Here is a 57,159-nt window from a genome sequence, read left to right as displayed (position 1 = left end):
GCCCGCCATGGCCAGCGCCAGCAGCGGGCCCAGCGGCAGCCGGTCGCGAGGGGCTGCGGGATGCGCGTACGCAGTTTGCGGGCGCGGTGAATTCGTCGATTTCTTCATGTCAGGCATCTCGTTGAAGCTTGGTGCCGAGACGATAAAAGCCCCGCGATTAAAGAAAAAGTAGGCTACATTTCCTTCTTATGCGGAACCAAATGTCCGCAATCGAGGAAATAGATGGAAAGCCTCAATGGCTTTGTCGTGTTCGTACAGGTGGCAGAAACACGCAGCTTCGTGGCCGCAGGCCGACTTCTCGGCGTGTCGGCATCCGCTATTGGCAAGAGCGTGGCGCGGCTCGAGGACAAGCTGGGCGTGCGCCTGTTCCACCGGAGTACGCGCAGCGTCACGCTGACGGCCGAGGGCATCCTGTTCCTGGAGCGCTGCCGCCGCATCCTGGCCGAGATCGAGGCGGCCGAACTGGAACTGTCACACGCAGCCGCCGCCCCGAGAGGACGCTTGCGCGTCAGCCTGCCGCTGGTCAGCGGGCTGGTGCTGCCGGTGCTGGGCGAGTTCATGCGCGCCTATCCCGAAATCGAACTCGACCTGGACTTCACTGACCGCATGGTCGATGTCATCGAAGAAGGTTTCGACGCCGTGGTGCGCACGGGTGAACCCGCCGACTCCCGCCTGTCTGCACGCCGCCTGGGCACATTCCGAATTCTGCTGGTCGCCTCGCCCGCCTATCTAGCCAGCCGGGGCGCCCCCAAGGCGCCGGCCGACCTGCTGCATCACAGCTGCTTGCACTATCGCTTTCCCAGCAGCGGCAAGCTGGAGAGCTGGGGCGTGCGGCAAGGACCCGGCGAACCCGAACTGCCACTGCCTGTCTCCATGATCTGCAACAACATCGAGACACGCGCCTGCTTCGCGCTGCAAGGCCTGGGCATCGCCTACCTGCCGGACTTCGCCATCCGCGAACCCTTGGCGGATGGCAGCCTGGTGCAGGTCCTGGCGGGGCAAGTGGAACGCACCAACGTCTTTCACATGCTCTGGCCCGCCAGCAGGCAGCCGTCACCTAAAGTGCGGGCGCTGGTGGACTTTCTTGGAGCCAGGGTGTTCGCAGAGGGCAATGCGCGAGCCGAGCCGGGCGGTCGAGGACGCCGATAAAAAAAGCCAGGGCATGCTCCCTGGCTTCGAGGACCTATGCGCCCTTGGCCACCGGGCGGGACGGGTCGCTGCACCATTCGCTCCAGGATCCCGGGTACAGCCGAGAACCGGAGAGGCCCGCGATCTCCATGGACAGCAGATTGTGGCAAGCCGTGATGCCGGACCCGCACTGGTGCACGATGGCAGCAGGATCTCGGCCATTCAGCAGGCTGGCGAACTCCTCGCGCAACTGTTCGGCAGGCTTGAAACGGCCGTCGGGCTGGAGATTTTCGCCATTGGGGCGGTTCAGGGCGCCAGGGATATGGCCGGCCACCGGATCCATGGGTTCGACTTCGCCGCGGTAACGGTTGGCCGCGCGCGCATCGATCACGGTAAACGCGGGGCTGGAGATATTCTCCAGCACCGTCCGGGCGTCCACGGCAGCCGCCAGCGAGGGGCCGGGTTCGACCGGCTGGCCTGCGCGCACGGGGGCAGCCGCTACTGTCGTGGTGGGCAGCCCGGCCGCGGTCCATGCCTGCCAGCCGCCATCCAGCACGGCCACCTGATCGTGTCCCATCCAGCGCAGCATCCACCACAGGTGCGCCGCGTACATGCCGCCGCTACCGTCATACGCCACCACCAGGGTCTGGGGCGTCACGCCGTGGGCAGCCATGAGCGCGGCCAGTTCGGCGCGCGAGGGCAACGGATGGCGGCCGTTCTTGCCAGTGCGGGCCGCGGACAGCTCGGTTTCATGGTCCAGGTAGCGCGCGCCGGGAATATGGCCGGCATCGTAGGCTTGGCGGCCCGCGGCGTGGTTGCTCAGATCGTGCCGCACATCGAACACGCGCACGTCGGGCGCGTCCAGGCGCTTGGCCAGGTCGGCGGCGGAAATCAGGGTCATCGTCATTCGGTGTGCTCCTGTGAGGGAAGGTGGCGACCGTGGGTCAGGCCGGCTTGGGGTCGCGCATGGTGCGCCATATCGACAGCAGACCCGCGAAAATGATCAGGCCCATGCCGGCCCAGGCCAGGGCGTCCAGCTGTTCGCCCCAGAATCCCATGCCCAGCAGGGCCGCGAAGATGATGGTGCTGTACTGCAGCGCCGCCGTCAGCAGCGCCGAGCCCAGGCCGAAGGCGCGCGTCATGGCCAACTGACCGAACAGGCCCGACAGGCCCACGCCCAACAGCGACAGGTAGCCCGTCCAATCGGCCTGGCCCCACCCTTCGAACGCCAGCCCGGCCAGGCTGGACACGCAAACCGCCACGGAGAAGAACAGCACCGTGCGCCATTCCGGTTCGCCGACCCGGCCCAATTGGCGGATCTGCATCATGGCGATGGCGGACATGGCGCCAGCGGTCATCCCCAACAGCGCGGCCAGCCACTGGTCTTCGTTGATGCTGGGGCGCAGCACCGCGATCACGCCCAGGAACCCCAATGCCACCGCCAGGATGCGCACGGGGTCGCGCTGCGCGCCGCCCCACCCCAGCATCCAACAGGCGATGAACAGCGGCGCCGTGTAGTTCAGGCTGGTGGCGGTGGCAAGGGGCAGATGGGCGATGGCGAAGAACCCCAGCCACATGGACGTGACGCCGGACAGGTTGCGCCACAGGTGGAGTTTCCAGCTGACGGGAATGATGGACTGGCGGCCGGCCCGGGCCCAGATCAGCAGCAGGATGACCGAGGGCAGTCCGCGAAAAAGCACGACTTGCGGCAACGAGGCGCCGTGCTCGGTGCCGAGTTTCACGAACGAACCCATGATGGCGAACATGGCGGACGCCAGCAACATCCAAAGTGCCTGCATGGGGGTCTACGCTAAGGGAAAAGTGAGGAGGAATAAGGGAAAGCGATACTATACTCTCCGTCACCGGAAGCGGCGCCGGCGAGTCGGGGAACTGGCGGGCCGCCGCGATGTCGAATCCCGGCATATCCTGCTCGCAGAGGAACACAAAAAACATGAAACGCATTGTCTTGTTCGTCCTGACCAACCTGGCCGTCATGCTCGTGCTGTCGGCCACGCTGCGCATCCTGGGCGTGGACCGCTATATCACCGCCAATGGCCTGAACCTGAATGCCTTGCTGATTTTTTCGGCGGTGGTGGGTTTCACGGGCGCGATCATCTCGCTCTTGATCAGCAAGCCCATGGCCAAATGGAGCACCGGCGCCCAGGTTCTGGACCCGAACTCGCCCCGCAACCAACGCGAAGCCTGGCTGGTCGACACCGTGCACCAGTTGGCTGACCGCGCCGGCATCGGCCGCCCGGAGGTCGCCATCTATGAAGGCGCCCCCAACGCATTTGCCACCGGCGCATTCAAGAACGACTCCCTCGTCGCCGTGTCGACCGGCCTGCTGGAAAGCATGAGCGAAGAAGAAGTCGCCGCCGTGCTGGCCCACGAAGTCGCCCACATCGCCAATGGCGACATGGTCACGCTGACCCTGATCCAGGGCGTGGTGAACACCTTTGTGGTGTTCCTCGCGCGCGTGGTCGGCTACTTCATCGACCGCGCCGTGTTCAAGAACGAACGCGGCATCGGCCCGGGCTACTACATCACCGTGCTGGTCTGTGAAATCATCTTCGGCGTCCTGGCCTCGATCATCGTGGCCTGGTTCTCGCGCCAGCGCGAATACCGCGCCGACGCCGGCTCGGCCCACCTGATGGGCGCCCGCGAACCCATGATCCGCGCATTGGCCCGCCTGGGCGGCCTGGAGCCGGGCGAACTGCCCAAGTCCTTCGAAGCCTCGGGCATCACCGGCAAGGGCGGCCTGGCCGCCATGTTCGCCTCGCACCCGCCGATTCCGGCCCGTATCGCCGCGCTGCAGAATGCGCGCGTGATCTAACCAGCCAGGCCCGCGGCAGGGCGGCCGGTTGCCTGGACGCCCTCCGCAAAGACAGCCGCGCCCTTCAGCACTCGACGATGTTCACCGCCAGGCCGCCGCGCGCGGTTTCCTTGTACTTGGTCTTCATGTCGGCGCCGGTTTCGCGCATGGTCTTGATGACGGAGTCCAGCGACACGTAGTGCTGGCCATCGCCCCGCAGCGCCATCCGCGCGGCGTTGACGGCCTTGATCGAGGCCATCGCATTGCGCTCGATACAGGGAATCTGGACCAGCCCGCCCACCGGGTCGCAGGTCAGGCCCAGATTGTGCTCCATCCCGATTTCTGCCGCGTTCTCGACCTGTTCGACCGTGCCGCCCAAGGCCGCCGCCAGGCCGCCCGCCGCCATCGAGCAGGCCACGCCGACCTCGCCTTGGCAGCCGACTTCGGCGCCCGACAATGAGGCGTTGTACTTGTACAGCAGCCCCACGGCGGCCGCGGTCAGCAGGAAATCACGCACCCCGTCGCGATTGGAGCCGGGCACGAAACGGTCGTAGTAGTGCAGCACGGCCGGGATAATGCCGGCGGCGCCGTTGGTCGGCGCCGTCACCACGCGGCCGCCCGCTGCATTTTCTTCGTTGACCGCCATGGCGTACAGATTGACCCAGTCCATGACGGACAAGGGATCGGACAAGGTGCGTTCGGCCCGCTGGGTCAGGTTGCGGTACAGCTCGGGAGCGCGGCGGCGCACGCGCAACGGGCCGGGCAGTTCGCCGTCGGCTTCGGGGTAATTGATGCCGCAACCGCGCGACACGCAGTCCTGCATGACTTGCCAGATGCGGTCCAGCCCGGCGTGTACCTCGGCCTCGTCGCGCCAGGTCAATTCATTCTTCATCATCAACTGCGCCACCGACAGGCCGCTTTCGCTGCACATGGCCATCAGCTCGCGGCCCATGCGGAACGGATACGGCAGCTGATCGTGCGCTGCGATGACCTGGCTGTTGGAGGCGCCAGCCGTCACCACGAAACCGCCGCCCACCGACAGATAGCGGGCTTCGCGCAGCGATGCCCCGTCGGCGTCAAAAGCATGAAACTTCATGCCGTTAGGATGCTCCGCCATGGCTTCGCGGCGGTAGAACATCAGGTGTTCCTTTTCCACGAAAGGAACCGGATAGCGCCCCAGCAGCGGCAATTGGCGGCTGGCGCGCACCGACGCGATCATGCCGGCAATGGCGGCGGGATCCACGGTGTCGGGCGCTTCGCCCATCAAACCCAGCAACACTCCCTTGTCGGTGCCGTGGCCCTTGCCCGTGGCGCCCAGCGATCCGTAGAGTTCGGCGCGCACGGAGGCCACATTGGGCATGAGTCCGTCACGCTCCAGGCCTTGCGCGAACAACAGGGCAGCCCGCATGGGCCCCACCGTATGGGAGCTAGACGGACCTATGCCTATCTTGAACAGGTCGAAAACGGAAACGGCCACGCAAAACTCCAGTACATCAGCGATTGATGGGGCAATGATACGCGCAGGCCAGCCCGCGCGCAGCTAGCCTCCTGTTGCGTAAGGCGTATGCTGTATTGAAGGGACAGGTTCCCCCGCCCGTGCCGCGCATGCGATCATTACAGAATTATTTCTTGTCATAAAAAGAATGGAAACACGCCAGGATGTCCGGACTTATTACCCTGCTTGACTTCGCCGGCTACGTCGCCCTGCTCCTGTGGGGCGTGCACATGGTCCAGACAGGCGTGCAACGCGCCTTTGGGGCCGCGCTGGGCGCGGCATTGGGCAAGGCCCTGGGCACCCGGCTGCGGGCCTTCGCCGCAGGGCTGGGCATTACTGCCGCGCTGCAGAGCAGCACCGCCACGGGCCTGATGATCACCGGTTTCGCGGCGGGTGGCGTCGTCGGGCTGGCGCCGGCCCTGGCCGCCATGCTGGGCGCCAATGTCGGCACCACGCTCATCGTCCAGCTGCTGTCTTTCGACTTGACCTCGCTCGCCCCCATCCTGATCCTCGTGGGGGTCTGGATGTTCCGCCGCTATCCGCCGGGCCGCACGCGCGACCTGGGCCGCGTCTTCATCGGCCTGGGGCTGCTGCTGCTGTCCCTGCATCAGCTGGTCGAGTTGTTCCAGCCCTTCCAGACCGCGCCCATGCTGGGCATGATCCTGGACGCGCTGGCGACCCAGCCGGTGGCCACCGTGCTGCTGGCGGCCGCCTTCACCTGGGCCGCGCACTCCAGCGTGGCCGTAGTGGTGCTGGTCATGTCGCTGGCAAGCCATCACATGGTGGCCCCGCATGTTGCTTTTGCCCTGGTACTGGGGGCCAACCTGGGCACCGCCATCAATCCCATGATCGAAGGCGTAACCGGCGATGACCCCGCTGCCCGCCGCTTGCCGCTGGGCAACCTCCTGACCCGCGTGCTGGGCGTGCTGGCCGGCCTGATGCTGCTGCCCTATCTGCAGCCGATGATGAGCGAACTGGCGGCGGACCCGGCCCGCGCCGTGGCCAATTTCCACACGCTGTTCAACGCGGTCATCGCGCTGGTGTTCCTGCCGCTGCTGACACCCTATGCCGCCCTGCTGACACGCTGGCTGCCCAAGCGCGCCGACCCGAACGACCCGTCGCGCCCCCAGTACCTGGACGAGTGGGCCCACGACGTGCCCGCCGTGGCCCTGGGCAACGCCGCACGCGAAGCATTGCGCATGGCCGACATGCTGCAGACGCTGCTGCTCTATGCCCGCGCCGGCTTCAAGCGCGACAACCGCCACCGCATGGTGCAGGCGCGGCAGCTCGACGTCGCGCTGGACAAACTGGAGAACGCCATCACGACCTACCTGGCCACGCTGGACCAGGAGAACATGACCCGTGAAGACGTGCAGCGCCTGGACGACATCCTGGCCTTCACCAGCAATATCGGCCATGCCGGCGACATTGCCCACCACGGCCTGCTCAGCCACGTGGCCAAGCTGCGCAAGCAGGGCTGGGTCTTCTCGCCCGAGCAGCGTGCCAGCCTGGACGACACGCTGGGCCAACTGATCGCGAACCAGCGCACGGCCGCGGCCCTGTTCGTCAACGACGACCTGCGCCAGGCCCGCGCGCTGGCGGGTGAAAAGGCCCGCTTCCGCTCGATCGAAACCAATGCCGCGGACACGCACTTGCAGAAAATCAAGGGCGGCGAAGTCGACGCCGCCGAGGTGGGCGCGCTCTACCTGGACATCCTGCGCGACATGAAGGGCATCAATTCCCATCTGGTCGGCGCAGCGGCCTACCCCCTGCTGGCGCGGCACGGCGAACTGCTGCCCAGCCGCTTGCGTGAAGCGGGGAACTGAGCAGAACGAAAAAGCCGACCTTATGTGGTCGGCTTTTTTCACCGCGCTCCCGGGCAGCTTTCGCTGCGCCCCGGATCCTACAAATAACGCTTGAACCACTCCAGCATGCGCTTCCAGCCATCCTGCGCGGCCTCGGCCTTGTAGCTGGCGCGATAGTCCGCCAGGAAGGCGTGGTCGGCTTCGGGATACACCACGATTTCCGAACGCCGCGCGTTGTCGTTGCCGGCGGCCAACTTGGCTTTCATGGTCTCGACGTCGGCCAAAGGAATGCTGGCGTCCTTGCCGCCATACAGGCCCAGCACCGGCGCATGCAACGCATTGACCACGTCGAAGGCGAAGCGCTTGATCAGCGGCCCGTGGCCCACGCTCAATTTGCCGTACCAGGCCACGGCCGCCTTGACGTCGGGATTGTGCGCGGCGTACATCCAGGTCAGGCGGCCGCCCCAGCAGAAACCCGTCACCGCCACCCGCTTGGGATCGCCGCCGTGCGCGGCAGCCCAGGCGACGCTGGCATCGAGGTCGGCATAGACCTGTTCATCCGGCACCTTGCTGACCAGTTCGGCGATAAGTTTCGGGATGTCGGTATAGACAGAAGCATCGCCCTGGCGTTCATAGAGATTGGCGGCCACGGCGAGATAGCCCGCCTTGGCGACCCGGCGGCACAGATCCTTGATGTGCTCGTGCACGCCGAAGATTTCCTGGACCACCAGCACGATGGGCAGGTCGCCCTTTCCTTCGGGCGCGGCGTAATAGGCATCGATCGAACCATCGGCCACGGGCAGTTTGAAATCCCCGTGGACCAGGCCCCGGGTGTCCGTGTGGATCACGGTGGGCGCGACATTGCCGGCTGCGGCGGAAAAACTCATGAAGAACTCCTGTGTAGGGATGATCAACCAAGCCGGATATCCCACCAGCGCCTGCATGGCCCCGGCCGGTCTCAATGCCGGTGCGTATGCTCCACTTGCGGCGCGCCATGGCCAACTTCGGCCCCATGGTCATGCCCATGGTGCATCACCGTGGTGACGCTGTAGATCAGCACCACGCCCACGCCGACCAGCAGCAACTGCGGGACGGCGTCGGCCAGGGATACCCGTTCGTGCATCTGCGGCATCAGGTCGGCCACCGAGATATACAGGAAGCTGCTTGCCGCAACCACCAGCACATACGGCACCCATTGCTGCGCCTGCTGCAGCACAAAGTACCCTATTATGCCGCCCACGGCTGAACACAAGCTGGTGAAGAGAATCAGGGAGAACGCGCGGCGCCGCGCCAGGCCTGCATTGAGCAGCACCACGAAGTCGCCCAGCTTGTGCGGCACTTCGTGGATGATGATGGACGCCGCAGTCAATACGCCCAGCAGCGGATCGGTCAGGAAAGCCGCAGCCACCAGCACGCCGTCGCACAGGTTGTGCAGCGAGCTGCCTATCAGGATCAGCACGCCGCCCCGGCCCGCCTCATGGCGGTCATGTCCCTTGTGATGGTGATGGCCATCGCCTTCGTGATGATGGCTGTGCCGCAGCAGCGCAATTTTCTCCAGCACGAAAAAACCGATCAGCGACGCCAGCATCAAGCCGAAAAGCACGTGGGCATCGGCCACGCCGGTCTCGAACGCCTCGGGCAGCAGATGCAGCAGGGCGACGGACAGCAGTACGCCCACCGACAGGCTGACCATGTGGTGCAGATATTGCGCGAAGACCTTGTAGGCCAGCCAGCTGGCGACAAGTACGGCGATAAGCCCGCCGGTGACGGTGGCGAGCAAAACCCAGAGCAGCAACATTTGGGGGACGTGTTTAAGGCGGGGAAGCGCAACATTATATTGTTGCAATACCAAAAACGGAAATGGGCCGCACGCGGCGGCCCATCCCTCTGTACGGCAGGCCCCCGTGCCTAGTGAGCCTGCTCCCAGTTCTTGCCCATGCCCACTTCGGCCACCAGCGGTACGCGCAGCGTGGCGACATTGCACATCAGGCGCGGCAGCGCTTCCTTGACCAGTTCCAGTTCGGAGTCCGGCGCCTCGAGCACCAGTTCATCGTGCACCTGCATGATCATGCGCGTCTGCAGGTTTTCGGCTTCCAGCCAGTCCTGCACCGCCACCATGGCCATCTTGATCAGGTCGGCCGCCGTGCCCTGCATGGGCGCATTGATGGCCGCGCGCTCGGCTGCCTGGCGGCGCGGACCGGATGCGCCGCGGATCTCGGGCAATTGCAACCGGCGTCCGAAGACGGTTTCCACGTATCCCTGTTCGCGCGCGCGGCGGCGGGTGTCCTCCATGTACATCGCCACGCCGGGATAGCGGGCGAAGTAACGGTCGATGTAGGCCTGCGCGGCGTCGCGCGTGATGCCCAGGTTCGATGCCAGCCCGAACACGCCCATGCCGTAGATGAGGCCGAAGTTGATGGCCTTGGCGGCGCGGCGCTGTTCGGTGGAGACATCGGCCAGCGCAACGCCGAACACTTCCGAGGCCGTGGCGCGGTGAATGTCCTCGCCGGCGGCAAAGGCGCGCTGCAGATTGGCGTCGTCCGACACGTGCGCCATGATGCGCAGTTCAATCTGGGAATAGTCCGCCGACATCAGCATGCCCTGCTCGGCGATGAAGGCCTCGCGCACCCGCCTGCCGGCTTCGGTGCGCACCGGAATGTTTTGCAGATTGGGATCGGACGATGCCAGACGACCGGTGATCACCGCCGCCTGCGAATAGTGCGTGTGCACTCGGCCCGTGTCCGGATTGATCATGCGCGGCAGCTTGTCGGTGTAAGTCGACTTCAGCTTGGACAGCCCGCGGTATTCCAAGAGGACCTGCGGCAATGGGTAATCCTGCGCCAGCTTGCTCAGCACTTCTTCGTCGGTGGACGGCGCGCCGCTGGCCGTCTTGCGCACCACCGGCAGCTGCATGCGGCCAAACAGGATCTCGCCCAACTGCTTGGGCGAATTCAGGTTGAACGGCTGGCCGGCCAACTCATAGGCCTTTTGTTCGAGCTGCAGCATTTCCTGGCCCAGCTTGTGGCTCTGGCGTCCCAGCTCGGCCGCATCCACCTTGACGCCATTGCGCTCGATCGTGGTCAGCACGGTGGATACCTGCATTTCCAGCAGATAGATGCGGTTCAGGCCTTCGTCGGCCGCCACCATCGGGCGCAGCACCTGATGCAGCTGCAAGGTGAAGTCCGAGTCTTCAGCGGCATAGTGGCCGGCCTTGTCCACCGCGACTTCATCAAAGCCGATCTGCTTGGCCCCCTTGCCGCAGAGGTCCTCGTAGGACACGCCGCTGCGGCCCAGATAGCGCTGGGCCAGGTCATTCAGGCCCACGCCGCGATGCGATTCCAGCACATAGGCCTGCAGCATCGTGTCTTCGGTGATGCCGGCCAGCTTGATCCCTTCGTTGGCGAACACGTGCGCGTCGTACTTGGCATGATGCAGCAGCTTGGCTCGCGAGGCGTCCTCGAGCCAGGGCTTCAGGCGCGCCAGAACCTCGGCCTTGGGCAGTTGCGGCGCGTTGTCGGGGCCGCGATGCGCCACCGGGATGTAGCATGCCACGCCTGGCGATACCGCCAGCGACATGCCCACCATCCTGGCTTGCATTTCATCCAGCGAGGTGGTCTCGGTGTCCACCGCAACAAGCGGCGCGTCCTTCAGTTTTTCCATCCAGGCGTCAAACGCGGCCCAATCGGAAATGATCTGGTAGTCCAGCTCCGTGGGCGCGGCCGGCGCCTCGTGCGCGACGCGCGCGTCGCCCGTGGGCACGCGCTCGGCATCACCGGTCAAATCGCGCAGCCAGGTACGAAAGCCGTAACGCTCATAGAGTTCGGTCAGCGTGGCAACGTCGCGTTCACGTGGCGTGAGATCGGCGACACCGTCGACGTGGCCTGCCAGGTCACAGTCGTACTTCACGGTCAGCAATTGGCGGGTCATCGGGAAATTCGGAATGGCCTCGCGCAGGTTGCTGCCCGCCACGCCCTTGATGCTGTCCGCGCCTTCCACCAGCTTGTCAATCGAGCCAAATTCCGTAAGCCACTTGACCGCGGTCTTCGGGCCCACCTTGGTTACCCCGGGCACATTGTCCACGGCGTCCCCGACCAACATCAGGTAATCCACGATGCGGTCCGGCGGAACGCCGAACTTGTTGACCACGCCGGCCTCGTCCAGCACTTCGCCCGTCATGGTGTTGACCAGGGTGACGTGGCTGTTGACCAGTTGCGCCAGATCCTTGTCGCCGGTGGACACGATGGTGTGCACGTCATGCTCGGCCGCGCGCTTGGCCAGGGTACCGATCACGTCATCGGCCTCGACGCCTTCTATGGCCAGCACCGGCCAGCCAAGCGCGCGCACGGCGCGATGGATGGGCTCGATCTGCGCCGCCAGGTCTTCCGGCATGGGGGGGCGGTGGGACTTGTATTCCGGGTAGATATCGTCCCGGAAGGTCTTGCCGCGAGCATCGAAAATACATGCGGCATACTCTGCCTTATGATCAGAGACAAGTTTGCGCAGCATATTCACCACGCCGTAGAGCGCCCCCGTGGGTTCGCCTTGCGCGTTGCGCAAATCAGGCATAGCGTGGAAAGCGCGGTACAAGTAACTTGAACCGTCGACCAGTAATAAGGTTTTTTTCATGGTTACAAAGGCAGATATGGCAATAGCTGCGGAAACACCCGCCAACAAACAAATTCCGCTGATTATGTCAGAGATACGGACGGCGGCAGACAAGCTCGCGAACATCGGGCCTGCTGTCAGCGTCTTCGGCAGTGCGCGAGTCAGCCGTAATTCCCCTCACTATGAAGCCACCGTCGCAATCTCCGCCGCCCTGGCCGATGCGGGTTTCGCGGTAATCGCCGGCGGCGGTCCCGGCATCATGGAGGCAGCCAATAAGGGCGCATTCGAGGCAGGGGGCACCAGCATCGGGCTGAACATCAGTCTCCCGCATGAAGCGCACAACAACGAATACCAGACCATCAGCCTGTCATTCGAGTATTTTTTCTCGCGCAAGGCAACCTTCTTCATGCACAGCTTCGCCTATGTGGCGATGCCTGGCGGTTTCGGCACCCTGGATGAGCTCTTCGAAGCGCTGACGCTCATCCAGACGGGCAAGGTTCCACCCGCCCCCATCGTGCTGGTGGGCAGCGAGTACTGGTCCGGCCTGGTCGAGTGGCTGGGAGGCCAGGTACTGGCCAACGGCATGATAGGCGCGCACGACCTGGACCTCTTCATCATTGAAGACGATCCCGTCAAGGTGGTGCGCAAGGTCGTGGAATTCCACGCCAAGGTGCATTCGGACGCGCAATACGCGCCATCCCTGCCCGCTTGATGTCAACCGGGGCGGCCTTGCGCCGCCCTCTCCCACGCCTACCGGCGCATGAACGAAGGCAGCACGTCCGCCGGAATCGGGCAGACATACGGCTGCCCGCGGCGCGTTTCCGTCAGTTCCGCCTTGGCGCGGGCCAGCGCCTCGGGCTGCGTATACAGGTCCGCGGCGGTCGCCGCGATGATCTTGGCCGCGTGCACCATGCCCTTGTGCGCCATGGACATCTTGCCCTGCGCCACCATCTGCCAGGAATGGAACGGCGTGCCGTAGGCATAGCAGGCGCCCCAGCATTGCGCGGTGGGCGCGACCCAGCTCACGTCGCCCACGTCGGTGGAACCGTAGGTGATCTCGGTCTTGCCTGGTTCGTAAGGCGCCACGCCGGTGAACAGCGGCGTCGGATTACGCAATACCGCACCGAGGTTCTTCCCGGCGTTGTCGATATCGTCCGCGGAAATCGCGTCCCACATGCGGCGCGCGGCCTGCTGTTCGCCAGTGGTGTACTGCGGCCCCTGCAACGCCAGCATGTTGTCGTACATGATCTGGTTGAGTACGCCATTGGGAATGTAGTTCGAGCACGCCTTGTCGAATACGATTTCCAGTTCGCAGCCCGTCATCAGCGCGGCGCCGCGCGCCACGTTCTGCACGCGCTCGTACAGTTCCGCGGCTTGCGAATTGATGGGTGCGCGCACCAGATACAACACCTCGGCCCGCGCCTGCACGACGTTGGGTGAAATGCCGCCGCTATTGGTCACCGCATAGTGCACGCGCGCATCCGGCACCATGTGTTCGCGCAGATAGTTAACCCCCACGTTCATCAGTTCCACCGCGTCCAGCGCGCTGCGGCCCAGATGCGGCGAATTGGCGGCATGCGCGGCCACGCCGCGGAAGCGGAAATAGGCCTGGATGTTGGCCAGCGAGGACTGATAGAAGATCCCCGTGTGCGATGCCGGGTGCCAGGTCAGCGCCGCGTCCAGATCGTCGAACAGCCCTGCACGCGCCATGAAAGTCTTGCCCGAGCCCCCCTCTTCCGCGGGACAGCCGTAGAAGCGGATGGTGCCGGGCAGGCCGTTGGCCTCGAGGAACTCCTTCACCGCCACCGCGGCGAAATGCGCAGCCGTGCCCAGCAGATGATGGCCGCAGCCATGGCCATTGCCGTTCGGCGTTTCCGGTGACGGCTGGCAGGCGTACGCACCGCTTTCCTGGCTCAGGCCGGACAGCGCGTCGTACTCGCCCAGGATGCCGATCACGGGTCCGCCGTTGCCGGCCTCGGCCACGAAAGCGGTGGGAATGCCAGCGGCATCGCGCGTGACGCGAAAACCGGCTTCCTCCAGCATCGCGATGTGCAACTCGGCGGACTTGTGTTCGTCGTAGCGCAGTTCGGCCAGGCTCCAGATGCGGTCGCTCAGTTCCGCGTAGCGCTCGCTGCGCGCGTCGATGAACGGCGCAAGTTTGTCGATGGCACCCATTGTTTCTCCTGTGGCTGGTGTGGCGGGGAAAAAACCGGTCAGGTCACTCGTCGAGCTTGATGCCGGCAGTTTCAATGATTTTGCGATTGGCGGCCAGCGTCTGCGCGATGCGGTCGGCGAACGCCTGGGGCGTGCCCGCGTCCGGCTGCGCGCCCATGCCGGCCAGGCGCTGCACCAGGGCCGGATCGGCCAGTGCGCGCACGGCGGCCTGGTTCAGGCGCTGCACCACGGCCTCCGGTGTTCCCGCGGGCGCGACCAGGCCGAACCAGGTCTGGCCCAGCGCGTTGAGCTGCGGATACCCTAGTTCCGTCATGGTCGGAAGTTCCGGCATGTCGGGCAGCCGGGCTGGCGCGGACACCGCGATGGCACGGAGCTTGCCGGCCTTGACCAGCGATTGCGCCGATGCGTACTGGTCCTGCTGCACCTGCACTTCGCCGCCCACGGCGGCAGTCAGCGCCGGCCCCATGCCGCGGTACGGCACGTGCAACACATCGACCTTCAGGTCGGCGTTCATGGCCGCCAGGTTCAAATGGCCGAGCGACCCCACGCCGGGCGAGCCGTAGGAGTACTTTCCGGGATGGGCGCGCAGTTCCGCCAGGAATTGCGCGAAGTCCTGCGCGGGAAACGCCGGATTCACCATCCATACGACCGGCACCGTGGCGACGGATGCCACGGGCGCCAACTGCGTCTGCGGATCGACGCGCTTGGTGCCGTACAGCAGGGGATTGACCGCCATGGTGCTGACCGTGGCCATGCCCAGCGTATAGCCGTCCGGCTCGGCCCGAGCTACCGCCTCGGTACCGAGCAGCCCCCCCGCGCCAGCGCGATTCTCCACCACCACGCTCTGGCCCAGCTCCTTGCGCAGGCCCTCTGCCACCGCGCGGGCCAGGGCGTCCGTGGAGCCGCCGGGCGCAAATGGCACGATGAGCCGCACGGGCTGGGAAGGATAGTTGCCCTGGGCGGCGGCCAAGGACGAAACGCTCAAAGTTACGGCGCAAACAAGGGCATGCAGCAAACGGGACTTCATGGACCAGCCACTCCTGGGAACGGAAGCGATGAACGGGATCGCTGCATTGTGGCCAGGGCATATCCTTATTTCAAATATATTAATGCGTGGATATATTCGCGTTTTGAATAGCTATTTTTCCCGTGCCATGGACGTCGCCCCCGCCACCCTGTTGTCGCGCCTGCTGGCCAAGGGCCGCCTGCGCCACTTGCAATTGCTGGCCAGCATTGCGGACCTGGGCAGCATCCAACAGGCGGCCAGCCATATCGGCCTGAGCCAGCCTGCGGCGACTCACGCGCTGGCCGATATCGAGGATCTGCTGGAGGTCCGGCTGTTCGAACGCCACGCCCGCGGCATGCGCACCACGCGTAGCGGCCAGCTCATGGCGGAGTGCGCCCGGAGCATGCTGACGACACTGCGCGCGTCCACCGATACGGTTGCGGCGCTGCGCCAGGGCGCTACCGGCAGCCTGCGCCTGGGCGCCATCCCGGCCGCCACCGGGGGGCTGCTGGCCGAACGCCTGCCCGCCTACATGAAGGCGCGCCCGGGCTTGCAGGTGGAGATCGTGGAAGGAAGCCGGGAACAACTGCTGCCTCAGGCGGCCGGTGGCAGCCTGGACATGCTGCTATGCCGGCGTCCGGAGGCGGTCCCGGCGGGCCTGGAATTCGTGGCGTTGCAGGAAGACAGGGCGGTGATCGTAGCCGCCGCGGGCCACCCGCTGCTGGATCCCGGCGGCACGCCTACGCTGGCGCAAGTCACCTCCCAGCTCTGGATCGAGCCGCGTCCGGAACTGGCGATCCATGCGGTGTTCAAGGCCTTTTTCGAACGCGCCGGCGTACTGCCCCGGCTATGCAGGCTGAGCAGCGCCGCCCCGCCCATGCCCTTGCTCATCGCCATCATGCAGGCCCAGGAAGCGCTGGCGATGGTGCCGCAAACCCTGGCCAACTGGTATGTGCAGCATGGCCATTTCCAGCGAGTGCCCATCGAATCGCCGGGCTCGTTCCAACCCATCGGTGCAATCGCGCGTGAACAGGGTCCGGGCCGTGATTTCCTGGATTGGCTGGCCGCGAACCGCCAGGCCGGCTGAGCCTGCACCGGTCGGTTCGAAACGGCCGCGCGCCTGCTCAGCCGATATCCCCTCCAGCCACGTACATGATCTGTCCGGTGATGTAGGAGGCCTCAGGCGCGGCCATGAAGCAGATCGCCGCGGCGACTTCCTCGGCCTGGCCCAGTCGGTCCTGCGGCGTGTCCCGCAGGCACGACGCGTACATCTCGCCCACCCATGCGGTCTCCTGCTCGGACGGCGTCTCATGATTGCGCGGGATCGCGCGCACGCCATTGTCCAGCGCGCCGGGCGACACGCAGTTGACGCGCACGCCGGATTTCGCAAGCTCCAACGCCATGCAGACAGTGGCGGCATGCACGCCGCCCTTGGACGCCGAATATGGCACGCGGTAGATGCCCCGCGTAGCATTGGAACCCACGTTGACGATGGCGCCCGCGCCTTGGACCCGCATCACCGGTATGACTTCGCGGCAGGACCACAGCGTGGGCCACAGCGAACGATTGACTTCGCGCTGCATCTGCTCGGGCGTGTACTCCCAGAAGGGCCGGGTCCAGATCGTGCCGCCGACGTTATGCACGGATACGTCGATCCGGCCGTTGATTTCCAGCGCTGCCCGCACCATGGACTGCGCGCCCTCATGGGTTTCCAGATCCGCCTGCACGAAGCGGGCCTGTCCGCCCGCAGCCCGGATTTCCTCGGCCACCGCAGCGCCCTGCTCCTCTGCCCGGTCCACGACCACGACGTGGGCGCCTTCGGCCGCCAGGCGTCTCGCCGTTGCCCGGCCCACGCCTTGGGCGGCGCCCGTGACCAGGGCCACCTGGCCTTTGAAACGTTGTTGTGTATTCATGTTTGCATCGTCCTTGCAGATAATCAGTGCGCCGCCGAAAGCGCGCCGTCCGGCCGCGCGTGCGCCAGCTTGAGGCTCAGCACCGCAAGGGCCGCGACCGCCAGGGGCACCGCCAGCGCCATGAAGAATCCCGACGGTCCGCCCCAGGCCAGGAACGTGCCACCGATGGCCGAACCCGCGATCGCACCCGCGCGTCCCATGCCGATAGCCCAGCCGGTCGCCGTGGCGCGCAGCGCGGTGGGATACGCGCCCACGATCAGATAGTTCAGCGCGATCTGCTGTCCGCCTATGCCCAGCCCCGCGGCGCCGACCAGGATGAAGACCAGCGTCCAGTTGTCGCCGGCATAGCTCAAGCCGACGGCCACTGCGATGCCCAACGCGAACATCCCGCCCAGCAAGCGCCGGGTGTTGACGCGCGGCAGCACGAAGGACAGCGGAATCGCGCAGATGATGAAGACGGCATTAACGATGACCGTGCCCATGGGAGCCTGTTCAGCGGGCAGGCCGGCGGCCTTGAGCACCGTGGGCAGCCAGGACAACAACATGAACCAGGCCACCCAGTTCAACAGGTACACCGCCCAGATCGCCACGGTCTTGCCGCCGTGCCCGCCGGAGAACAACGCGCCGACGCTGGCCTTGGCGACGGATTCCTCAGGCACGGTGAACTGCGTGTCGGCGTCCAGCTTGCGGCGCGATATTGTCGAGAGTATTCGCGCGATGTAGCGCTGGCTTTCCGGGTCTCGCCGAGTGGCCTTGAAGTACAGGGACTCGGGCAGCATGAGGGCGGCGACGGCCAGCAGGACCAAGGGCGCCAGGCCGCCCACCACGAAGATGCCTTCCCAGCCGATGACGGGCAACATGCGCGCGGCGAGCAGCCCTCCCAGCATGGCGCCCGCGGGCAGGCCCAACAACACGCCGGTCATGATGGCGCCACGCAGCCGGGCCGGGCCGTACTCGGCCGCCAGCGCCAGCAGCACGGGCGTGCAGCCGCCCATGCCCAGCCCGGCAATGAAGCGCAGCACGAGGATGTGGGTCGTATCGGTGGCCCAGGCCGTGGCCAGCGTGGACAGGCCGAACAGAGCCAGGCCAAGCATGATGGCCGGCCGGCGGCCGATGCGATCGCCGATCAGGCCCAGGGTCATGGCACCCACCGTCATGCCGACGATACCGGCGGTCAGGATGGGTGCCAACGCGCCTGCCTTCAGATCGAAAGCGGCCAGGATGGCCGGGCCGGTGAAGGCGATCGCCTGCGTATCGAATCCGTCGAACAGCGCGATAAGAAAGCACAGGATCAGCACGCGCCATTGAAAGGCGCCCAGTCGCTCCTGATCGATCAGCGTCGGAATCGACCAGCTGGAAGTAGCGGTCATGATGGTTGTCTCCATGGCGCGGCCGAACCCGGCCTCGCGCCTGCGGGTTGTTATGAGGTGTCAGGGGAAAATGGCGGCGCCGCGAACGGGCGCCGCCCAGGCAGTGATCAGAGCGTAATCAGGCGGTGGCGCGGTCCATGCGGGCTTGCGGGCGGGCCTCGTCGGCGTCCAGCGCCGGCTGCAGCACAAAGTCGAAACAGACGCGTGTGAAAGGGGCGTCCACGCCCAGGCTCTCATAGCCGGCGGGCGGCGTGTCCGGCTGCAGTTCGACCACCAGTCCATCGCGCGTGGCGAAGGCGAAGTCATCGTCCAGGAAGGTGTCGCCCGGGATGTTGACCTGCGTGGTCAGGGTTCGCAGGCCTTCGGCCGCCACCAGAAAGTGGATATGGGCCGGCCGGTTGCCATGGCGGCCCAGGGCCTCGAACAGTTCGGACGTGGGGCTGTTCGGCGGAATCGCGTAACCCGGCGGAATGAAGCTGCGGAAGCGATAGCGGCCCTGCGCGTCGGTCCTGATCTTGCGGCGCAGGTGATAGTCCTCCTGGTCGGGATCGAAGTGCGAATAGCGCCCCAGCTCGTTGGCATGCCAGACATCGACGAGCGCGCCGGCGACAGGCTTGCCGTCCACGTCGCGTACCTGCCCTTCCATGACCAGCACGGTGCCCTGCGCGGGATCCTCGTCCAGGCGTGCCTGGCCGTCCGAGAGCGGCGCGCCGGCAATGTAGAGCGGCCCCTCAATCGCGCGCGGCGTGCCGGCGGCGCGGCCAGCGGCCACGTCGGCCTCTTCCTCGCGGATGTCGATCAGGCGGTCAAAGCCCAGGCCGGCCGTGATCAGGCCGAGCTGGCCGCTGGCGCCCAGGCGTGCAAGCCAATCCACGCCAGCCCAGAATTCATCGGGTTTGATGTCGAGGTCATCGATCGCGCGGAACAGGTCCGACACAATGCGCTGCGTGATCTGCCGCACTCGTTCGTCGCCCGGATTGACTTGGGAGCTGTTGACCAGATCCAGTAGTTGTTGCTGGGTGTATTCAGCCATGATGCGTCTCCTGCATTTTTTGAATGATCGGGAAGATGGTGGGTCAGGTTGCGGCGGGCTCGCCGCTGCGGCCGAAGTCGACCGTCGTCGGCGTCAGGCCTGCCCTGGCGCGGTCAAAACGGTCCAGCCGCTTTTCGTCCACGACGACACCGAAGCCTGGGCCGTCGGGCATTTGGAGTTCGAAGTCGCGCACGGCCATGGGTTGCTCGACGATGTCATCGACCAGCAGTTGCGGGCCGAACAGTTCGCACCCGTGGTGCTGGTCGGAAAGCGTGGCAAACACGTGTGCGGAAGCCGCGCTTCCCAGCGAGGTCTCCAGCATGGTTCCGCCGTACCAGCCGATGCCGGCGGCTTGCGCCACGGCTGCGACTTCGCGCGTGCGCAGCAGGCCGCCGTGCTTGGCCACTTTCAGGGAAAACACGTGGCACGCGCGCTGCGAGGCCAGCATGAATGCGTCTTGCGCCGAACATACGGTTTCGTCCGCCATGATCAGCGCGGCAGCGCCCAGCGACTGCGTCGCCTCGCGCAAAGCCTGCACGTCCCATTTGGCCACCGGCTGTTCGATCAACGTCACCCCCGCCTCCACCAGTTGCGGCAGATAGCGGCGGGCGGTGTTGCCGTCCCAGGCCTGGTTGACGTCAACTGTCATATCGGCGCGGCCGTCCAGGCCGCGCGCGATGCGGGTCACGTGCGCCACGTCATCCGCCGGGCTGCGCGCGCCGATCTTGAGCTTGAACAAGCGATGGCGGCGCGACTGCATCATCTTTTCGGCCTCGTCCAGGTCGCGCTGCGAATCACCGCTGGCTAGCGTCCAGGCGAGCGGCAAACGCTCGATCCGCTTGCCGCCCAGCAATTGCCAGGCCGGCACGCCGAGGCTGCGCGCCACCGCGTCCACCAGCGCCATCTCGACCGCGCTCTTGGCGAAGGTATTGCCTTTGCAGACCGCCTCGAAGCGGGCGATGTGATCGGCGAACCTGCGGGCGTCGGCGCCGGCTACCGCCGGAGCAAGGTATTGCTGGATCGCGTGCAGAATGGACTCGGGCGATTCTTCGTTCCACGACGGCCCGCCTATAGTGGCTGCTTCGCCATAGCCGCAAGCGCCGTTGGCGAGCCAGAGCTGCACGATGACCGGACTTTGCCGGTTAATGGCGCCGAAGGAAAACTTGTGCGGCCGGATGGTCGGAATGTCGACGATCCGCGCGTGGATGCGATCGATGCGCCACGAGGCATCGCTTTGCGTAAGCGGCGTCCGTGCCGGCGCCTGGGTTGAAACGGGTGTCATAAAGCCTGAAGCCCTGCCATGAATGATGCAGGCAAGATTAGGGCTCGGCCGGTTTTGCATCCAATGATTTATATTGCATTAATTGTTCGATATCATCGAATGATAAATCGCCAATCATCGACCGCCCCGGCCGGGCCGCGCGGCTTTACTCCTGGAGTTTCCGATGGAATTGCGTCAGCTACGCTACTTCCTCAGCGTTGCCGAAACCGAGCACCTGACCCGTGCGGCCGACGCGCTGCACGTCACGCAATCCACCCTCTCCCACGGACTGCGCCAACTGGAAGAAGAATTGGGCATGCCCTTGTTCGACCGCATAGGCAGAGGGTTGCGCCTGTCGCAGGCGGGCCGCGTCCTGAGGGATCACGCCAGCCGCGCGCTGCAGGAAATCGAGGCCGGGAAAATGGCCCTCGCGGACCTGGCTGGGCTGCAGGCCGGGTCCCTCACCATAGGCGTCATCCCAACCTTCCTGACCCATTTCGTGCCGGACGCGGTGGCCTCGTTCAGCCTGGCCTTTCCGAAGGTCCAGGTCCACGTCCGCGATCTGCGGGCCGGTCCCATCGAAGATTTGCTGGTCAGCGGCCAGCTGGACCTGGGCATTTCATTCCATCCCGCGATGCGCGAGGAAATCGAGGCACAGCCCCTGTTCGACGAACGCCTGCGCGTAGTGGTTGGCAAGCAGCACCCGCTGGCATCTCGGCGCAGCCTGCGCATGCGCGACCTGGCTGGCGTGCCGCTGGCGTTGTTGCCGCGCAGTTTCGCGACGCGCCGCATGATAGACGCGGCCTGCGCCACGGCGGGGCTGGCGCCGGAAGTCCGTGTAGAAATGGAATCGGTGGACGCCCTGATCCACCTGTGCCGGCAAGGAGAACTGGCTACCATCGCCGCCGAGCATGCGGCCGGCGCCGCCGGCTCGGAATTGAAGAGCATCGCCCTCACCGACCCTACCACCGTGCGCCGCGCAGCCATCCTGTGGCGCAAGGAAGCATCGCGCAGTCGGGCAGCGCAGGAGTTTGCCGCGCGGCTGCTGAACGCTGTGCAACGCCTGCCGGGCGCCGCGGCCGCGCCGCGCGCCTGACAGGCCGCGCGCGGGAAGGCCGCGATCACGGTGCCGATTTCGCGCCTAGCCCAGTGCCTTGACGATGGCGGCGCGCGCCAGGCCAATGAACTCGCTTTCGCCCGGCCGTGCCGGCAACAGGCGGAATTCCGCCATCGGCAAAGCTGGCAGGCCGGGCGCGCGCAGGCGGACCATGCCGGGCGCCATCGCGGATTCATTCAGGCATGCCACGCCCAGCCCCGCCGCCACGGCCAACTGCAAACCGGCCACGCCAGACGCGACATGCGCCACCGAATACGGCACGTCGCGGCGTGACAGCAGGCGCTCCACATACTGGCGCAAGGCGCAAGTTTCCGGCAACACCAGCAAGGGCAGGACATCCTCGACCGGCGGGGCGGCATCCTGCGCCGCCATCCACATCAAGGGTTCCCGCCGCAACAGCGCCCCATGCGCCCTGCCCCGCGCGGCGCCGCGCTCCATGATGCGCATGGAAATACCGACGTCGATCTCGCCGCGTTCGTAGGCCGTCTCGATCGCGCCGCTCTTCATGATGGTGACGTGCAGCCGCACCTGGGGATACTGCTCGTTGAGCCGGCGCAGCATGCGCGCCACGTCGCCGGGACGGAAATAGTCCGTGATGCATAGCCGCAATTGGCCGCGCAAGGCCACGCCGCGCAGATCCCGATAGGCCTCGTCGCTCAGGGCAAGGATTGCCCGCGCGTGGCTCAGCAATCGTTCACCCGCCGGGGTGGCGATCACGCCGGTCTTGCCGCGCAACAGCAACGGCTGCCCCGCCCGCTCTTCCAGTTTGCGCATCTGTTCACTGACGGACGACTGCGACAGGAAGACCTTGGGCGCCGCCGCCGTGAGGCTCCCCGCCTCCACCACTGCCACCAGCGTGCGCAACTGGTCCAGGTCGAATCCGGACATGGCTTATCCAACGGAATTATCGATGGATTAAATCGTAAATTCCCGCTTTTCCGATGTCAAACCAGCCCCTAAACTGATTTCGTCCTCTCACACAACAGGAGTTTCGCCATGCCTCATATCGTCGTTCACCTGTCCGGCCAATCCGATGACGCCATCAACCGCCGCGTGGTGCAGGCCGTGGCTGGCCTGACCCAATCCGTACTGGGCAAACAACTGCCCGTCATCGCAATCACCTTGCAACACATCCCCCATGATCGCTGGTTCATTGGTGGCCGCCCGCTGTCCGAACTGGGACAAAATGCCTTTCACCTGGACATCAGCGTCACCGATGAAACCAATACCAAGGCCGAGAAGGCGCGTTACATCAAGGAGATCTATGCAGCGTTCCAGGAAATTCTGGGTGAACTGCACGATTGCTCGTACGTCCACGTGATCGACGCGCGAGCGGCTGCCTATGGATATGGCGGACGAACACAGGAATACCGGCACCAGCACGGATAGTCCCGCCTGGCGAAAAAAAACCGCAGCCCGTAGGCTGCGGTTTCTCGTGCAATGGAGCGGAGCCGCGCTTCGCTTCATGCCATTTAGACAGCGGCTTCGCGCGCGGCGCGCTTGCGCTCGTTTTCCTGCAGGAAGCGCTTGCGCAGACGGATCGACTTGGGCGTGATTTCCACGAGTTCGTCGTCGTCGATGAATTCCACGGCGTACTCCAGCGACATCTGGATGGGCGGAACCAGGCGCACGGCTTCGTCGGTGCCCGAGGCGCGCACGTTGGTCAGCTGCTTGCCCTTGATGGGGTTCACGACCAGATCGTTGTCGCGGCTATGGATGCCGATGATCATGCCTTCATACAGCGCATCGCCCGGGTTCACGAACATGCGGCCGCGATCCTGCAGCTTCCACAGCGCGTAGGCCACGGCATCGCCGTTGTCCTGGCTGATCAGCACGCCATTGCGGCGCTCGCCGATGGAGCCTTCCTTGATCGGCGCGTATTCGTGGAAGATGTGGCTCATCAGGCCCGTGCCGCGCGTCAGCGTCAGGAATTCGTTCTGGAAGCCGATCAGGCCGCGAGCCGGAATCAGGTATTCCAGGCGGGTGCGGCCACGGCCGTCCGGCTGCATGTCTTGCAGATCGCCCTTGCGGCGGCCCAGCTCTTCCATCACGCCGCCCTGGTGGGCGTCTTCGACGTCGACGGTCAGCGACTCGAACGGCTCGCACTTCACGCCATCGATGTCCTTGAACACCACGCGCGGACGCGACACGGCCAGCTCGTAGCCTTCGCGGCGCATCGTTTCCAGCAGAATGGTCAGGTGCAGTTCACCACGGCCCGACACTTCGAACACGGTGTCGTCGCCCGTATCGCGCACGCGCAGCGCCACGTTGGACTTCAGTTCGCGATCCAGGCGGTCGCGCAGTTGGCGGCTGGTCACGAACTTGCCTTCGCGGCCGGCCAGCGGCGAGGTGTTCACCATGAAGTTCATGGTCAGGGTGGGCTCGTCGATGCGCAGCATCGGCAGCACATCCTGGACGGCCGTATCGGTCACCGTGCAACCGATGCCCAGGTCTTCGATACCGTTGATCAGCACGATGTCGCCGGCTTCGGCTTCGTCCACGACGATGCGCTCCAGGCCATGGAACTTCAGCACCTGGTTGATGCGGCCGCGGCCGCCCTGGCCTTCGGGGCCGAACTTGTAGGCCACTTCCATGCCGGGACGCATGCGGCCGCGGTTGATGCGGCCCACGCCGATCTTGCCGACGTAGCTGTTGTAGTCCAGCGAGATGATCTGCATTTGCAGCGGACCATTGGGATCGTCGTCGCGCTGCGGCACGTGTTCCAGAATGGCTTCGAACAGCGGACGCATATTGCCTTCGCGCACATCCGGGTTCAGGCCGGCGTAGCCCGACAGGCCCGAGGCGTAGACCACCGGGAAGTCCAGCTGCTCGTCGGTGGCGCCCAGCTTGTCGAACAGGTCGAACGTGGCGTTGATGACGTAATCGGTGCGAGCGCCCGGGCGGTCGACCTTGTTGACCACGACGATGGGCTTCAGGCCCAGGGCCAGCGCCTTGCGGGTCACGAAAATCGTCTGAGGCATGGGGCCTTCAACCGCGTCCACCAGCAGCAACACGCCGTCGACCATGGACAGCACGCGCTCGACTTCGCCGCCAAAGTCCGCGTGTCCCGGGGTGTCGATGATGTTGATGTGCGTGCCTTCGTATTCGACGGCACAGTTCTTGGCCAGAATCGTAATGCCGCGTTCCTTTTCCAGGTCGTTCGAGTCCATGACCCGTTCGGCCACCGCCTGGTTTTCGCGGAAGGTACCGGATTGGCGCAGCAACTGGTCGACCAGGGTGGTTTTACCGTGGTCCACGTGGGCGATGATGGCGACGTTGCGCAAGGCGCGAGTCATAGCGAGTCCTTTAAGTTCAGGTGGCGGGCAGCAAGCCCGCCGGCAATTCGTTCAATGCAAGCAATGCCTGCTTGGGGTCTGGCATGGCCTGCAAGGCATCCAGCGCAACGGCGCGATCCAGGGAAAACGGCCCGACGTGCGTGCGCCGCAGCGCCGTCAGGTGGGCGTAACAGCCCAGCACGCGCCCGATGTCCTGGGCCAGTGTCCGGATGTATGTGCCTTTACTGCATGCCACATCGATCTCTGCCTGCGTCCCGTTCAAGGACAGCAGTTCGATGCGGTAAATCGTGATCTGGCGCGGCGGCCGTTCCAGCTCGATGCCGGCGCGCGCATACTCGTACAAAGGCTTGCCGTCGCGCTTGAGCGCCGAATACATGGGCGGAATCTGTTCGATCGTGCCCGAGAATCGTGACAGCGCGTCGCGCAGTGCCTGTTCATCCACCGTAAACCCGGGCTCGGCGGTAGAAACGATATTGCCGGTCAGGTCGCCCGAATCGGTTTCGGAGCCAAATTGCAGCGTAGCGCGATATGCCTTGTCGGCGTTGAGCATCGCGCCGGAAATCTTGGTTGCGCGGCCCATGCAGCACACCAGCAGGCCGGTGGCGAAGGGATCCAGCGTGCCCGTATGGCCGGCTTTCGCCGCGTCCATGGCACGCTTGGCGCGTTGCAGGGCGTGATTACTCGACAAACCTACGGGTTTGTCGAGCAACAGCACACCGTCGAGCGTAAGCCCGCGTCGTTTAGCCATCGTCGGAATCCGGTTTTAAAGCAGTGACGACAGCCCGATCAGGACTGGTCTTCAGGTTCGTCGGGCACGCCCGAGTGCGGGCCGGGCCGATTTGCGCGGTCGATGAGGATCGACATCTCGATGCCACGGGCGATTTGCTCGTCGTGGAAGAAGCGCAAAGTGGGGACAGTATGTATGTGCAGCAGCTTGTACAGCTGGGAATGCAGCCAACCGGCTTTTTCGTTCAGCAAGGCGGTCGCGGCTTCGGGCTCAGCACCCAAAACCGTGAAATACACCTTCGCATGCGCGTAGTCGGTCGACAGTTCCACACCAGAGAGCGTGATCAGTCCAGCGCGGGTCGTGTCGATCTCGCGCTGAATGATCCCGGCCAGATCCTTCTGGATCTGGTCGGCCAACCGCAGATTGCGGCCGGGGATGGCTTTGGACTTGTGACGGCTCATTAGAAAAAATGCCTCGCGGACGCCTTACAGCGTACGCGCGATTTCCTTGATTTCAAAGACTTCCAGTTGGTCGCCCACCTGGATGTCGTTGTTGCCGCGCAGCGTAAGGCCGCAGTCGAAGCCCGACTTGACTTCCTTGACGTCGTCCTTGAAGCGGCGCAGCGAATCGAGCTGGCCGGTCCATTGGACCACGTTGTTGCGCAGCAGGCGGACTTGCGAATCGCGACGCACCAGGCCGTCCAGCACCATACAACCGGCAATATTGCCGATGCGGGAGATGCTGTAAACCTCGCGGATCTCGACCAAGCCGATGACTTCTTCCTTCTTCTCGGGCGCCAGCATGCCCGACATGGCTGCCTTAACTTCGTCCACGGCGTCGTAGATGATGTTGTAGTAGCGCACGTCGATGCCGTTGGTCTCGGCCAGCTTCTTGGCGCTGGCTTCGGCGCGGACGTTGAAGCCGATCACGACAGCATTCGAGGCAATGGCCAGGTTGATGTCGCTTTCCGAGATGCCGCCCACGGCCGCGTGCACGACCTGCACTCGCACTTCGTCGGTCGACAGCTTGGTCAAGGACTGCACCAGCGCTTCCTGCGAACCCTGGACGTCGGTCTTCACGATCAGGGCCAGGGTCTGCGTGCCTTCGCCGAGGTTGTCGAACATGGACTCGAGCTTGGCGGCCTGCTGGCGGGCCAGCTTGACGTCGCGGAACTTGCCTTGGCGGAACAGCGCGATTTCTCGCGCCTTGCGCTCGTCGGACAGCACCATCAATTCGTCGCCGGCGGCAGGCACTTCGGTCAGGCCCTGGATTTCCACCGGGATCGACGGACCGGCTTCCTGGATGGGTTTGCCGTTTTCGTCCAGCATGGCGCGCACGCGGCCGAAGCTCGCGCCGGCCAGCACCACGTCGCCGCGGTGCAGCGTGCCGCTTTGCACCAGGATGGTCGCGACCGGGCCGCGGCCCTTGTCGAGACGGGCTTCGATCACCAGGCCCTTGGCGGGCGCGTCGACCGGCGCCTTCAGTTCCAGCACTTCGGCCTGCAGCAGCACGTTCTCGAGCAGATCGTCGATGCCCTCGCCGGTCTTGGCCGACACGGACACGAACGGCACGTCGCCGCCGTATTCTTCCGGCACCACTTCCTCGGCCACCAGTTCCTGCTTGACGCGGTCGGGGTTGGCAGTGGGCTTGTCGATCTTGGTCATCGCCACGACCATGGGCACACCTGCGGCCTTGGCGTGGTGGATGGCTTCGCGGGTCTGAGGCATCACGCCGTCGTCGGCCGCGCAAACCAGGATGACGATGTCAGTCGCCTTGGCGCCGCGGGCACGCATGGCGGTAAACGCTTCGTGGCCCGGGGTGTCGAGGAAGGTCACCATGCCGCGTTCGGTCTGAACGTGGTAGGCGCCGATGTGCTGCGTAATGCCGCCGGCTTCGCCCGCGGCAACCTTGGCGCGGCGGATGTAGTCCAGCAGCGACGTCTTGCCGTGGTCGACGTGGCCCATGACGGTCACGACCGGCGCGCGCGGCAGCTGTTCGGCTTCCGACACGTTGGAGGTTTCGTCCAGGAAGGCTTCCGGATCGTCCAGCTTGGCGGCGATCGCCACGTGGCCGAGTTCCTCGACCACGATCATGGCCGTTTCCTGGTCCAGCACCTGGTTGATGGTGACCATCTGGCCCAGCTTCATCAATTGCTTGATGACCTCGGCGGCCTTGACGGACATCTTGTGGGCCAGGTCGGCCACGCTGATGGTTTCCGGCACGTGGACTTCACGCGCGATGAATTCCTGCGGTGCCGGTTCGCTGCGGCGATCGTTCTGCTGGTTGCGGCCGCCTCGGCCGCCCTTGCCGCCACCCTTGCCGCCAGCGCGCCAGCCGTCACGGCTGGCCGGGGCTGCCGGTTTGTCGGCGGGCTTCTTGCGCGAGGAGTCCTCGGACCAGGTCGAAGCGACTTCGGCCGTCTTGATGGTCTTCTTCGCACCGGGCGCGGCGGGCTTGGCGTCCTTCTTGGCGCCAGGAGCGGCGCCCGGCTTGCCGGCGGGCTTGTGCAGCGTGCCCGAAATCGGCGCCGCGGCGGCGGGCGCTTCCGGCTCGGGAGCGCGCAGCACCTTGCGCGGGCGGTTCAGCATCTCGCGCAGCGCGGCGGCTTCGGCCTCGGCGGCGCGGCGAGCCTCGTCGCGAGCCGCCGACGTGGCGGAGGCGGCAAGAGGCGGGCCGGCGCGGCGGTTGTCCGCACGATTGCCCACCTTGACGGCGGGCGCGGCGGGCTCGGGCTTCGCGGCGGACTTGACGGGTTCGGACTTCGCGGCAGGCTGAGCCTGGGCGACAGGCGCGGCGGCCTGGGAGGAAGATGGTTCGGACTTATTGGCTAGCACAACGGGTTCCGGCTTGGCTTCTTCAGCCTTGGGCTCGGTGGATTCAGTCTTGACTTCGGGCTTGGCCTTTTCGGCCACGGGCTCGGCAGGAGCAGGCGCGGGCGTCGGTTCGGGTTCAGGCTGGGCCTGGACTTCGGCGGCTTTCGCCTCGACGGGTGCGGGCGCTTCGGCCGCGACGGATTCAACAGGAGCGGGCGCTTCAACCGGCGCGGGCGCTTCTGCAGCAACGGGTTCTTCCGCCTTGGCCGGGGCTGCAGCCTCGGCCTGGACGGGAGCGGCCTCGCGAGGAGCGGCCGTGGCGGGAGCCTCGGGCGCGGCGGCAGGCGCCGACACCAGCGGCGTCTCTTCGACGGCGGCCTCTTCTTCGGCACGCGCGGACGCGGCCTGTTCCAGGGCGATTTCGGAGGGATCACGCTTGACGAACACGCGCTTTTTACGCACCTCGACCTGGATCGTGCGCGAACGGCCAGTGGCGTCGGCCTGGCGGATCTCGGACGTCTGGCGGCGCGTCAGGGTGATCTTCTTGCCTTCGGTCGCGCCGTGGGCGCGACGCAGCGATTCGAGCAATTTCGCCTTGTCGCTGTCGGTGACGGAATCGTCGACCGATTTGAGGTCAACGCCGGCCGAGCGCAGCTGTTCCAGCAGCACATTGGCAGGCATTTTCAGCTCGGTAGCGAACTGCGCGACGGTATTACTCGACATTAGGCTCTCTCTTCCCTATATGCAGCTATTACAAACAACGTGAACTCGCGGCGGATGGCATTCCGCCCGCCGCGGACCCGTGTCCTTTTGGTTATTCTTCGTCGAACCAATGGGCGCGGGCACGCATAATGAGATCGCTGGCTTCCTGTTCGGTCAGACCGGCGATTTCCGCCAGTTCGTCCGTTGCCAGTTCAGCCAGATCATCACGCGTATGCACTTGGCGCTCGGCCAGCTTGGCAGCCAGCTCGGGCGTCATGCCTTCGAGTTCAAGCAAATCCTGCGCGGTCTCAAGGCGCTCTTCCTGGGCGATCGCCTCGGTCAGCAGCGCATTGCGGGCACGGGCGCGCAACTCATTGATGGTGTCTTCGTCAAAAGCCTCGATTTCCAGCAGTTCCTGCATGGGCACGTAGGCGATTTCCTCGATACCGGTAAAACCTTCGTCGATAAGGATGTCTGCGACTTCCTCGTCGACGTCCAGCTTGCTCATGAACGTGGTGCGCAGGCCGGACCGCTCGACTTCCTGGCGGTTCAGGCTTTCTTCCGGCGTCATGATGTTGATCTGCCAGCCGGTCAGCTCGGAAGCCAGGCGCACGTTCTGACCCTTGGCGCCGATGGCCTTGGGCAGGTTTTCTTCGTCCACCACGACGTCCATCGCGTGCTTGTCTTCATCAACGACGATGGACTCGACGTTGGCCGGCGCCAAGGCGCCGATGACAAACTGCGCGGGGTCTTCCGACCACAGCACGATATCGACCTGTTCGCCGCCCAGCTCGTTGCGCACGGCGGTAACGCGCGAACCGCGCATGCCCACGCAGGTGCCGATCGGGTCGATGCGCTTATCGTATGCCACCACGGCGATCTTCGCACGCACGCCGGCGTCGCGGGCCGCGGCCTTGATCTCCAGCAGGCCTTGCTCGATCTCGGGCACTTCATTCTCGAACAGCTGGCGGATGAATTCCGGCGCGGTGCGCGACAGGATCACCTGCTGGCCACGAGCGGCGTGGTCTACGCGCAACACAAAAGCGCGGACACGATCGGCCACCCGGAGGTTTTCCTTGGGGATCATTTCGGAGCGCGGCAGGCGCGCTTCGATCTTGCCGGTTTCGACGATGGCGTCGCCCTTGTCCATGCGCTTGATCGTGCCGGACACGATGGTCTCGCCGCGATCCAGGAAGTCGTTCAGCACCTGTTCGCGCTCGGCATCGCGGATCTTCTGCAGGATGGCCTGCTTGGCGGCCTGCGCGCCGATGCGGCCGAACTCGATGGGTTCGAGCGGCTCTTCGATGTATTCGCCTTCCTTGATGCCGGGGACGATTTCCTGCGCGTCCGACAGCATTTCCTGCTTGTCGGGTTCTTGCAGGCCAGCTTCGTCAGGCACGACCAGCCAGCGGCGGAAGCCTTCGTGATCGCCCGTGTCCCTATCGATGGCGACACGAATGTCCGCATCATCCTTGAAGCGCTTTTTCATCGCCGAGGCCAACGCGCTTTCCAGCGCGCCGAATACGACGTCGCGCGTGACGTTCTTTTCACGCGCCAAGGCATCGACCAACAGAAGAATTTCGCGACTCATCGCTTTTTGCCCTTGAAATCCAGAACGGGATCCAGTTTTGCACGTTCGATATCATCGACCGTGAAATTCAACACCTGGACTTCGTTCTTTTTTGCCTCAAATTCGAGACCGAACACGGTCTTTTGCACCCCAGCGGCCGCGTCGGAGGCTGCGGCGTCGTCTTCGGGCACCGACAGGGTGCCGGCAAAGACCTTACGGCCGTCCAATGCCTCGCGCAGCTTGATTTCGATGCGCTCGCCTGCGAAGCGCCGGAAATCGGCCTCGTTGCGCAACGGGCGGTCCACGCCCGGCGAACCGACTTCCAACCGTTTGTAGTCGACGTTTTCGACCTCAAACACCCGCGACAACTGGCGGGACACCTGTTCACAGTCTTCGATGCGCACACCGCCGACCCGATCGATCGTGACGCGCAAAAGGCCCAGGGCGGCACGCTCGACGTCCACGAGTTCGACGTCCATGCCGGCCAGAGCCTCTTTGGTCAATGCGAATAAATCAGCCATATACTCAAAAAAAATGGGCTGCACGCCCAGCCCACCGTATTGCACAGCGCCCAGCCGCTACCCTACTGCACGTAAGGAGCAATGCTGGGCAGTGCCCTATATTGCGACCTAAATTTGGCTTGCGCCGCCCCAGGCCAGTCCTGACCCGCCGCCCCGGTCCGCAATCCGGACCAGGCGGCATCTGGCGCAAAGTCCGATGCCAACCGCCAGGCTGCCGCCGACGCACTTTTGCGCGTAATTGCCGCAGTTTGTCCCGCGCTTTTTTCCCGCGCTTGCAATCACAGTTGCAATGCAGCGCGGCCCTGCGGCACGCAAACGGCAACGACACGAAGCCATGAAAACCATTGATTTTACCAGATAAACTGGAAAAACGCCTGATTCCTCACGGGCTTACGTTTATGTGGGACATATCCCACGCGGCGGCGCGGCCAGCGCGCCGCCCGGAGGTGCTCAACGCCCCTGGCGACCACGCCCGCCCATCACGCCCAGGCGGGATTCGTGCGCGGATGCGCCGCGCGGTTGCCAGTCATCGCCGCGGGGGGCGGACGAGGCATTGCGGGGCGCGCGCGGCTTGCCGCCAGCACCCGGACCCTTATTGCCGGAGCCGGCCGACTTGTTACCGCCCCGGCCGCCGCCAGCACCCGCCGGCTTGCCGCCACGGCCAGCGTTGCCGCGAGGTCCGGCAGGCTTGCCGCCCGCCGGCCGGCGATTGCCCGCCGGCGCTTCGGCCGCATTGCCAGCGCCCACTTCGGCCGATGCGACATTGCCAGGCTGCCCTCCGGCTGCCGCAGCACGCGGACCACGCGGCTTGCCACCCGATTTACCGCCCGGCTTGCCGCCTTGCTTGCCGCCCGAACGGCCACCAGGCGCCGCCGAACGGCCGCCGGACTTGCCGCCCTTGCGATTACCACCCGCCCCCTCTCCCGACAGCGGATGACCGTTGGCATAGCCGCCTGCGATCATCAAGCCCGTGCCGAATGGGTCCGACGGACACGCGGCTGCCTGACCCGCGCTGCCCAGGCGGCCACCTTGCAATTTGCCGCGGCGGCCGATGCGAGCGCCATTCATGCCATTGCGATCCATGGTGCCAAAGCCCGGGGGCAAGGCGCTGTCATGGGACTGTGGCTGCTTGGAACGGCGGCGATTGCCACCAGATTCGTCGTCATCGCGCAACAGGCCCAACTGGACCATCAGCGCCGTAACCAGGGAGGGATCCAATTCATCCCAACGGCCGCGGCGCAGCGTGCGCGGCAGGACCACGTCGCCAAAGCGCGTGCGGATCAGCCGGCTGACCGTGACACCCACCGCCTCGAACATCCGGCGCACTTCGCGATTACGGCCTTCCTGCAGCGTGACGCGGTACCAGCGGTTGCTGCCATCGCCACCCAGGTAGTCCAACGCGCCAAACGCGGCCAGACCGTCTTCGAGCTCGATGCCATCGACCAGCGACTGGCGCTGGGCTTCGTCCATTTCGCCCAACACGCGGACTGCATATTCGCGCTCGGTACCGTAGCGCGGATGCATGATGCGGTTGGCCATGTCGCCGGAAGTGGTGAAGATCAACAGACCTTCGGTGTTCAAGTCCAGGCGCCCCACCGACAGCCACTTGCCCGTGCGCAGCTTGGGCAGGCGGGCAAAGACGCTGGCGCGACCGCCCGGATCGTCGTGGCTGACGATCTCGCCGGCCGGCTTGTGATACAGGATCACGCGCGGCGGCTTTTTCGTATTCACGCGCATGATGGGCTTGCCATTGACGCGCACTTGATCATTGGGCGCCACGCGCTGGCCGATATGGGCCGGCTCGCCGTTGACGGAAACCCGTCCGGCGACGATCAGCTCTTCCATCTCGCGGCGCGAACCGATGCCGGCGTCGGCCAGCACCTTGTGCAGCTTGGGCATGACCGAATCGCTGTTCAGATACTTACCCAGGCGCTGCTCCATGCGGTCAGCGGTTTCCAGATAGGACAACGCTTGCTCGGCTTCCTGCTCGGTGCCGCGGGATTCCTGGGGTTCGGCCTGGACGGCTGCCGGCGCTGCAGGCTGGGCTTCGCCCGCCGGCGCCTGCTCGGCAGCGGCATCGCCGCGACGGCGGCGGAACGGCGTTCTCAACTTGCGGCCGCGGCCACGGGCACCCGCCTCGCCTTCTGCCGCCGGCTCGCGCGCGGCGGACTCCGGTTGGCCGTTGGAAACGGGATCATCCGAACGGGGATTGTCGTCCTGCATTGTTGTATTCGTTGTCACTGGGACAGCTCCGAATTTCAAACTTGGGTGGGCCTGCCTGCGGCAGGCTCTTCATCATCTGGGGACACCGGCTCTCGGTCGGCCTCGGGCCGCTCGAAACCTGCCTCGTCCGATTCCGGAGAGGCGGCATCCGGGCCAGGCCGAACAGGATCGCCAAGACCGGAAGCGGGCTCATGCCCGGCGGCGTCAGGCGCCACGGTGTCGGTCTCGTCAATCGGGTCGGTCGGTTCCGCGTGTTTTGCGTTCTCGACGCTTTCCTTTGCAGCACCGGCTTCTAGGGCATCGGCGGCTATATCGGAAATGTCGTTGTCAGCCGCGTCGTCGGGAAAACCGGACATGGCTGACGTATTGGACAAGCCTTCGGCTTGCTCCCGGACGGTGAGTTCGTCTGCGGGATCCGCGCCTTCTTCTGTGCGCGAAAGCACGGATTCTACGCTATCGACGGGGGCTATGGGTACATCCTGTTCCGAAACAGACAATTCCGCAACCGGAATACTCAAGCCAGCCTCGTCAGTTTCTTGCGCCACGGCGGATGCCTCGCCTTCGGAAGCCTCTTCGCCTTCGGAAGCCTCTTCGCCTTCGGAAGCCTCTTCGCCCTTGGAAGCCTGCTCGCCCTCGGCAGCAGCCTCACCCTCCGTAACCGCCTCGTCCCTGACCACGGCCTCATCCCCGGCGGTGGCCTCGGACTGCTCCGCAGCCGCTGCACCATCCCCGGCGGGCGCGTCGCCCTCGCCCGGAGCCAGGGGCTCTTCCGTGCCCATCACCTGCTGCACTTCGCCCAAGTCCAACCCGGCAAGCGCCGCAGCCGCCTGAGCAGACTCCAGCGCAGGCAATTCGTCCAGAGCACGCAGGCCCAGGTCATCAAGAAACTGACGGGTAGTGCCGAACAAGGCAGGCCGGCCCGGCGCATCGCGGTGGCCGATAACCTCGATCCAGCCGCGATCCTCGAGCGCCTTCACGATCTGGGAAGACACCGTGACGCCGCGGATATCCTCGATATCGCCTCGAGTCACCGGCTGGCGCCACGCAACAATGGCAAGCGTTTCCATCACCGCGCGAGAATACTTCGGTGGCTTTTCCGGATTGAGGCGCTCCAGGTAGCGCTGCATGCGCGGACGGCTCTGAAAGCGCCACCCGGTAGCCAATTGCACCAGCTCCAGACCACCATCGGCCCAATTGGCCTGCAGCGTCTCCAGAAGCGTGCGCAACGCACTGTTATCGAATTGTTCATCGTCCCCGAATAGCTTGCGCATATCGGACAGTTGCATCGGCTGCGCCGCGCAAAGCAGCGCGGTTTCCAATACGAGTATTGCCTCGCTATCGTTCATCGACATTCAAATTCAAAAGGGCTAACTTGCGCTAGGTTAAAAATAAGGCTACTATTCATTTCTCAGACGCGGGGTGGAGCAGTCTGGCAGCTCGTCGGGCTCATAACCCGAAGGTCGTAGGTTCAAATCCTGCCCCCGCAACCAAATTGATCAAGGCCTGGCGAATGCGCCGGGCCTTTTTCATTTGCGGCGCCGGTAAAAGTTTGCGAAAACAGCAAACCCGACAGCGCCCGCCCGCCCAGCACGCCCGCACAGGCACCCACCGCCGCACCGACGGCCTGGGCGGCTCGCCAGCAAAAGATAGCGTGGGTTTGCGAATTTCTCACTGGATTCCTGTGTTTACCGCCACGCGCCCCGGATACACGTATCCCGGGCATGCGCCGAAACGACCGCGCCAATCGGGATTGGGCGGAATGCCTGCCACGACCCGCGCAGCAAACACTCAAGCAAATTCTGGAAAAGCCGGCACAAATCGCCGACCAGCCTGCGGAGCACGCCAGCAAACCGGCGTTATCTTCCTGCGGCAATCGATATCAAGGACCTGAATCTTCAAGGATCGGGCTCCGTGGACGGCGAACAGACCGCCGCAAACCACACACCCGACACGCTCCCCCGGTGCACACGGAAACCGATTCCGCGATGCCGCGCCCCATTTCGGGCCGCAACCACGATTCTTGGATATTTTCTAAGACCACATGCGCGACGGACGCCAGTCCGCTGCATACGGCAGCCGGAAAACCCCCGAAGCCACCGCGCCAAGCATGTTCAAGCAGTAATGTGATTATACCGCCATATACCCCGCCCTCAAGCCTGGACGGCGTCATCCGAGGCGCGAAAACTACGGAGCAGGCTTGTCCCACGGCGTGGATTCAAGGCGAGCCACCAGAAAATCCAGCATGGACCGCAAGATCAAGGGCATCTGACGGCGCGAGACGTAAACGCCGTAGATACCCAATTCCTGAGGCTTGCTTTGCGTCAGGATGGCCCGCAAACGGCCCGACGCAATGTAGTCCGCAGCGTAGTACGTCGGCAGCATGGCGATCCCCGCCCCCTCCACCGCCGCGCGCGACAGCACGGACACCTCGTTCGCGCTGATATTGCCGCTGACTGGCACATCCACCGGCTCGCCGTCTCGCTCAAATCGCCACAGGCTCTTGCCGAAATAGGAATGAGTCAGGCAGTTGCGCAACGACAGATCCTCGATACGCGCAGGCACGCCTTCGCGCTGCAGATATTCCGGCGAAGCACAGACCACCGAACGGCAGACGGCGAGCTTGCGGGCAATCAGGTTGGGATCCAGGTCATTCGTAATGCGCACCGCCAGATCCACGCGCTCTTCCACCAGATTGACAGCGCGATCGACCAGCATCAGGTCCACCGAAGTGCCCGGATGCAGCTTGACATAGTCGGTGATGGCGCTGGCCAGATGGCGGGACCCGAACGACATGCTGGTAGTGATGCGCAACAGCCCCCGCGGGCTGTCATCAGGAGTCGATACCGCATTGCGCAGATCACCCACCATGTCGAGCATCTGCCGGCAGCGCGGCAGGGTTTCAGCGCCTGCGGGCGTCAGGCTCAGACGCCGCGTCGTGCGATGCAACAAGCGCACCCCGACCCACTGCTCCATTTCCGCCAGATAGCGCGACACCATGGCGCGCGACATGTCCAGATGAATCGCCGCCGCCGACAGGCTGCCCCTGTCAGCGACCTCCACGAATACCTGCATGGCCTTCAGACGATCCATGATTGTCTCGATTCTTGCACCAGACTGCTCCGGTTATAACGTATTTTGGTGCAACGACGACACCAAAATCGAGACCGCCAACCAGAGGATGCAGGCAGGGCCGGGCAATCCGGCGCAGGCAGTCAGGGAACAGGCTGCCCCAGCGCGGCGCACACGGAAGCGTGAACTCCAGCCGCATCCGAACCACGCAGGATGCACACGAGGCGCGACTGCCGATCCGCATCCGGCCATTGATCAAGGCGACGCACCGGATAGAGCTCGCCATGCACGCCATGCACTTCGCACGGCAGCGGCTCCCCATCGAAACACACCAGCCCCTTCATCCGCAGCAAATCCTGGCCGTGCTCCTCCAGGATGCGGGACACGCCCGCGAGAAAGGCCGCGCGCCCAAGCGGCACCGCCAATATCAGGGAAAAACTGCTCACGTTTCCATGCCCTGTCGCCCGGGGCTGCGCGAAGGGCCGCAGCCAGTTCGCGAGACCCACGCCATCGCGCCGGCCCCGCATATCCAGATCCGCGCGAAGCGCACCGGCAAGAGGCGCATCAGGCCATTGCACGCAACCCAGCGCCCCCGGATTGATGGCGGCGACAGCCTGCGCCAGCCGATCCCGGCTGGCGGCATCCGCCAGATCCGGCTTGCTGATCACCACGACATCGGCCAGGGCCAACTGCCGCGCAGCCTCGGGCTGCCGCTCTAGCTGATCCAGCCCATTGCGCGCATCCACCACGACGATCGCGCCCCGGTACACATACCGCTCAGCCAGGAAACGGTCGTGCTTGAGAGTAAACAGGATGGGAGCAGGATCGGCCAGCCCGCTGGTTTCGATGAGCACACGTCGAAAGGGCCTGATCTTGCGGCTGAGCGCCAACATGAACAGCTCGCGCAGCGCATCGACCACCGCACCACTGACGACGCAGCAAAGGCAGCCACCTTCGACGAGCACAATGTTGTCGCGAGCCTGGCGCACCAAGTGGTGATCGACGCCCACTTCGCCGTATTCATTGACAATGACCACCGCGTCCGCATAAGCGGGATCTCGCAGCAGCCGGTTGAGCAACGACGTTTTGCCGCTGCCCAGGAAACCGGAAATCACCGTCACGCCGATGCGCCTGTCGCCTTCCATGTCCGATCTTCCACGTCCGCCAATCCGATGCCGACAAAAACCAAAAGGGCCATTCACTTGCGTGAATGACCCTGAATTCTTTGGCTCCCCGAGCTGGGCTCGAACCAGCGACCTGCGGATTAACAGTCCGTCGCTCTACCGACTGAGCTATCGGGGAACTGCTAAGAAATGAGATTATGAACTAAAAATTTGAACTGTGCAAATCGCAAATTTTTCGGGGCATTTTGCACGCCTGCTTGCCCATCGCCAAAAAACTCTGATATGATCTCGGTCTTTCCAGATCGGGCCCCAAAAATCAGGGCAGCGAACCGGAAAAACAAAGATGTTTTGCTTGCGGTTCCAGCCCTGGACGATTCCAAGCGGGAACGAAGCAAATGGTCTTGCCGGCATAGCTCAGTTGGTAGAGCAGCGCATTCGTAATGCGAAGGTCGTAGGTTCGACTCCTATTGCCGGCACCAGATTCCAAAAAGCAGCCCTCTCGGGCTGCTTTTTTCATTTCCGCGCCCTGCCCGCCGCGGGAACTCCCGCGCGTCGCCTCGCGTCCAACTTGCTGGACCATCCTGGCGAACACCACCATGCGTATTCTTCTTGTCGAAGACGACCTCATGATAGGCGAGAGCGTGCTGGACTGCCTGCGCGCGGAACATTACGCCGTCGATTGGGTCAAGGACGGCAACGCCGCGGAACTTGCGCTGCGCACCGACACCTACGACCTCATACTGCTGGACCTGGGCCTGCCCAAGCGCGACGGCCTGTCACTGCTGCGCGACCTGAGGGCGCGCAAGGACCGCACGCCGGTGCTGATCGCCACTGCCCGCGACGCCGTGAGCGACCGGATCGCCGGTCTGGATGCGGGCGCCGACGATTATGTGGTCAAACCCTACGACGTGGACGAATTGCTGGCCCGCATGCGCGCGCTGATCCGCCGCAGCGCCGGCCGCGCCGAACCAGTATTCGAGCACGAAGGCATCACCATAGACCCGCAGTCCCACGCCGCCATGGTGGACGGCAGCCCCGTCACGCTTACCGCCCGCGAATGGGCCGTGCTTGAACCGCTGATCGCGCGTCCGGGCATGATCTTTTCGCGCGCCCAACTTGAAGAAAAGCTGTACAGCTGGAAAGACAGCATCAGCAGCAATGCGGTTGAGGTTTATATTCATGGCCTGCGCAAGAAGCTGGGTCCGAACCTGATCCAGAACGTCAGAGGCGTCGGCTATGTCATCCCCAAAACATGAGCATTCCGCTTAGCTACTCCCTGAGAGCCAGGCTGCTTTTTTTCCTGCTGGCCGCCATTGTGATCGGCGCGCTGGTGCAGGGCGCCATCGCTTACCGCAGCACGCTGGCGCAAGCGGACGACATCTTCGACTCCCTGCTGCAGCGCACCGCCCTGTCCCTGGGCACCGGAGACGGACTGCTCAGCACCGGGGTGTCGCACGCCCGCGGGGCGGGCTCCCCCGTGGCCGACGACCTGATCATCCAGATCTGGACACCGGACGGCGTGCGCGTCTTCAATTCCCGCTCGCGCCGCCCGCTGCCGGACCAGATCGTGCTCGGCTTTTCCGACGCCAAGATGGAAGGCAGCACCTACCGCGTGTATTCGCTGGCCACCCCGTTTCAGGTCATCCAGGTGGCGCAGGACATGAACGTACGCACGAGCATGGCGCGTGCGCTGGCGCTGCGCACCATCGCGCCCATCGCCGCCGCCGCGCCCCTGCTCATGCTGATCGTCTGGTGCGTGGTCAGCTGGTCGCTGCGGCCCGTGAAGCGCGCGCGCACACAGGTCGCCGCACGCCAACCCGAGGACCTCTCCCCCATCAGCGTGCAAGGCCTGCCGGATGAGATCCGCCCCCTGATGCAGGAGCTGAACCTGCTTCTGGAACGCATGCGCGGCGCCTTCGCACAGCAAAAACAATTCGTGGGTGACGCGGCGCACGAATTGCGTTCGCCACTGACTGCGCTGCGCCTGCAATTGCAGGCACTGCAGCGCGCGGGCGACGCGGACACCCGCCGGCTGGCCGAGCAGCGTCTGGCCGCCGGCATCGACCGCGCCACACGCCTGGTGGAGCAGTTGCTGTCCATGGCGCGCCACGAGAGCGCGGCCGGACAGGCCCCTTCCGAAGCGGTCGATCTGGCCGACGTGCTGCGCCAGGCGCTGTCCGAAATGCTGCCCCAGGCGAACGCCAAGTCGATCAGCATCGACCTGGACGGCGCGCCGCAAGCATGGGTGCAAGGACAGCGCGACGCGCTGGCCCTGCTGGTGCGCAACCTGCTGGATAACGCAGTCAAGTACACGCCCGCCGGCAAGCGCATCCACCTCCACCTGCAGCAGGCCGACCATGAGGCCGCGTTGCTGATCGACGACGAAGGCCCCGGCATCGCGCGGGAAGAACGCGAGCGCGTGTTCGACCGCTTTTATCGCGTGGAAGGCAATGCGCAGCACGGCAGCGGCCTGGGACTGGCGATCGCGCGTGCCATCGCCGAGCGGCACGGCGCCTCGATCGAGCTACTGGACACACCCACGGGCGAAGGCCTGCGCGTGAAGGTGGTTTTCCCGACTTAAGACTCCCCTAAGTGTCAGGCCCGAAGATAGCGCCATGTCCTTCAACATGAACGCAGGAGCCGACATGAAGACCACCCAAATGAAACCCTCGCGCCTGGTGCTGGCGCTGCTGGCTGCCGGCGCCATTGGCGGCGCGGGCGCAACCGCCTTCACCGGCGGCGTTTCGATGGCGGCCAACGCGCCGGCCATCACTTCCTCCATCCAGGCGCCGGGCACTTCCAGCCCGCCCAACTTTGCGCAGATTACGCGCGATTTTGGCCCGGCCGTGGTGAACATCAGCGTCAGCGGCACCCGCAAGGTCTCCGCAGACGAAGGCGATCCCTTCGCCCAGTTCTTTGGCCAGTTCCCCGGCGGACGCGGACAGATGCCTTCGCGCGAAGTGCCGATGCGGGGCGAAGGCTCCGGCTTTATCGTCAGCGCCGACGGCATCATCCTGACCAATGCGCACGTCGTACAGGACGCCAAGGAAGTCACTGTGAAACTGACCGACCGCCGCGAATACAAGGCCAAGGTGCTGGGCTCGGACCCGCAGACCGACGTAGCCGTCCTCAAGATCGACGCCAAGAACCTGCCTGTCGTGAAGGTGGGCGACGTCAACCAGTTGCAGGTCGGCGAATGGGTGCTGGCCATCGGCTCGCCCTACGGCCTGGAGAACACGGCCACTGCCGGCATCGTCAGCGCGAAGGGTCGCTCGCTGCCCGACGATACGTCCGTGCCCTTCATCCAGACGGACGTGGCGGTCAACCCCGGCAACTCTGGGGGCCCGCTGTTCAACGACCGCGGCGAAGTCGTGGGGATCAATTCGCAGATCTACAGCCGCACCGGCGGATTCCAGGGCCTGTCGTTCTCGATCCCCATCGACGTGGCCTACAAGATCAAGGATCAGATCCTCGAGCACGGCAAGGTGCAGCACGCCAGGCTCGGCGTGACCGTGCAGGAAGTGAACCAGGACCTGGCCAACTCCTTCAAGCTGGATACCCCTTCGGGCGCGCTGGTCTCCAGCGTGGAGAAAGGCAGCGCGGCCGACAAGGCCGGCCTGCAACCCGGCGACGTGGTTCGCAAGATAGACGGCAAGACCATCGTATCCTCGGGCGACCTGGCCTCCACCATCACGCTTGCCACGCCGGGCGAAAAGATCAAGCTGGACGTCTGGCGCAATGGTTCGCAGAAGGAACTGGTAGCGACCCTGGGCGGCGTGCCCAAGGACAGGACACAGGCCTCAGCGGGCGATCAGGAAGTGCAGCGCGGCCAGCTCGGCCTGGCCTTGCGTCCGCTAAGCCCGCAAGAGCAACAGGCAGCGGGTGCCGAGGGCCTGCTGATCGAACGCTCTATCGGCCCCGCCGCCAAGGCGGGGATCGAGCCGGGAGACGTGCTGCTGTCCTTGAACGGCGTGCCGGTACGCAATGTCGCGCAGGTCAAGGAGGCGCTGTCCAAGGCAGGCAAGACGGTCGCCCTGCTGGTGCAACGCGGCGAAGACAAGATCTTCGTGCCGGTGCAGATCGGCTAAGCCGACCCGCGCCCGGGTTGCCTTATTCCGCGTCGGGCTGCTTGCCCGGCGCGGCCGCGTCGAACGCCGGCAACGCGCGGCAGGCCGCATCGATGCGCACGACATTGGGCATGGCCGACAGGTCGCAATCGAAACGCTGGGCGTTCGCCACCTGGGGCACCAGGCACAGGTCGGCGATCGTGGGCGTATCGCCATGGCAGAAACGGCCGGTGGCGGGAGAACCCGCCAGCTGAGCCTCCAGGGCTTCCAGGCCCTGGTGCACCCAGTGCTTGTACCAGGCGGTCTTGGCGGCCTCGTCCACGCCCAGCGTGTGCTTCAGGTACTTCAATACGCGCAGATTGTTCAGCGGGTGCGTATCGCAAGCGATACCCAGCGCCAGGTCCCGCACTCGCGCGCGGCCTAGCGCGTCCGCCGGCAACAGCGGCACGTCGGGGTGCGTTTCTTCCAGGTATTCGATGATGGCCAGCGACTGGCCGATGACGGCGTCGCCATCGACCAAGGTGGGCACCAGCGCCGTCGGGTTCACCTTGCGGTAGTCCGCCGACAACTGCTGACCGCCATCCTTCAACAGATGCACGGGCAGATATTCGTACGGCAGTCCCTTGAGATTGAGGGCGATGCGCACTCGATACGCGGCCGAGCTGCGAAAGTAGCTGTACAACTGCATGAAGTCTCCTTGGTACTCTGTTTGTTCTGATACGGCGATCGTGCGCCCGACTATTCCAGCGATTCCGTCTGGGCCGATTTTCGGGATAGTCCCTTGGGCAGCGGGAATGCCACGTTCTCTTCCAGGCCCGGCATGGTGCGCACCGACAACGCGCCCAGTTCCTTGACCCGGTCGATCACTTGCTGCACCAGGATCTCCGGAGCGGAAGCGCCCGCGGTCACGCCAATGCGCTTGCGACCCACCAGCCAGGCCGGATCGATCGATTGCGCGCCGTCGATCAGATAAGACGCCACCCCCTTGCGCTCGGCCACTTCGCGCAGCCGGTTGGAGTTGGAACTGTTGGGACTGCCCACCACCAGCACCAGATCGCAATCCGGCGCCATGACCTTGACCGCGTCCTGGCGGTTCTGGGTGGCGTAGCAAATATCGCTTTTCTTGGGCTCGACGATGTTGGGGAAACGCTGCTTCAGCGCCCGCGACACGGCCGCCGCATCATCCACCGACAAGGTGGTCTGCGTAACATAGGCCAGGTTATCGGGATCGGCCACTTGCAGGCCCGCGACGTCCTCAACGGTCTCGACCAGATACATGCCCCCCTGGGCCTGCCCCAGCGTACCCTCGACCTCGGGATGCCCCTTGTGGCCGATCATGACGATTTCGCGGCCGGCCGCGCGCATGCGGGCCACCTCGATATGGACCTTGGTGACCAGCGGGCAAGTGGCGTCGAACACGCGCAGTCCGCGGGATTCGGCTTCGGCCCGCACTGCCTTGGACACGCCGTGCGCCGAGAACACGACAATGGCGCCCGCAGGCGCGTCGTCCAGCTCGTCGATGAAGATGGCGCCCTTGGCGCGCAGGTCTTCCACCACGTAGCGGTTGTGGACGATCTCATGGCGCACGTAGATAGGCGCGCCGTGCAGCTCGAGCGCGCGCTCGACGATGTCGATGGCGCGATCCACGCCCGCGCAGAAGCCGCGCGGCTGGGCCAGCAGGACTTCCGCGCCCGCGGCGGTGACAGCCTGGCTCATCAGAGGACTCCCAAGAGCGCCACGTCGACCCGCAAGCTGATGCCCGCGAGCGGGTGGTTGAAATCGAACAGGGCCGATTCATCATTGATTTCCTTCAGGACGCCCGAATAGCGGCCGCCATTGGGCGCGGTGAATTCCACCAGATCGCCCGGCTCGAAGGTGGCGTCAGCGCCGGCATGCTCGGCCAGCATGGCGCGCGTAACGCGCTGGATGAGTTCGGGATTGCGGTCGCCGTAGGCGTCGGCCGGCGCCACCGTGACGCTGAAGCGCTCGCCTTCGGCACGGCCGACCAGCGCCGCCTCCAGGCCAGGCGCCCACTGGCCGCTGCCCATCTGCAGCGTACCGGGACGGCCGTCGAAGGTGTCGGCGAACACGGAATCCTTGCCCGGCCCGGAGGCCAGCGTGATGCGGTAGTGCAGGGTCAGGTAGGAATCCGGACGGACCAAAACGTTCACTTCATTAGAGGCGATGCTCACGATCTGCCACCGTATATGCAATTGAATAAACCTTGATTTTAGAGCCTCTTATGAAATTGTCCGCCCGCCTCCCCAAACATGAGCGCCCCAGGGAGCGCTTGCTGCGCCTGGGGGCCGCCGCGCTTCAGGACGCGGAACTGCTCGCCATCGCCCTTCGCACCGGCATTCCCGGACTGGACGTCGTGGGATTGGGCACTCGGCTGCTGGAAAGATTCGGCGGCCTGCGGGGGCTACTGGGCGCCACACCCGAGGAACTCACGGCGGTTCCCGGCCTGGGCGCGGCCAAGGCCTGCATGCTGGCCGCCCTGCTGGAACTGGCCCGCCGCGCCATCGAGGAGGACCTGGCCCGCATCAACAACCTGGACCACCCGCTGCAGGTCAAGCAGTACTGCCAGATGGCGCTGGGACACCGCCAGGTGGAACACTGCATCGCGCTGTACCTGGATAACCGGCTGCGCCTGATCGCAACCGGCGAACTGGCGCGCGGCACACTCTCCCAGGCATCGGTCTACCCCCGCGAGGTCGTGCGCGAGGCCCTGCGCCACCATGCAGCCGCCCTGATCATCGCCCATAACCACCCCTCTGGCCTGGCGGAACCCAGTGCCGCGGACCGCGAATTCACCCGGCACCTGAAACAGGCGCTCGCACTGGTGGAAATCAGGCTGGTGGACCATTTGGTCGTCGCGGCCGGCGCGGTGGTGTCCATGGCCGAACTCGGCGCCCTGTAGAGGCTGCGGCCCGCCCCGGAATTCGTTAGACTACCGCCCGCAATTGCTTTAGGCTTAACGCATCTCCAGACCATTTCCGCCCGATATGAAACGCCTGTGGGACATTTCCCCGCCCGTCTCCACGGCATCGCCAGTCTTCCCCGGCGATACGCCGTACCGCCAGCAATGGAAATGGTCGCTGACGCCCGGCTGCCCGGTCAATGTCAGCGAAATCACGCTGTCCCCGCATATCGGCGCGCACGCCGACGCTCCCCTGCACTACGAGAACGGCGCGGCCGCCATCGGGGCGGTGTCGCTGGAACCGTTCCTGGGCCCCTGTCGCGTCATCCACGCCATCGATTGCGGCCCCCTCATCACGGTGGACCATCTTGCCCACGCGGCCCTGAACCTGCCGCCCCGCGTGTTGGTCCGTACCGCCAAGCACGCTGCCCAGGACTGGTGGACCGACGATTTCTCCGCCTACGCGCCCCAGACCATTGAATGGCTGGCTGAGCGCGGCGTCATGCTGATCGGCCTGGATACGGCCAGCATCGACCCCGCGTCCAGCAAGACCCTGGACAGCCACCACACGATCTTGCGGCACGACATGCGGGTACTGGAGAACCTGGTGCTCGACGACGTGCCGGAAGGCGATTACGAGTTGATCGCACTGCCGTTGGCGCTGGTCCAGGCCGATGCCAGCCCGGTTCGCGCCGTCCTGCGCGAACTGTAGGCTGGTCCGCTGGCCATTGCGCGGCTGATCCGGAAATTCAGCCGCCCATTCTGGAAGCACGACCATGAAGAAAAATTCAGCCTCGCATGCGGCGCTCGGCCGCATCCGCCCGCACGCGCCCAACTGGCGCGCGCTGCCCGCCTCCGCCCGTCGCGCGGCACCGCCCTGCCACGGAGGCCGCGCATGACCCACCCCGAACGCCCCGAAGACATCGTCCGCCAGGAAAAAGCGCAGTTGGATTTCACGCGCGACATGACCTATGGCGACTACCTGCATCTGGACGAACTGCTGGGCGCGCAGCATCCGCTGTCGCCCGAACACAACGAGATGCTCTTCATCATCCAGCATCAGACGAGCGAGCTCTGGATGAAGCTGATGCTGCACGAGTTGCGCGCCGCCATCGCAAACGTGGCCTCCGATCGCCTCCAGCCCGCTTTCAAGATGCTTGCCCGCGTCAGCAAGATCATGGAACAGCTGGTCCATGCCTGGGATGTGCTGGCAACCATGACGCCGCCCGAATATTCCGCGCTGCGTCCCTATCTGGCGCGCTCCAGTGGATTCCAGAGTTATCAGTACCGCCAGGTCGAATTCCTGCTCGGCAACAAGAACGCCGCCATGCTCAAGCCGCATGCGCACCGCGACGACCTGCTTGCCCAGGTTCGCAGCGCCTATGAAGCCCCCTCGCTGTACGACGAGGCATTGCGGCTGTTGGCGCGCCATGGCCTGGACGTGCCGGCCGATCACCTCGAGCGCGACTGGACGCAGCCCTATGAATCCTCGGCGGGGGTGGAAGCCGCCTGGCTGACCGTATACCGGCAGCCCGACCGCTACTGGGACCTGTATCAACTGGGGGAAAAGCTGACCGACCTGGAAGACGCGTTCCGCCTGTGGCGCTTTCGCCACGTCACCACCGTCGAACGGGTCATCGGGTTCAAGCGCGGCACAGGCGGCACCTCGGGGGTGGATTACCTGCGGCGCATGCTGGAAGTGGTGCTGTTTCCCGAGATCTGGAAGCTGCGCACGGATCTCTAGATCCTAGCCTGAAGGTCCAGGCGAATTCTTATCCGACCCTGATTTTTAGCAAGGAAGCGCCCCATCCGGGGCCTTTCCCCCCCTTGGCCTGGCCAAAATTCCCATGCTAGAATTTGGGGTTACTTTTTGGATACGTGGCTAGAACGGCTTACGACTATCCTGCCGCTGGGCACCCATTACCCAAGCAGGCGAGATACCGGGCATTTTGGCTGGCGACCCTAACAACTTGCAAGGCTCGATCGAGCCCTAGGAAAGCACCATGAAAGAAGGCATTCACCCCGAATACCGCGAAGTCGTCTTCGCCGACCTGCAAACGGGCAACAAGTTCATCACCCGTTCGACCGTGCAAACGCGCGAAACCATCGAAATGGATGGCAAGACGTACCCGCTCTTCAAGTGCGACGTGACCTCCGAATCGCATCCGTTCTACACGGGCGCTCAAACCCGCATCGTCGAAACCGGCCGCGTGGAAAAATTCCGCGCCCGCTTCGCCCGCACTGCCGGCACGGTCAAGTCCGCTTCCTGATCCTGTCGCTCCCGCGGGAGCCGCAGCAAAAAGGCAGCCTCCGGGCTGCTTTTTTTTCTCCCAGGCCGTCCGATTTCGACGCTGGGTACTAGCGCAACCAGACCACTCGGTTACATTAACGCCCGTGTCCCCACTTTCCATTTCCACTCCGGCCCGGCTCACGTCCGTGGCCACCGCAAAACTGCCCAGGCTGATCCTGCTGGGCTTGTCGCTGGCCTACATCGTGGCCGGTCTGTTCATGCGCGACCCGTGGAAAACCGACGATGCGGTGGGGCTGGCAACCATGCTCACGGCGATCCGCGAAGGCGGCATCACCTGGCTGCTGCCGCAAGTGGGACACCTGGCCCATGCCGAGGAAGGCCCGCTGATCACCTGGGTGGGCGCGATATGCATCTGGCTGTTCGGCCCGTTCATCGGCGACATCCCCGCCGGCCGGTTGCCCAACCTGCTCTGGTTTGGCATCACCGCCACCAGCGTCTGGTACGGCACTTACCTGCTGGGCCGCCGGGCCGAGGCCCAACCGCTGGCGCTGCCATTCGGCGGCGAACCCGAGCCCCGCGACTATGGGCGCATGTTGGCGGACGCCGCGCTGCTGTTGCTGCTGGCCACGGTCGGCATCCTGCAGCGCACTCACGAAACCACCGTCGTGCCCGCCATCATGGCGTGGCAGGCGCTCGCGTTCTATTCGCTGGCGCGCAGCATCGACCGGCCGTTCACCGGCAGCACCACTCTGGGTATTGCCCTGGCGGCCAGTTTCCTCACCCGCGGCTGGGTGGGCGCCTTGCCCATCATGGTAGGCGCGGCCCTGGCGTTCTACCCTCACAGCCGCCTGTGGAAATGCCGGCGCTGGCTACCTTGGACCGTGCTGCTGACCGCCCTTTTGATCCTGGCCTGGTGGATTCCGGCCAGCCATAGCAGCGAGTACTGGATCCGCAACTGGAAGATCTGGAACCTGGCGTCGTTTGCCGCCCCCAACTGGCACGACATGGGCCGCACACTGCGCGACCTGCCTTGGTACCTGTGGCCGACCTGGCCGCTGGCCCTGCTGGCCGTGTGGCGCTGGCGCGCATGGCTCTACGCGCCCCACATCTGGCTGCCCCTGGCCATGTTGGCCTGCGCGGCGCTGGTGCTGTTCGGACTGGAAGAAGCGTCCGACTCCGAGTACGTGCTGCTGGCCGTGCCGTGCGCGGTACTGGGCGCGTTTTCCCTGCCCACGTTGCGCCGCGGTGTGGTCAATACGCTGGACTGGTTCGCCGTCATGTGTTTTTCCCTGACCGCAGCGACGGTCTGGCTCGGCTGGGTCGCCCTGCACTTCCAGTGGCCGGCGCAGATTTCCCGCAACATCGCCCGCCAGACCACCGGTTACCAGCCCGAGATCTCCTGGATCGCGTTTGCGCTCGCCGTAGGCTTTACGGTGGGCTGGATCGCGTTGGTGGTGTGGCGACTGCGGGTGCGGCCGCAAGCGCTGTGGCGAGGCACCGTGCTGTCGGCCGGCGGCCTGACCGTGACCTGGATCCTCCTGGTGCTGCTATGGCAGCCGGCAGTGGACTACGCCCGCAGCTATCGCACCGTGTCGGGCCAACTGGCCCAGGCGCTGGAACAGCACGTGCGACCCGGCGAATGCGTCCGCGGGCTGAGCCTGGGCAGCGGGCAGCGCGCCTCGTTCCTCATCTTCAATCACCTGACATTCACCTTCGACTCCCGCTGCACGCTGGTGCTGCAACAGACCAGCAACCAGAGCCTGCGCGACAACACGGCCGCCTACAGCGACGGCGCCGAAGTGCTGTGGCAGGGAGGCCGCCGCGCGGACCGTCAGGAAGTATTCCGCCTGCTCAGAGTCGGCTCCCCCCGATGACACCCGCCCCCAATGCGCCGATGAGTTTCGGCGCCACCCTGCGCGGCATCGCCAGGCAGGCCTGGCCGGTGCTGGTCAGCCAATGGGCGGGCATCTCTTTTGGCGTGCTGGACACCGCCATGACGGGCCACTCCAGCGCGGCCGACCTGGCGGCCATGGCGCTGTCCGCCTCCATCTACATCACCATCTTCGTCGGGTTGATGGGCGTGGTGCACGCCCTGATCCCCATCCTGGCCCAGCATTTCGGCGCCGGCAACAATCTCGAAGTCGGCCGCAGTTGGGGCCAGGGCGTGTGGCTGGCGCTGGGGCTGTCCGTGGTCGGCGCCGTGCTGATGCTGTTTCCGGACATGTGGTTGTCCATGTCGGGCGAAGTCGCCCCCGGCGTGCGGGAACGCATCGGATCCTACCTGCAGGCCTTGGTGCTGGCGTTGCCCGCCGCGCTGGTGTTCCGCACCATCTACGCGCTGGGCACCTCGGTCTCGCGCCCCAAGCTGGTCATGGCGATCAACCTGACGGCCATCGGCTTCAAGGCCTTCTTCAATTGGCTCTTCATCTACGGCAAGCTGGGACTGCCGGCCATGGGCGCCACCGGCGCCGGGCTGGCCACGGCCGTCGTGTCATGGATGAGCCTGGGGCTGGGCCTTTGGGTCATTACGCATGACCGCTACTACCGGCGCTTCAAACTCCACGTGGGCAAGCCCGACTGGAAAACGCTGAAGGAACTGCTGCGGCTGGGCATTCCCATGGGCGGCTCGTACCTGGTGGAGGTGTCGGCCTTCACATTCATGGCGCTGCTGGTGGCGCGCGAAGGCACCTACGTGACCGGCGGCCACCAAATCATGTCCAACCTGGCCGCGCTCTGCTACATGATGCCCATGGCGCTGGGCGTAGCTACCGCGGCCCTGACCGCGCAGGCCATCGGCGCCGGCAACCTGGCCCATGCGCACCGCACGGGCATGGCCGGACTGGCGCTGGGCCTGCTGGGAGCGCTGCTGACGGCGGGAGTACTGCTGGCCGGCCGTCCCCTCATCCTGGCCGCCTACACCGACAACCCCGAAGTGGCTGCGGTAGCCACCACGCTGCTGGCCGTCCTGCCCCTGTTCCATCTGTTCGATTCGATGCAATGCATCAACTCCTATCTGCTGCGCGCCTACAAGGTGGCGGTGGTTCCCCTGCTGCTGCAAGTCGTTGCGCTGGCGGGCGTGGGACTGGTGGGCGGCTGGTGGTTCGGCTTCGGCCCGGGCCGCGGCGGCCTGGACGGCGTGCGCGCCATCCTGGTCCCCGGATCGCCACAAGGCGCGGGCAGCATGTGGCTGATGGCCATGGTCGGCCTGGGGCTCTCTGCCGCCCTGCTCCACTACTGGTATCGGCGCATCGTGCGCGGGACAATCAAGTAAAAAAAGCAGCCTTGCGGCTGCTTTTTCACTACCGCTTCCTGGAACACGCGCGCGGCGTTGGGGGCTCGCGGCGCCGCCCCCTCGGGGGCAGCTAGCCCGCGTAGCGGGCGCGGCGTGGGGGCTCGCGCCGCCGCCAGGCCGCCCTAAGGCGGCGCCGCCCCCTCGGGGGGCAGCTAGCCCGCGCAGCGGGCGCGGCGTTGGGGGCTCGCGCCGCCGCCAGGCCGCCCTAAGGCGGCGCCGCCCCCTCGGGGGGCAGCTAGCCCGCGCAGCGGGCGCGGCGTGGGGGGGGCCCTATTATTATTTCGGCCGCTTATCGATCACGCGGCGCGCCTTGCCGGTCAGCGTGCGCTCCACGTGGCCAGCATCCGATACCTGGATGCGCGCGCTGACGCCGATGTGCGTCTTGACCGCGTGCTGGAGCTGCTTGCCCAGATTGGCGCGTTCCGCATCCGACAGCGTCGAAAATTCCGCGCGCAGTTCCGTCAGGATTTCCAGTTCGTCCATATTGCCGGTGCGCGACAACACCAATTGGTAGTGTGGCGCCAGCTGGGCGATCTTGAGCACCAGCTCCTCGACCTGGGTCGGGAACATATTGACGCCGCGCACGATCAGCATGTCGTCGCTGCGGCCGGTGATCTTACCGATGCGGCGCATACTGCGCGCGGTTGGCGGCAGCAGGCGCGTCAGGTCGCGGGTACGGTAGCGGATGATGGGCATCGCTTCCTTGGTGAGCGAGGTGAACACCAGCTCACCCGGCTCGCCGTCGGCCACGGGTTCGCCCGTGTCGGGATTGATGATTTCCGCGTAGAAGTGGTCTTCCCAGACCACCGGACCGTCCTTGGTCTCGACGCATTCACTGGCCACGCCCGGGCCCATGACTTCCGACAGGCCGTAGATGTCGACGGCATCGATGCCCGCTTCGGCTTCGATGTCGGCACGCATCTGCCCGGTCCAGGGTTCGGCGCCGAAAATCCCGATGCGCAACGAACTTTGACGCGGATCAATCCCCTGGCGGCGCTGTTCCTCCAGAATATTGCAGAAATAGGAAGGCGTGACCATGATGATGTCCGGACGGAAATCATTGATCAGTTGCACCTGCTTTTCCGTCTGTCCGCCCGACATCGGAATGACCGTGCAGCCCAGGCGTTCCGCGCCGTAATGCGCGCCCAGGCCGCCGGTGAAGAGACCGTAGCCGTAGGCAACGTGCACCGTGTCGCCCGGCTTGCCGCCCGCCGCGCGGATCGAGCGCGCCACCAGATTGGCCCAGTTGTCCAGGTCGCTCTTGGTGTAGCCCACGACCGTGGGCTTGCCGGTGGTGCCGCTGGAGGCATGAATGCGCGAGATGCGCTCGCGCGGCACGGCGAACATGCCGAAGGGATAGTTCTCGCGCAATTCCTTCTTCGTGGTGAAGGGAAACTTCGAGATATCGGAAAGCTGTTTCAAGTCGTCGGGATGCACCCCGGCTTCATCGAAGGCCTTCTTGTAGTGCGGAACGTTTTCGTAAGCATGCTTGAGCGACCACTTCAGCCGCTCCAGCTGCAGCGCGCGCAGCTCATCCTCGCTGGCATGCTCGATGGGGTCCAGCCCCGGCTTGCTCATGGTGTTGGACATGGTTATCTCTCTCCTGAAATTCTCTCTGCGCGGGGTCCGGTTGCCTGGCGGGCGGGATACCCGCAAGCCATCAATCCGGCCCGCGGCCGTATCTTTGGTTGGATGGCTGCCTCAAGCGTCCGCCGGAACCCCGACGATCTGGCCCTTGATGCGGTAGGAGCGGCCGCGGAACAACGCCACGTTGCGTCCGTCCTGATTGGTCACGGTCACGTCATAGACGCCGGTGCGGCCGGCCAGCGAACGCTCTTGGGCAACAGCGGTCAGCAGGTCTCCTTCGAAGCCTGGGGCCAGGTAGTCGATGGTGCAGCCCGAGGCCACGGTGCTGACGTTGCGCGAATTGCAGGAAAAGGCGAAGGCGCTGTCCGCCAAGGCGAAGATGAATCCGCCGTGGCAGGTCTTGTGGCCGTTCAGCATGTCGGCGCGCACGCGCATCGTCAGGCGCGCATAACCCGGTGCCATTTCTTCGACTTTCATATCCAGGCCCTGCGACGCCGCGTCACCCGCGTACATCACGGTGCCGACGGCCTGCGCCAGCTCCTGGGGATCGGTCGGCACTTCGACCGCGGGAACATGTGCATTCATTCTTATTGCCCCTTGAATTGCGGTTCGCGTTTGCCGAGGAAGGCGGCCACGCCTTCCGCATAGTCAGCGCTGCGGCCGAGTTCGCGCATCATGTCGCGCTCCAGGTCCAGCTGCGTGGACAGGTCATTGCCCAGGCTGGCCTGCATGGCCCGCTTGGTGTAGGCGAGGCCCTTGGTGGGCGCCTTGGCGAAGTGCTGGGCCAGGCGCTCCAGCGTGGCGTCGAATTCGTCGTCCGCCACGCATTGCCAGATCAGGCCCCATTCTTCTGCCTGCTTGGCGCTGAGCTTGTCGCCCAGCATGGCCAGGCCCATGGCGCGAGCACGGCCAACCAGGCGCGGCAGCACGAACGTTCCGCCGGTGTCGGGAATAAGCCCGAGGCGGCAGAACGACTGGATGAACGAGGCCGAAGCCTTGGCGATGACGATGTCTCCGGCGAACGCCAGGTTGGCGCCAGCCCCCGCGGCAACGCCGTTCACACCCACGACGACGGGCATCGGCAAGGCGTTCACGCGGCGCACCAGCGGTCCGTAGAACTTGTCGACGGTCTCACCCAGATCCGGCGGCGTACCGTCGGGCGCGGGTTTGCGTTCGCTGAGGTCCTGGCCGGCGCAGAAGCCGCGGCCGGCGCCGGTCAACACCAGCACGCGCGCACCTTCGGTTTCCACGCGGGTCAGGGCATCGGCCACTTCACCATGCATGTTGGCCGTGAAGCTGTTCAGCTTGTCCGGACGGTTCAGCGTCAAGCGCGCGATGCCGCCCGACAGGTCAAATTGAATGTCTTGATAGGTCATATCAGTTATCCATGGCGGGCACGCCACTCACGTCAAAAATCATCAGCCCCCCCTAGCCGGGCAGCGCGGAGTCGGCTTTGCCGGTCCGCAGTTGCTCCCCCTCGAGGGGGGAGCGCGCAGCGCTTCGGGGGTGGGCCTCATCCTCAAACATGGCGGCGGGTTTGCACCACGCGGAAGCGGTTGGACACGAAGGCCGAGTCGGACAGCGCGGCGTTGGCGGCCGGGTTGGCGCCGGTGCCGTGGAAATCGCTGAAGGCGGCGGTCTGGTTAACGAACACGCCCCCGGTCAGGTTGAGCGACAGGGACACCCCGGAGACTTCCGCCGCGTCCTGCACCTGGTCGGCGACGGCGTCGCTGGTGGTGTAGGCGGACAGCGACAGTGCGCCATGCTTGATGACGCTGTCGCGCGCCAACTGGATGCTGTGGGTGGTGGAATCGGTGGCCACCACGAAGGCGATCGGGCCGAACCATTCCTGGCTGATGGCGGCATTGCCGGCTTCCGTGCGCAACAGCAGCGGCGTGCGGACGCGGGCATTCTCGAACTGCGGATGCGTCAGCGCCTTGCTGTCGGCAACCACCGGCAGGCCCAGCGCGCGGGCCTTCTCGATGCGCTCGACAATGCCTTCATTCTGGATGGCGCCGGTCAGCTCGACGGCCTTGGCCGCATCGGCGCCCACCTTCTCGACGGCAGCGCCCAGGGCGGCGGCGACTTCGTCAAAGCTGACGCGGCCTTCCGGAGTCTGGATACCATCGCGCGGAACATAGATATTCTGCGGTGCGGTGCACATCTGGCCCGAATATAGGGCCAGGGAGAACGCCAGGTTGCGGGCCACGCCCTTCAGGTCGTCGGTGGAATCGATGATGACCTGGTTCACGCCGGCCTTCTCGGTGTAGACCAGCGCCTGGCGGGCATTGTTTTCCAGCCAGTCGCCGTTGGCGGTGCTGCCAGTGAAATCAACGATCTTGACGGCCGGGTCCAGCGCCAGCTTCTGCGCGGTGTCGTCGCCGGCTTCATGCGCGGCCAGCAGCACCACGTCCGGATCGAAACCCGCTTCCTGCAGGACTTCGCGCGCCACCTTCACGGTGATGGCCAAGGGCAGGATGGCGCCAGGGTGCGGTTTGACAATGACGGTGTTGCCGGTGGCCAGACTGGCGAACAAGCCTGGGTAGCCGTTCCAGGTCGGGAACGTGGAGCAGCCGATCACCAGCGCGACGCCACGCGGCACCACGGTGAACTGCTTTTCCATGCGGATCGGGTCGTTCTTGCCTTGCGGCTTTTCCCAGACGGCCAAGCCGGGGATGCGCGACATTTCCTGCCAGGCGTAGGTCACGGCTTCGAAGCCGCGGTCCTGCGCGTGCGGGCCGCCCGCCTGGAATGCCATCATGAAGCCCTGGCCGGTGGTGTGCTGTACCGCATAGGCGATCTCGAAGCTCAGCTTGTTCAGACGGGCCAGGATTTCCAGCGACACGCCCACCCAGGCGCGCGGACCGGCACGGCGCCAGTCTTCCAGCGCGCGCTTGGAGGCGGCAATCAGCTTATCGACCGGCACGTGCGGATAGCTAATGCCCAGGTCGAAGCCATAGGGCGATTTTTCGCCGCCCACGGTGCCGTCGGCATCATGCAGGTTCAGCGGAAAAGGCTTGCCCTTCAGGGCTTCAAAAGCGGCGCGGCCCTCGTCGTTGGCGGTCTCGCCGTAGTTGCGGGGGCTGGGCGATTCGGCAAAGGGGCTCCAGTAGCCGCGCAGGGAGGCTGCGGCCATGGCTTGCTCCAGCAGGGGCTGGTGGCGTTCGAAGAATTGTTGGGACACTGCGTCTCTCCAGATAAATATGGTTTTCTGCCTGGCGCGGGCCGGATCAGGTTTCCTGGTCGAAGTCGATGACCAGCCGGTCGCTGACCGGGAAGCTCTGGCAGCTCAGGATGAAGCCGCGCGCGACTTCGTAGTCTTCCAGGGCGAAGTTGGCGTCCATATCCACCTCGCCTTCGATGACCTTGCAGCGGCAGGTGGAGCACACCCCGCCCTTGCACGAATACGGCAGTTCGATCCCTTGCGCCAGCGCCGAATCCAGCACGCTGTCTTTATTCTTTTCAATCACGAACATACGGCTGTGGCCGTCTTGCACCACGGTCACCTCGCACTGCCCCTTGCCGGGCGCCTGGCGGGCTTCCTGACCGGTGCGCAACGCGCGCGGCCCCTTGGGCGCGCCGAAAAGCTCGAACTTGATGTTCGACTTCGGAATACCCCGGGCCTGCAACCGCTCGACCACGCTTTCGGTCATGGTCTGCGGACCACAGACAAAAGCGTAATCGATATCCTCGGGACTCATCCAGGCCGACATCAGTTGATCGACCTTGTCGCCGTCCAGGCGACCGTTGAAGAGTTCGATGTCCTGGGTCTCGCGGCTCATGATGTAGACCAGGGAGAAACGCTCCATGTAGAGGTTCTTCAGGTCCTCGATCTCTTCGCGGAACAACACCGCCGACGAAGCGCGATTGCCGAAGAACAGCGTGAACTTGCTGTTGGGCTCGGTGGACAGCGCGGTCTTGACCAGGGAGAACACCGGCGTGATGCCGCTGCCTACGGCAAACGCCACATAGTGGCGCTTGTTTTCAGGGGAAAAATCGACGGTGAAGTTGCCGGCCGGCGCCATGACTTCCAGGGTCTGGCCCGGTTGCAGCTCATGGTTGGCCCAGCTGGAAAAGACGCCTTCGTCCACCTTCTTGATGGCCACGCGCAACAGCTTGTCGTGGGGCGCGGAACAGATGGAGTAGGAACGGCGCTGTTCCTGGCCGTTCAATTGCGTGCGCAGCGTCAGGTACTGGCCGGGCAGGAAGGCGAATTCCTCCGCCAACGTCTCGGGCAGGTCGAAGGTCACGACGACGGCATCGCGCGTGTTGCGCGCCACCGAGGCCACCGTCAAGGAATGGAATTGGTTCTGGCTCATTGCGAAACCGCTCTCAGTGAGTCTTGAAATAATCGAAAGGCTCGCGGCAAGACACGCAGCGATACAGCGCCTTGCACGACGTGGACCCGAAGTTGCTGACCAGGCGCGTATCTTTCGAACCGCAGCGCGGGCAAGCGATGGCCGGGCCGGCCGCGCGCCGGCTGATGCCCGAGATGTCGACGGCGCGTTCGGCTGGCGCGGCAATGCCGTAGCCCTTGAGCGCCTCGCGCCCCTTCTCGCTCATCCAGTCCGTGGTCCAGGCCGGGGCGAGGCGGGTTTGCACACGAACTTCGGCGATACCGTGACGGGCCAGCGTCTGCTGGATGTCCTGCGTGATCTCGCGCATGGCCGGGCAGCCGGAATACGTGGGCGTGATGACCACGACACAGGCGTCGCCGTCCCAGGACACGTCACGCACCACGCCCAGATCCACCACGGACAGCACGGGGATCTCCGGATCGGGGACCTCTTGCAGCCAGGCGTACACCTGGTCGGCGGAAACGGGCGCCAGGGCGTTCACCAGGTGGCTCCCGGATAGGCGCGCGGCAGGAACTGCATTTCGGCGAGCACGTAGCCTAGTTCCTCGGTGTGCTTGCCCTGCCGGCCGCCGCGGTACGCCGCATGGTTGGCGGCGGACTCATCGGGCACGGTCAGGGTGGCTTCTTCCAGCACTTCGCATACATGCGCCAGCCAGGGTTCGCGCAAGGCCGACAGCTCGCATCCGATGCCGCGGGAGGCAACGTCCAGATCCACGGCATCGTCGGCGAACAGCTCGCCGGTGAAGCGCCAGGCGTCATCGATCGCCGCCTGCATCCTGGCGTGGCTTTCCGCCGTGCCGTCACCCAGACGCACCACCATGTCCGAGGAGCGGCGCACGTGATAAGTCACTTCCTTGATGGACTTGGCCGCGATGCCGGCAATGCGTTCGTCGCTCGACTTTTCCAGGCGTTGCAGCAGA

General features: G+C 65.0%; 50 protein-coding genes and 3 tRNA genes (2 of these 53 cut by a window edge). 18 read left to right on the top strand and 35 right to left on the bottom strand.

What is annotated here, in order from left to right; all coding sequences use genetic code 11:
* On the bottom strand, positions 1-108 hold the 5' portion of the coding sequence (locus VCS63_RS11260) for an MFS transporter (protein ID WP_323879763.1). The gene continues 1,125 nt to the left of window position 1, outside the view; only the first 108 of its 1,233 coding nucleotides appear in the window; it begins with the start codon at positions 106-108; its stop codon lies beyond the left edge, outside the window.
* A 114-nt stretch (positions 109-222) separates the two neighbouring features.
* On the opposite strand from VCS63_RS11260, the gene VCS63_RS11255 reads away from it, so the two are divergent.
* Entirely contained in the window at positions 223-1,149 is a 927-nt protein-coding gene (locus tag VCS63_RS11255) for a LysR family transcriptional regulator (protein WP_323879760.1), read from the top strand.
* A 34-nt stretch (positions 1,150-1,183) separates the two neighbouring features.
* Here VCS63_RS11255 and VCS63_RS11250 read toward each other — a convergent pair whose 3' ends face one another.
* Positions 1,184-2,035, bottom strand: coding sequence for a sulfurtransferase (locus VCS63_RS11250; RefSeq protein ID WP_323879759.1), 852 nt, complete (start codon positions 2,033-2,035; stop codon positions 1,184-1,186).
* A gap of 37 nt (positions 2,036-2,072) precedes the next feature.
* Positions 2,073-2,927 (bottom strand): DMT family transporter, encoded by an 855-nt coding sequence (locus tag VCS63_RS11245; protein ID WP_042792601.1) that lies wholly within the window; start codon positions 2,925-2,927, stop codon positions 2,073-2,075.
* A gap of 152 nt (positions 2,928-3,079) precedes the next feature.
* On the opposite strand from VCS63_RS11245, the gene htpX reads away from it, so the two are divergent.
* Positions 3,080-3,961 (top strand): protease HtpX, encoded by an 882-nt coding sequence (gene htpX / locus VCS63_RS11240; protein WP_042792599.1) that lies wholly within the window; start codon positions 3,080-3,082, stop codon positions 3,959-3,961.
* A 64-nt stretch (positions 3,962-4,025) separates the two neighbouring features.
* Here htpX and VCS63_RS11235 read toward each other — a convergent pair whose 3' ends face one another.
* Positions 4,026-5,417 (bottom strand): L-serine ammonia-lyase, encoded by a 1,392-nt coding sequence (locus VCS63_RS11235; protein WP_175199205.1) that lies wholly within the window; start codon positions 5,415-5,417, stop codon positions 4,026-4,028.
* 182 nt (positions 5,418-5,599) lie between these two features.
* Here VCS63_RS11235 and VCS63_RS11230 point away from each other — a divergent pair, with 182 nt between their 5' ends.
* Complete coding sequence (locus tag VCS63_RS11230) at positions 5,600-7,261, top strand: Na/Pi cotransporter family protein (protein WP_042792597.1); 1,662 nt, start codon at positions 5,600-5,602, stop codon at positions 7,259-7,261.
* Between the two features lie 77 nt (positions 7,262-7,338).
* Here VCS63_RS11230 and VCS63_RS11225 read toward each other — a convergent pair whose 3' ends face one another.
* The 3 genes from VCS63_RS11225 to polA form a co-directional block, all read right to left on the bottom strand.
* Positions 7,339-8,127, bottom strand: a complete 789-nt coding sequence (locus VCS63_RS11225) for a dienelactone hydrolase family protein (RefSeq protein WP_076817929.1) — start codon at positions 8,125-8,127, stop codon at positions 7,339-7,341.
* A 71-nt stretch (positions 8,128-8,198) separates the two neighbouring features.
* Positions 8,199-9,038, bottom strand: coding sequence for a ZIP family metal transporter (locus VCS63_RS11220; RefSeq protein WP_042792596.1), 840 nt, complete (start codon positions 9,036-9,038; stop codon positions 8,199-8,201).
* 110 nt (positions 9,039-9,148) lie between these two features.
* Positions 9,149-11,866: a DNA polymerase I gene (gene polA / locus VCS63_RS11215; protein ID WP_063961838.1), complete on the bottom strand. Its 2,718-nt coding sequence runs from the start codon at positions 11,864-11,866 to the stop codon at positions 9,149-9,151.
* 64 nt (positions 11,867-11,930) lie between these two features.
* Between polA and VCS63_RS11210 the strand changes: the two genes are divergently transcribed.
* Positions 11,931-12,557, top strand: a complete 627-nt coding sequence (locus VCS63_RS11210) for a TIGR00730 family Rossman fold protein (RefSeq protein ID WP_323879751.1) — start codon at positions 11,931-11,933, stop codon at positions 12,555-12,557.
* A gap of 38 nt (positions 12,558-12,595) precedes the next feature.
* Here the strand turns inward: VCS63_RS11210 and VCS63_RS11205 are convergent, their stop codons facing one another.
* Together VCS63_RS11205 and VCS63_RS11200 are read right to left on the bottom strand one after the other, a co-directional pair.
* Positions 12,596-14,020, bottom strand: a complete 1,425-nt coding sequence (locus VCS63_RS11205; RefSeq protein WP_323879749.1) for a M20 family metallopeptidase — start codon at positions 14,018-14,020, stop codon at positions 12,596-12,598.
* 43 nt (positions 14,021-14,063) lie between these two features.
* Positions 14,064-15,047, bottom strand: a complete 984-nt coding sequence (locus VCS63_RS11200; RefSeq protein WP_301876747.1) for a Bug family tripartite tricarboxylate transporter substrate binding protein — start codon at positions 15,045-15,047, stop codon at positions 14,064-14,066.
* A 103-nt stretch (positions 15,048-15,150) separates the two neighbouring features.
* Here VCS63_RS11200 and VCS63_RS11195 point away from each other — a divergent pair, with 103 nt between their 5' ends.
* Positions 15,151-16,113 carry a LysR family transcriptional regulator gene (locus VCS63_RS11195; protein WP_232033754.1) on the top strand — a complete coding sequence of 321 codons (963 nt, stop codon included), beginning with the start codon at positions 15,151-15,153 and terminating at the stop codon, positions 16,111-16,113.
* Between the two features lie 37 nt (positions 16,114-16,150).
* Here the strand turns inward: VCS63_RS11195 and VCS63_RS11190 are convergent, their stop codons facing one another.
* The 4 genes from VCS63_RS11190 to VCS63_RS11175 form a co-directional block, all read right to left on the bottom strand.
* On the bottom strand, positions 16,151-16,939 hold the full coding sequence (locus VCS63_RS11190; protein ID WP_063961834.1) for a 1,6-dihydroxycyclohexa-2,4-diene-1-carboxylate dehydrogenase: 789 nt from the start codon (positions 16,937-16,939) through the stop codon (positions 16,151-16,153).
* Positions 16,940-16,962: 23 nt separating this feature from the next.
* Positions 16,963-18,309 (bottom strand): MFS transporter, encoded by a 1,347-nt coding sequence (locus VCS63_RS11185; RefSeq protein ID WP_088607562.1) that lies wholly within the window; start codon positions 18,307-18,309, stop codon positions 16,963-16,965.
* Positions 18,310-18,427: 118 nt separating this feature from the next.
* Complete coding sequence (locus tag VCS63_RS11180) at positions 18,428-19,342, bottom strand: dioxygenase (protein ID WP_063961833.1); 915 nt, start codon at positions 19,340-19,342, stop codon at positions 18,428-18,430.
* Positions 19,343-19,385: 43 nt separating this feature from the next.
* Complete coding sequence (locus VCS63_RS11175) at positions 19,386-20,624, bottom strand: muconate cycloisomerase family protein (RefSeq protein WP_323879744.1); 1,239 nt, start codon at positions 20,622-20,624, stop codon at positions 19,386-19,388.
* A 163-nt stretch (positions 20,625-20,787) separates the two neighbouring features.
* On the opposite strand from VCS63_RS11175, the gene cynR reads away from it, so the two are divergent.
* On the top strand, positions 20,788-21,699 hold the full coding sequence (gene cynR, locus VCS63_RS11170; protein ID WP_112966405.1) for a transcriptional regulator CynR: 912 nt from the start codon (positions 20,788-20,790) through the stop codon (positions 21,697-21,699).
* Between the two features lie 45 nt (positions 21,700-21,744).
* Here the strand turns inward: cynR and VCS63_RS11165 are convergent, their stop codons facing one another.
* Positions 21,745-22,608: a LysR family transcriptional regulator gene (locus VCS63_RS11165; protein WP_149064969.1), complete on the bottom strand. Its 864-nt coding sequence runs from the start codon at positions 22,606-22,608 to the stop codon at positions 21,745-21,747.
* A gap of 108 nt (positions 22,609-22,716) precedes the next feature.
* On the opposite strand from VCS63_RS11165, the gene VCS63_RS11160 reads away from it, so the two are divergent.
* Positions 22,717-23,109, top strand: a complete 393-nt coding sequence (locus VCS63_RS11160) for a tautomerase family protein (protein WP_042792586.1) — start codon at positions 22,717-22,719, stop codon at positions 23,107-23,109.
* Between the two features lie 83 nt (positions 23,110-23,192).
* On the opposite strand, the gene typA is transcribed toward VCS63_RS11160, so the two are convergent.
* From typA to scpB, 8 genes are all read right to left on the bottom strand, one after another.
* Entirely contained in the window at positions 23,193-25,016 is a 1,824-nt protein-coding gene (gene typA, locus VCS63_RS11155; RefSeq protein ID WP_063641684.1) for a translational GTPase TypA, read from the bottom strand.
* Positions 25,017-25,032: 16 nt separating this feature from the next.
* Positions 25,033-25,764: a tRNA pseudouridine(55) synthase TruB gene (gene truB, locus VCS63_RS11150; protein ID WP_042792585.1), complete on the bottom strand. Its 732-nt coding sequence runs from the start codon at positions 25,762-25,764 to the stop codon at positions 25,033-25,035.
* A gap of 38 nt (positions 25,765-25,802) precedes the next feature.
* Positions 25,803-26,204, bottom strand: a complete 402-nt coding sequence (gene rbfA / locus VCS63_RS11145; protein ID WP_006388333.1) for a 30S ribosome-binding factor RbfA — start codon at positions 26,202-26,204, stop codon at positions 25,803-25,805.
* 24 nt (positions 26,205-26,228) lie between these two features.
* Positions 26,229-29,279: a translation initiation factor IF-2 gene (infB, locus tag VCS63_RS11140; RefSeq protein WP_063961829.1), complete on the bottom strand. Its 3,051-nt coding sequence runs from the start codon at positions 29,277-29,279 to the stop codon at positions 26,229-26,231.
* A gap of 91 nt (positions 29,280-29,370) precedes the next feature.
* On the bottom strand, positions 29,371-30,849 hold the full coding sequence (gene nusA / locus VCS63_RS11135; RefSeq protein ID WP_042792584.1) for a transcription termination factor NusA: 1,479 nt from the start codon (positions 30,847-30,849) through the stop codon (positions 29,371-29,373).
* Positions 30,846-31,349: a ribosome maturation factor RimP gene (gene rimP, locus VCS63_RS11130; protein ID WP_042796853.1), complete on the bottom strand. Its 504-nt coding sequence runs from the start codon at positions 31,347-31,349 to the stop codon at positions 30,846-30,848. The genes nusA and rimP overlap by 4 nt, the downstream gene beginning before the upstream one ends.
* A gap of 450 nt (positions 31,350-31,799) precedes the next feature.
* Entirely contained in the window at positions 31,800-33,572 is a 1,773-nt protein-coding gene (locus VCS63_RS11125) for a pseudouridine synthase (protein WP_084738607.1), read from the bottom strand.
* A 35-nt stretch (positions 33,573-33,607) separates the two neighbouring features.
* Positions 33,608-34,918 (bottom strand): SMC-Scp complex subunit ScpB, encoded by a 1,311-nt coding sequence (scpB, locus tag VCS63_RS11120; RefSeq protein WP_416379188.1) that lies wholly within the window; start codon positions 34,916-34,918, stop codon positions 33,608-33,610.
* 67 nt (positions 34,919-34,985) lie between these two features.
* Here scpB and VCS63_RS11115 point away from each other — a divergent pair.
* Positions 34,986-35,062 (top strand) — tRNA-Met (locus VCS63_RS11115).
* A 694-nt stretch (positions 35,063-35,756) separates the two neighbouring features.
* On the opposite strand, the gene VCS63_RS11110 is transcribed toward VCS63_RS11115, so the two are convergent.
* The 3 genes from VCS63_RS11110 to VCS63_RS11100 all read right to left on the bottom strand — a co-directional run bounded on the left by VCS63_RS11110 (position 35,757) and on the right by VCS63_RS11100 (position 37,943).
* Positions 35,757-36,662 (bottom strand): LysR family transcriptional regulator, encoded by a 906-nt coding sequence (locus VCS63_RS11110; protein ID WP_104653294.1) that lies wholly within the window; start codon positions 36,660-36,662, stop codon positions 35,757-35,759.
* Positions 36,663-36,784: 122 nt separating this feature from the next.
* A complete protein-coding gene (locus VCS63_RS11105) occupies positions 36,785-37,786 on the bottom strand; it encodes a GTP-binding protein (protein WP_323879732.1) in 1,002 nt (333 codons plus the stop codon).
* A gap of 81 nt (positions 37,787-37,867) precedes the next feature.
* A tRNA-Asn gene (locus tag VCS63_RS11100) sits at positions 37,868-37,943 on the bottom strand.
* A 225-nt stretch (positions 37,944-38,168) separates the two neighbouring features.
* Between VCS63_RS11100 and VCS63_RS11095 the strand changes: the two genes are divergently transcribed.
* The 4 genes from VCS63_RS11095 (at position 38,169) to VCS63_RS11080 (ending at position 41,853) form a co-directional block, all read left to right on the top strand.
* A tRNA-Thr gene (locus VCS63_RS11095) sits at positions 38,169-38,244 on the top strand.
* A gap of 117 nt (positions 38,245-38,361) precedes the next feature.
* Entirely contained in the window at positions 38,362-39,021 is a 660-nt protein-coding gene (locus VCS63_RS11090) for a response regulator (protein WP_042792579.1), read from the top strand.
* A complete protein-coding gene (locus tag VCS63_RS11085) occupies positions 39,018-40,346 on the top strand; it encodes an ATP-binding protein (RefSeq protein WP_063641689.1) in 1,329 nt (442 codons plus the stop codon). Before VCS63_RS11090 ends, VCS63_RS11085 begins: the two co-directional genes overlap by 4 nt.
* Before the next feature lie 64 nt (positions 40,347-40,410).
* Positions 40,411-41,853 carry a DegQ family serine endoprotease gene (locus VCS63_RS11080; RefSeq protein WP_063642311.1) on the top strand — a complete coding sequence of 481 codons (1,443 nt, stop codon included), beginning with the start codon at positions 40,411-40,413 and terminating at the stop codon, positions 41,851-41,853.
* 22 nt (positions 41,854-41,875) lie between these two features.
* Here VCS63_RS11080 and maiA read toward each other — a convergent pair whose 3' ends face one another.
* From maiA to VCS63_RS11065, 3 genes are read right to left on the bottom strand one after another with little or no spacing between them, the layout of a single operon-like run.
* Positions 41,876-42,520: a maleylacetoacetate isomerase gene (gene maiA, locus VCS63_RS11075; protein WP_042792578.1), complete on the bottom strand. Its 645-nt coding sequence runs from the start codon at positions 42,518-42,520 to the stop codon at positions 41,876-41,878.
* A 50-nt stretch (positions 42,521-42,570) separates the two neighbouring features.
* Positions 42,571-43,548 carry a 4-hydroxy-3-methylbut-2-enyl diphosphate reductase gene (gene ispH, locus VCS63_RS11070; RefSeq protein WP_042792577.1) on the bottom strand — a complete coding sequence of 326 codons (978 nt, stop codon included), beginning with the start codon at positions 43,546-43,548 and terminating at the stop codon, positions 42,571-42,573.
* Positions 43,548-44,024, bottom strand: coding sequence for an FKBP-type peptidyl-prolyl cis-trans isomerase (locus tag VCS63_RS11065; protein WP_082884718.1), 477 nt, complete (start codon positions 44,022-44,024; stop codon positions 43,548-43,550). Before VCS63_RS11065 ends, ispH begins: the two co-directional genes overlap by 1 nt.
* A gap of 50 nt (positions 44,025-44,074) precedes the next feature.
* Between VCS63_RS11065 and radC the strand changes: the two genes are divergently transcribed.
* The 6 genes from radC to VCS63_RS11035 all read left to right on the top strand — a co-directional run bounded on the left by radC (position 44,075) and on the right by VCS63_RS11035 (position 50,274).
* Positions 44,075-44,752: a RadC family protein gene (gene radC, locus VCS63_RS11060; RefSeq protein WP_175201487.1), complete on the top strand. Its 678-nt coding sequence runs from the start codon at positions 44,075-44,077 to the stop codon at positions 44,750-44,752.
* Positions 44,753-44,837: 85 nt separating this feature from the next.
* Positions 44,838-45,464, top strand: a complete 627-nt coding sequence (gene kynB, locus VCS63_RS11055) for an arylformamidase (RefSeq protein WP_042792574.1) — start codon at positions 44,838-44,840, stop codon at positions 45,462-45,464.
* A gap of 183 nt (positions 45,465-45,647) precedes the next feature.
* On the top strand, positions 45,648-46,496 hold the full coding sequence (gene kynA / locus VCS63_RS11050) for a tryptophan 2,3-dioxygenase (protein ID WP_063641693.1): 849 nt from the start codon (positions 45,648-45,650) through the stop codon (positions 46,494-46,496).
* Between the two features lie 259 nt (positions 46,497-46,755).
* On the top strand, positions 46,756-47,022 hold the full coding sequence (locus tag VCS63_RS11045) for a type B 50S ribosomal protein L31 (protein WP_042792573.1): 267 nt from the start codon (positions 46,756-46,758) through the stop codon (positions 47,020-47,022).
* A 124-nt stretch (positions 47,023-47,146) separates the two neighbouring features.
* The gene (locus VCS63_RS11040; RefSeq protein ID WP_323879727.1) at positions 47,147-48,877 is read left to right on the top strand and encodes a glycosyltransferase; all 1,731 of its coding nucleotides are present in this window, start codon (positions 47,147-47,149) and stop codon (positions 48,875-48,877) included.
* Complete coding sequence (locus VCS63_RS11035; protein ID WP_042792571.1) at positions 48,874-50,274, top strand: MATE family efflux transporter; 1,401 nt, start codon at positions 48,874-48,876, stop codon at positions 50,272-50,274. The genes VCS63_RS11040 and VCS63_RS11035 overlap by 4 nt, the downstream gene beginning before the upstream one ends.
* A 297-nt stretch (positions 50,275-50,571) precedes the next feature.
* Here VCS63_RS11035 and paaK read toward each other — a convergent pair whose 3' ends face one another.
* The 7 genes from paaK to paaC all read right to left on the bottom strand — a co-directional run.
* Complete coding sequence (paaK, locus tag VCS63_RS11030) at positions 50,572-51,885, bottom strand: phenylacetate--CoA ligase PaaK (protein ID WP_042792570.1); 1,314 nt, start codon at positions 51,883-51,885, stop codon at positions 50,572-50,574.
* Between the two features lie 111 nt (positions 51,886-51,996).
* Positions 51,997-52,467 (bottom strand): hydroxyphenylacetyl-CoA thioesterase PaaI, encoded by a 471-nt coding sequence (gene paaI, locus VCS63_RS11025; protein WP_042792569.1) that lies wholly within the window; start codon positions 52,465-52,467, stop codon positions 51,997-51,999.
* Positions 52,468-52,469: 2 nt separating this feature from the next.
* A complete protein-coding gene (gene paaG / locus VCS63_RS11020) occupies positions 52,470-53,258 on the bottom strand; it encodes a 2-(1,2-epoxy-1,2-dihydrophenyl)acetyl-CoA isomerase PaaG (RefSeq protein ID WP_063959869.1) in 789 nt (262 codons plus the stop codon).
* 143 nt (positions 53,259-53,401) lie between these two features.
* Positions 53,402-55,066 (bottom strand): phenylacetic acid degradation protein PaaN, encoded by a 1,665-nt coding sequence (gene paaN / locus VCS63_RS11015; RefSeq protein ID WP_323879723.1) that lies wholly within the window; start codon positions 55,064-55,066, stop codon positions 53,402-53,404.
* Positions 55,067-55,112: 46 nt separating this feature from the next.
* On the bottom strand, positions 55,113-56,201 hold the full coding sequence (paaE, locus tag VCS63_RS11010) for a 1,2-phenylacetyl-CoA epoxidase subunit PaaE (RefSeq protein WP_042792565.1): 1,089 nt from the start codon (positions 56,199-56,201) through the stop codon (positions 55,113-55,115).
* 13 nt (positions 56,202-56,214) lie between these two features.
* Positions 56,215-56,721: a 1,2-phenylacetyl-CoA epoxidase subunit PaaD gene (gene paaD / locus VCS63_RS11005; RefSeq protein ID WP_042792564.1), complete on the bottom strand. Its 507-nt coding sequence runs from the start codon at positions 56,719-56,721 to the stop codon at positions 56,215-56,217.
* Positions 56,718-57,159 carry the 3' portion of a 1,2-phenylacetyl-CoA epoxidase subunit PaaC gene (gene paaC, locus VCS63_RS11000; RefSeq protein ID WP_323879719.1) on the bottom strand. Its footprint extends 323 nt past the window's final position, so 442 of the gene's 765 nt are visible here — the last part of the coding sequence; its start codon lies off the right edge, out of view — the gene reads right to left on this strand; the stop codon is at positions 56,718-56,720. The genes paaD and paaC overlap by 4 nt, the downstream gene beginning before the upstream one ends.

The sequence above is a fragment of the Achromobacter sp. D10 genome, from assembly GCF_035282245.1.
GTDB lineage: Bacteria > Pseudomonadota > Gammaproteobacteria > Burkholderiales > Burkholderiaceae_B > Achromobacter > Achromobacter insolitus.
Note: the sequence above shows the minus strand (reverse complement) of the source record. Positions and strands in the feature narration are given on the sequence as shown.

Excerpts from the sequence above, each read along its gene's own strand:
- VCS63_RS11085 (WP_063641689.1), top strand. The coding sequence starts at position 39,018 with ATGAGCATTCCGCTTAGCTACTCCCTGAGAGCCAGGCTGCTTTTTTTC.
- VCS63_RS11230 (WP_042792597.1), top strand. The coding sequence starts at position 5,600 with ATGTCCGGACTTATTACCCTGCTTGACTTCGCCGGCTACGTCGCCCTG.
- VCS63_RS11035 (WP_042792571.1), top strand. The coding sequence starts at position 48,874 with ATGACACCCGCCCCCAATGCGCCGATGAGTTTCGGCGCCACCCTGCGC.
- VCS63_RS11180 (WP_063961833.1), bottom strand. The coding sequence starts at position 19,342 with ATGGCTGAATACACCCAGCAACAACTACTGGATCTGGTCAACAGCTCC.
- paaK (WP_042792570.1), bottom strand. The coding sequence starts at position 51,885 with ATGTCCAACACCATGAGCAAGCCGGGGCTGGACCCCATCGAGCATGCC.
- VCS63_RS11250 (WP_323879759.1), bottom strand. The coding sequence starts at position 2,035 with ATGACGATGACCCTGATTTCCGCCGCCGACCTGGCCAAGCGCCTGGAC.
- ispH (WP_042792577.1), bottom strand. The coding sequence starts at position 43,548 with ATGAGCCAGGCTGTCACCGCCGCGGGCGCGGAAGTCCTGCTGGCCCAG.
- VCS63_RS11205 (WP_323879749.1), bottom strand. The coding sequence starts at position 14,020 with ATGGGTGCCATCGACAAACTTGCGCCGTTCATCGACGCGCGCAGCGAG.
- VCS63_RS11110 (WP_104653294.1), bottom strand. The coding sequence starts at position 36,662 with ATGGATCGTCTGAAGGCCATGCAGGTATTCGTGGAGGTCGCTGACAGG.
- VCS63_RS11210 (WP_323879751.1), top strand. The coding sequence starts at position 11,931 with ATGTCAGAGATACGGACGGCGGCAGACAAGCTCGCGAACATCGGGCCT.
- VCS63_RS11200 (WP_301876747.1), bottom strand. The coding sequence starts at position 15,047 with ATGAAGTCCCGTTTGCTGCATGCCCTTGTTTGCGCCGTAACTTTGAGC.
- VCS63_RS11090 (WP_042792579.1), top strand. The coding sequence starts at position 38,362 with ATGCGTATTCTTCTTGTCGAAGACGACCTCATGATAGGCGAGAGCGTG.
- maiA (WP_042792578.1), bottom strand. The coding sequence starts at position 42,520 with ATGCAGTTGTACAGCTACTTTCGCAGCTCGGCCGCGTATCGAGTGCGC.
- infB (WP_063961829.1), bottom strand. The coding sequence starts at position 29,279 with ATGTCGAGTAATACCGTCGCGCAGTTCGCTACCGAGCTGAAAATGCCT.
- VCS63_RS11185 (WP_088607562.1), bottom strand. The coding sequence starts at position 18,309 with ATGACCGCTACTTCCAGCTGGTCGATTCCGACGCTGATCGATCAGGAG.
- truB (WP_042792585.1), bottom strand. The coding sequence starts at position 25,764 with ATGGCTAAACGACGCGGGCTTACGCTCGACGGTGTGCTGTTGCTCGAC.
- radC (WP_175201487.1), top strand. The coding sequence starts at position 44,075 with ATGAAATTGTCCGCCCGCCTCCCCAAACATGAGCGCCCCAGGGAGCGC.
- paaE (WP_042792565.1), bottom strand. The coding sequence starts at position 56,201 with ATGAGCCAGAACCAATTCCATTCCTTGACGGTGGCCTCGGTGGCGCGC.
- VCS63_RS11255 (WP_323879760.1), top strand. The coding sequence starts at position 223 with ATGGAAAGCCTCAATGGCTTTGTCGTGTTCGTACAGGTGGCAGAAACA.
- scpB (WP_416379188.1), bottom strand. The coding sequence starts at position 34,918 with ATGAACGATAGCGAGGCAATACTCGTATTGGAAACCGCGCTGCTTTGC.
- VCS63_RS11160 (WP_042792586.1), top strand. The coding sequence starts at position 22,717 with ATGCCTCATATCGTCGTTCACCTGTCCGGCCAATCCGATGACGCCATC.
- typA (WP_063641684.1), bottom strand. The coding sequence starts at position 25,016 with ATGACTCGCGCCTTGCGCAACGTCGCCATCATCGCCCACGTGGACCAC.
- VCS63_RS11165 (WP_149064969.1), bottom strand. The coding sequence starts at position 22,608 with ATGTCCGGATTCGACCTGGACCAGTTGCGCACGCTGGTGGCAGTGGTG.
- htpX (WP_042792599.1), top strand. The coding sequence starts at position 3,080 with ATGAAACGCATTGTCTTGTTCGTCCTGACCAACCTGGCCGTCATGCTC.
- VCS63_RS11105 (WP_323879732.1), bottom strand. The coding sequence starts at position 37,786 with ATGGAAGGCGACAGGCGCATCGGCGTGACGGTGATTTCCGGTTTCCTG.
- nusA (WP_042792584.1), bottom strand. The coding sequence starts at position 30,849 with ATGAGTCGCGAAATTCTTCTGTTGGTCGATGCCTTGGCGCGTGAAAAG.
- VCS63_RS11220 (WP_042792596.1), bottom strand. The coding sequence starts at position 9,038 with ATGTTGCTGCTCTGGGTTTTGCTCGCCACCGTCACCGGCGGGCTTATC.
- VCS63_RS11125 (WP_084738607.1), bottom strand. The coding sequence starts at position 33,572 with ATGCAGGACGACAATCCCCGTTCGGATGATCCCGTTTCCAACGGCCAA.
- rbfA (WP_006388333.1), bottom strand. The coding sequence starts at position 26,204 with ATGAGCCGTCACAAGTCCAAAGCCATCCCCGGCCGCAATCTGCGGTTG.
- VCS63_RS11045 (WP_042792573.1), top strand. The coding sequence starts at position 46,756 with ATGAAAGAAGGCATTCACCCCGAATACCGCGAAGTCGTCTTCGCCGAC.
- VCS63_RS11190 (WP_063961834.1), bottom strand. The coding sequence starts at position 16,939 with ATGAATACACAACAACGTTTCAAAGGCCAGGTGGCCCTGGTCACGGGC.
- VCS63_RS11225 (WP_076817929.1), bottom strand. The coding sequence starts at position 8,127 with ATGAGTTTTTCCGCCGCAGCCGGCAATGTCGCGCCCACCGTGATCCAC.
- VCS63_RS11175 (WP_323879744.1), bottom strand. The coding sequence starts at position 20,624 with ATGACACCCGTTTCAACCCAGGCGCCGGCACGGACGCCGCTTACGCAA.
- paaG (WP_063959869.1), bottom strand. The coding sequence starts at position 53,258 with ATGACCTATCAAGACATTCAATTTGACCTGTCGGGCGGCATCGCGCGC.
- VCS63_RS11245 (WP_042792601.1), bottom strand. The coding sequence starts at position 2,927 with ATGCAGGCACTTTGGATGTTGCTGGCGTCCGCCATGTTCGCCATCATG.
- rimP (WP_042796853.1), bottom strand. The coding sequence starts at position 31,349 with ATGGCTGATTTATTCGCATTGACCAAAGAGGCTCTGGCCGGCATGGAC.
- cynR (WP_112966405.1), top strand. The coding sequence starts at position 20,788 with ATGGAATTGCGTCAGCTACGCTACTTCCTCAGCGTTGCCGAAACCGAG.
- kynA (WP_063641693.1), top strand. The coding sequence starts at position 45,648 with ATGACCCACCCCGAACGCCCCGAAGACATCGTCCGCCAGGAAAAAGCG.
- paaI (WP_042792569.1), bottom strand. The coding sequence starts at position 52,467 with ATGAATGCACATGTTCCCGCGGTCGAAGTGCCGACCGATCCCCAGGAG.
- VCS63_RS11080 (WP_063642311.1), top strand. The coding sequence starts at position 40,411 with ATGAAGACCACCCAAATGAAACCCTCGCGCCTGGTGCTGGCGCTGCTG.
- kynB (WP_042792574.1), top strand. The coding sequence starts at position 44,838 with ATGAAACGCCTGTGGGACATTTCCCCGCCCGTCTCCACGGCATCGCCA.
- polA (WP_063961838.1), bottom strand. The coding sequence starts at position 11,866 with ATGAAAAAAACCTTATTACTGGTCGACGGTTCAAGTTACTTGTACCGC.